Raw genomic sequence first — 57,344 nt, 5'->3', positions numbered from 1 at the left:
CAGACGGATGAACTGCGCAGCGATTCGGTGTTCCTGCAGGACTCGATTCACCTGACCGACCAGTGGATCCTGGTGGCCGGCGGACGTTTCCAGGAGTACGACCAGTACGCAGGCAAAGGCGTGCCGTTCAAGGCCAACACCGACAGCAACGGCCAGAAGTGGGTGCCGCGTGCCGGCCTGGTGTATCGCTACACCGACGAGTTGTCGTTCTACGGCAGCTACACCGAGTCGTTCAAGCCCAACTCGACCATCGCGCCATTGAGCGGCAGCAGTACCGTGCTCGACGGCAGCGTTGCGCCGGAAGAAGCCAAGTCCTGGGAAATCGGTGCCAGACTCGACATGCCCGGGCGCGTGACAGGTAACGTCGCGCTGTTCGACATCAAGAAGCGCAACGTACTGGTGGCCAACTCCGAAGGCCCGGTGACGCTCTACAGCGCGGCGGGCGAAGTGCGTTCACGCGGTCTGGAAGTGGATCTGTCCGGCCAGCTCAGTGATCGCTGGAGCCTGATCGGCAGCTATGCCTACACCGATGCCGAAGTGACCGAAGACCCGACCTACAAAGGCAAGCAGTTGCAGAACGTGGCGAAGAATTCCGGTTCGCTGTCGGCGGTCTACGACTTTGGCACCATCATCGGCGGCGATCAGTTGCGGGTGGGCGCAGGCGCGCGGTATGTCGGCGAGCGCGCAGGTAACGCGGTGAATGATTTCGACCTGCCGAGCTACACCGTGGCTGACGCATTCGCCACCTACGACACGCGGGTAGAGGGGCAGAAGGTCAAGTTTCAGCTCAACGTGAAGAACCTGTTCGATCGCACCTACTACACCTCGGCAGCGAGCCGGTTCTTCGTGTCGATGGGCGATTCGCGGCAGGTGTCGTTGTCCAGTACCCTGGAGTTCTGATCCGGGACCGCACGGCTAACGCAAAAACGCCTGCCGATACTCCCCAGGCGTGCCGCCCAATACCTGGCGAAACCGGTTGGTGAAGTGACTGGCACTGGCAAACCCACACGCCAGGGCAATCTCCCCCAACGGCTGGGAAGTGCTGCGCAGCAACTCCTGCGCACGGCTCATTCGCCGCGCCAGCACATACTGGTGCGGCGGCAGGCCGAAGCTCTCGCGGAACATGCGTGCGAAGTGATACTCCGACAGCGCACACAACCCCGCCAATTGTCCCAGGCTGATGGGCTCGGCCAACCGACTGTCGATGAATTCCACCAGTTGCCGGCGCTGATGTGCCGCCAATCCGCCCTTGAGCCGCAGACCCTCGCGCAGGCCGACCTGGCCCAGCAGTGCGTGGCTGAGCATTTCGTGGGCCAGGCTGCTGGTGAGCAGGCGTTCGCCAGGTTCATCCCAGTTGAACGTCAGCATCTGCCGAAAACGCAGGGCCTGCTGCGGGTCGTCGAGAAAAGTACGTTCGCGCAATTGCAGTTCCCGCGGCTCGCGATCCAGCATCGTGACGCAACCGAGGGCGAACTGTTCCTTGCTGAAATAGAGATGAGCCAGGCGAATGTCGCCGTTGATCACCCAGCCGGACTGGTGGTCGGCGGGCAGGATGCACAGCTTGTCCGGGCCGCCCTTGGTGCCTGGCTGGTCACGGCGAAAGGTGCCGGTTCCACCCGCGATGTAGCAAGACAAGGTGTGGTGGGTCGGCGCTTCGTAGTCCTGGGCGTCGTGATGGTTGCTCCACAAGGCTGCAGCCATGCCGTCACCGAACTCGGCGCTGTGCTCCAGGCGAGCATTGGGCGAGCGGTTGAGGGCTTGAAAGACTTGCAGTGATTCTAGTGCGGGCATGATCTGTTCTCCAACGACTTGCATCCTACTCCGTACAGGACAGCCTGCCAGCCCGCCGACCGACAAAAGCGCAAGTTTATGCAAGTGCGAAAACCATGGGCGCAGGACACTGAGCACCTACCTGGGAGTGAGTGTCATGAACCTTTCGCTGTATCTGCTGACCGTGCTGATCTGGGGCACCACCTGGATCGCCCTGAAATGGCAACTGGGCGTGGTGGCTATTCCGGTGTCGATCGTCTATCGCTTCGGCCTGGCGGCGCTGGTGCTTTTCGTCCTGCTGTTGCTCAGTCGCAAGTTGCAAGTGATGAACCGTCGCGGACATCTGATCTGTCTCGCGCAGGGGCTGTGCCTGTTCTGTCTGAACTTCATGTGTTTCCTGACGGCGAGCCAGTGGATCCCCAGCGGCCTGGTGGCGGTGGTGTTTTCCACGGCCACGTTGTGGAACGCGTTGAACGCGCGGGTGTTCTTCAAGCAGAACATCGCCCGCAACGTCCTGTTGGGCGGTGCCCTGGGTTTGCTCGGGCTGGGCCTGCTGTTCTGGCCTGAGCTGGTGGGCCACACCGCCAGCCCACAAACGCTGCTCGGCCTGGGGCTCGCGCTGCTTGGGACGCTTTGTTTCTCGGCGGGCAATATGTTGTCGAGCCTGCAACAGAAGGCCGGCCTGAAACCCTTGACCACTAACGCCTGGGGCATGGCCTACGGCGCGACGATGCTGGCGGTGTGGTGTCTGGTCAAGGGCATTCCCTTCGACATGGAATGGAATGCGCGCTACATCGGCTCGTTGCTGTATCTGGTGATCCCGGGGTCGGTGATCGGCTTCACCGCCTACCTGACACTGGTCGGGCGCATGGGCCCTGAACGCGCCGCTTATTGCACGGTGCTGTTTCCGGTGGTGGCGCTCAACGTGTCGGCGGTGGTCGAGGGCTACCAATGGACCGCGCCGGCGCTGTCCGGGCTGGCGCTGGTGATGCTGGGCAACGTGCTGGTGTTCCGCAAGCCCCGGGCGCCGATGCCGCAGGGCAATGGCAAATTAGCGTGAGCCGCTGCGGATCGAATCCTCGATCCGCAGGAGGACGCAGTATCAGCCTTTCCAGACTTGCGGGTTGACCAGGTCCTGCGGGCGTTCACCCAGCAGGGCGCTGCGCAGGTTGTCCAGCGCGCGATTGGCCATGGCTTCGCGCGTTTCGTGAGTGGCCGAGCCGATGTGCGGCAAGGTCACGGCGTTTTTCAACTGGAACAGTGGAGATTCGGCGAGCGGTTCCTTTTCGTACACATCCAGCCCCGCACCACGAATCCGGTTGTTTTGCAGCGCTTCGATCAGCGCCGGCTCGTCCACTACAGGGCCTCGTGCGATGTTGATCAGGATGGCGCTGGATTTCATCAGCGCCAGTTCGCGATGGCTGATCAAATGTTTGGTCTTCTCGCTGAGTGGCACCACCAGGCAGACGAAATCGGCTTCGGCCAGCAATTCATCCAGGCTTCGGAACTGCGCGCCGAGTTCCTGCTCCAGCGCGGTCTTGCGACTGTTGCCGCTGTAGAGGATTGGCATGTTGAAGCCCAATCGACCACGACGAGCAACGGCTGCGCCAATGTTGCCCATGCCGACGATGCCCAGGGTCTTGCCGTGTACGTCGGTGCCGAACAGCGGCGCGCCGACCGACGCTTGCCATTGGCCCGCCTTCGTCCAGGCGTCCAGCTCGGCCACCCGACGCGCGCTGCTCATCAGCAGCGCGAAGGCCAGGTCGGCGGTGCTTTCGGTCAGCACGTCGGGGGTGTTGGTCAGCATGATCCCGCGTTCGTTGAAGTAGTCGACGTCATAGTTGTCGTAGCCCACCGACACGCTGGACACCACCTCCAGCTTGCCCGCGTTCTCCAGTTGCGCCCGGCCCAGCTTGCGGCCCACGCCAATCAGGCCATGAGCGTGGGGCAGGGCTTCGTTGAACTGGGCATTGATATCGCCCGTCTTGGGGTTGGGCACAATGACATCGAAATCCTGCTTGAGGTGTTCGATCATTTCAGGGGAGATGCGACTGAAGGCGAGGACGGTCTTTTTCATTGGAAGTGGAGCTCGTCAGACGGTGAGATTGCCAAGCAAGCTAACATTCTTCGACGGGTTTGTGCATGGCTGACATTCACAAACCTCTGTAGGAGCGAGCATGCTCGCGATGGACTCCACAAACACCGCTGGGTGTCAGGACGCCAGCGTTATCGTTGACGACCATCGCGAGCGTGCTCGCTCCTACAGGGGGCGGTGCTCAGTTGGCCAACCGCGCCCCGCTCAGGCTACCGCTCAATTCATACGCGGCCAGCTCGGCCTGGTGCGCGGCGAGGATTTCCGGCAACGAGCCGCGCAGGTATTCGACCCAGGTCTTGATCTTCGCATCCAGGTACTGGCGGGACGGGTAGATGGCGTACAGGTTCAGTTCCTGCGAGCGGTAATTGGGCATCATCCGTACCAGCGAGCCATTGCGCAGGCCTTCGATGGCCGCGTACACCGGCAACACGCCAACGCCCATGCCGCTGATGATCGCGGTTTTCATCGCATCGGCCGAGTTCACCAAAAACGGAGAGCTGTTGATGGTCACCATCTCCTGGCCTTCCGGCCCGTCGAAGGTCCATTTTTCCAGCGGAATCACCGGGCTGACCAGACGCAAACAGGCGTGATTGAGCAGGTCGCCGGGTTTTTGCGCGCAGCCGTTGGCTTTCACATAGGCGGGCGAGGCACAGACGATGCTGTAGGTGATGCCCAGGCGTTGGGAGACAAAACCCGAGTCTGGCAACTCACTGGCCAGGACGATGGACACGTCATAACCCTCGTCCAGCAGGTCCGGTACGCGGTTGGCCAGGGTCAGGTCGAAGGTCACGTCGGGGTGGGTCTTGCGGTAGCGGGCGATGGCATCGATCACGAAATGCTGACCGATACCGGTCATGGTGTGCACCTTGAGCTGGCCGGCCGGGCGCGAATGGGCATCGCTGGCCTCGGCTTCGGCCTCTTCGACATACGCCAGAATCTGTTCGCAGCGCAGCAGGTAGCGTTTGCCGGCCTCGGTCAGGGCGATGCGCCGTGTGGTGCGATTGAGCAGGCGGGTTTGCAGGTGGGCTTCCAGATTGGAAACCGCGCGCGAGACGTTGGCCGTCGTCGTGTCGAGTTGTACGGCAGCGGCGGTGAAACTGCCGGCTTCGGCCACGTAGCTGAAGGCGCGCATGTTTTGCAGGGTGTCCATGGAGTGCTCTCGGATGCGATGGCAAATTGTGACACGAAGTTTCAGGGTCTGAGACCCCCGACTTAGGGATTATCGCGCGAACGGTAACAAAGATTCACAAGAATCCCGGCTTATCGCCGTTCGGGCCCACCCATAGAATTGCCCCGGTCTTTGTGCCTCTCCCTATTTCAGGAATTTGCAGCAGTGCCGCGTCGCATCAAAGGAGCGTTTCAAGCGCTCAATGTTCTGGCTTTAACCCTGGCAATCAGCGGCTGCATCGGAACCGGAGGTATAGCCCCGCAGGGCAAGGCATTGGAGGCCAATACGCTGGCCACCGACGATGCCATCCAGAGCGCTGCGCAAGACGCCAACTGGCCCAAGGCGCAGTGGTGGCAAGTCTACGGCGACCCACAACTCAATCACTGGATCGAGCTGGCACTGCAAGGCAGCCCGACCATGGCCATGGCGGCGGCGAGGGTGCGTCAGGCCAAGGCCATGGCGGGCATCGCCGAGTCGGCCGAATCGTTGCAGGTCAACGGTGTATCCACCCTCAAGCGCCACAATTGGCCCACTGATCAGTTCTACGGGCCCGGCGAGCTGGCCAATTCCACGACCTGGGACAACAACGCCGCCTTGGGCTTCAGCTACGCGCTCGACCTCTGGGGGCGCGAAAGCAACAGCACCGAGCGTGCCGTCGACCTGGCACACATGAGCGCCGCCGAAGCCCGCCTGGCGCAGCTCGAATTGCAGAACAACATCGTGCGTGCCTACATCGAGCTGTCGCTGCACTACGCGCAAAGGGACATCGTCGACGCGACCCTCAAACAGCAGCAGCAGATTCTCGACCTGGCACAAAAACGCCTCGACGGCGGTATCGGTACGCATTTTGAAGTCAGCCAGGCCGAGACACCTTTGCCGGAAACCCATCGCCAACTCGATGCGCTGGACGAAGAAATCGCCCTGAGTCGCAACCAACTGGCGGCCCTGGCCGGCAAAGGCCCGGGCGAGGGCGCGCAACTGCAACGGCCGACACTGGTATTGGGGGCACCACTGAAACTGCCATCGACACTGCCTGCTCAGTTGCTTGGGCAGCGCCCCGATGTCGTCGCCAGTCGCTGGCAAGTGGCGGCGCAGGCCCGGGGCATCGATGTTGCACACGCCGGCTTCTACCCCAACGTCGATCTGGTGGGCAGCCTGGGCTACATGGCCACCGGCGGTGGGGCGCTGGAGTTTTTGACCGGCAAGAAACTCAACTACAGCGTGGGCCCGGCGATCTCGCTGCCGATCTTCGACGGTGGCCGCCTGCGTGCCGAGCTGGGTGAAGCCTCGGCCGGCTACGACATCGCTGTCGCCCGCTACAACCAGACCCTGATCAATGCGCTCAAGAACATCTCTGACCAACTGATTCGTCGCGAGTCGATGGACAAGCAGCAGACCTTCGCCGCCGAATCCGTGGCGACCGCGCAGAAGACTTACGACATCGCCATGATCGCCTACCAGCGCGGGCTTACCGACTACCTCAATGTGCTCAACGCCCAGACCCTGCTGTTCAAGCAGCAGCAAGTGCAGCAGCAGGTGCAGGCTGCTCGACTCGGTGCTCATGCCGAGTTGGTGACGGCGCTGGGGGGCGGGTTGGGGGCCGGTGAGGATGTGCCGGCGCCGGGCAGGACCGCAGCGCCGAAGACGCCGGTGCTGCTGCCCAATTGAACAAGAACCCCTGTGGAACTGGCCCTTTATGGGACTGCCCCCCTGTGGGAGCGGGCTTGCCCGCGATGAGGTCATAGCATTCAACACCCATGTCGACTGTTAAACCGTCATCGCGGGCAAGCCCGCTCCCACATGTGAAGCTCCACAGGTGCAGGTTTATTTAAATTTCCTTGAGCAAAATATCCATGACTCCCTTGCCCGCACCGCTGCGCTGGCTCTACTCCCTCGACTGGCGTCGCGGTTTCTTCGACTGGGCACGCAGCGATGGCGTGACCTGGGTCTATATCTTCAAGGTGCTGCTTGCCGCATTCCTGACCCTGTGGCTGGCGATGCGTCTGGAACTGCCGCAGCCGCGCACGGCGATGATCACCGTATTCATTGTCATGCAGCCGCAGAGCGGCCAGGTGTTCGCCAAAAGCTTCTACCGATTCCTCGGCACCCTGACCGGCTCGGCAGTGATGGTGGCGCTGATCGCGTTGTTCGCGCAGAACACCGAGCTGTTTTTGGGTTCGCTGGCGATCTGGGTGGGTATCTGTTCGGCGGGTGCCGCACGCTACCGTAACTTCCGCGCCTATGGTTTCGTGCTGGCCGGCTATACCGCCGCGATGGTCGGCTTGCCGGCGCTGGCCCATCCGGACGGTGCGTTCATGGCCGCCGTTTGGCGCGTGCTGGAAATTTCCCTGGGCATTCTTTGCGCCACCGTGGTGAGCGCCGCGATCCTGCCGCAGACCGCCAGCGCGGCGATGCGTAACGCCTTGTACCAGCGCTTTGGTGTGTTCGCCCTGTTCGTCACCGACGGGTTGCGCGGTCGTAGCCCGCGCGAGGCGTTCGAGGCAGGCAACGTGCGCTTCAGCGCCGAGGCGGTAGGCCTGGAAGGGCTGCGAAGCGTCACCGTGTTCGAAGACCCGCACATGCGCCGACGAAACGGTCGATTGAGCCGGCTGAACAGCGAATTCATGGGCCTGACCACGCGCTTCAACGCCTTGCACCAGTTGCTCGAACGCTTGCGCGCCAGCGCGGCGGATCATGTGGTGGCCGCGATCAAACCCGGCTTGCAGGACCTTGCCGAAGTGCTCGACGGCTTCAGTGGTCGCGCCCTGACCAGCCCGGATTCGGCGCGTCTGGTCCAGGCCATGGCCGCCTACAAGGAAGCGTTGCCAGCGCGGGTGCGCAGCCTGAGGGCCACATTCCAGGAGACCGGGCCAAGCGACGACGAGCAACTGGACTTCCACACCGCCTATGAACTGCTGTATCGCTTCGTCGATGACCTGCACGGTTACGCACAGACCCACGCGTCCCTGGCCGATCACCACCACGAACGCGAGCAGTGGGACGAACCCTTTACCCCGCAAACCAATTGGATGGCCTCGGCGGCGTCGGGCATTCGGGCGGCATTCATCCTGGTGGTGCTGGGCAGTTACTGGGTGGCGACGGCCTGGCCGAGTGGGGCGACCATGACGCTGATCGCGGCAGCCACAGTGGGTTTGTCCGCCGCCACACCCAATCCCAAGCGCATGGCGTTCCAGATGGCCTGCGGGACCTTCCTCGGGGCATTGATCGGCTTCGTCGAAATGTTTTTCATTTTTCCGTGGATCGATGGTTTTCCCTTGTTGTGCGTGATGCTGGCGCCGGTGATCGTGCTGGGTTCGTTCCTGACCTCTCGGCCGCAGTACGTCGGTGTCGGCCTGGGCCTGCTGATTTTCTTCAGCACCGGCTCGGTGCCGGACAACCTGACGATCTACAACCCGTACACCTTCATCAACGATTACATCGCCATGGTGCTTGGCATGCTGGTGTGTGCCGCCGCCGGGGCGATCATCATGCCGCCCAACAGCCGCTGGCTGTGGCGTCGCCTGGAGCAGGACCTGCGCGGGCAGGTGGTGTTTGCGATCAGCGGCAAGCTCAAGGGCCTGGCCTCGAGCTTCGAAAGTCGCACCCGCGACCTGCTGCACCAGGCCTACGGTTTCGCCGCCGGCCAACCCCAGGTGCAGCGCGAATTGCTGCGCTGGATGTTCGTGGTGCTGGAAGTCGGTCACGCGATCATCGAGTTGCGCAAGGAACAGGCGATCCTGCCGGTGCATCCGGCCTACGCCGAATCCCAGCCGTGGCGCCAGGCAATCCGCGTGATGGGGCGCTCGCTGGTGCGGCTGTTCCTGCAACCTAGCGCGAGCAACCTGGAGCGCGGCCTGATCGCTGTGGACCACGCCATCAGCCGTGTGCAGGCCACCGACGAGCCGTTCGCGCCGCACTTTGACACCTCGGCCCTGCGCCGGGTCAAAAGCTACCTGCACTTCATCCGCAGTTCCTTGCTCGACCCGCAATCACCGCTGGCCGCCTACGCCAAAACCTCGCCCGAAGGATCTGCCCATGCCTCGTGAAATCGCCTTCCACGGCGTGTACATGCCGACCATGACGCTGATGTTCCTGATTGCCGCCGTGCTGGCCTGGGCGCTGGACCGATTCCTGTCCGGGTTCGACCTGTACCGCTTCTTCTGGCACCCGGCGCTGCTGCGCCTGAGCCTGTTTACCTGTCTGTTCGGCGCGTTGGCGCTGACTGTTTACCGTTGACTCTCTACCTTGAGAAGGCCCCGATGAAAAAGCTTTTCAGCCTGCTTGCCACCCTGTTGGTCCTGGCGCTCGCGCTCTGGGTCGGCCGGACCCTGTGGGTGCACTACATGAACACGCCCTGGACCCGCGACGGTCGGGTGCGTGCCGACATCATCAACGTGGCCGCCGACGTCACCGGCGAAGTGGTGGATGTGCCGGTGCGCGACAACCAACTGGTGAAGAAGGGCGATCTGCTGATGCGCATCGACCCCGAACACTACCGCCTCGCGGTCAAACAGGCGCAATCGCTGGTGGCGTCACGCAAGGCCACCTGGGAGATGCGCAAGGTCAACGCCCATCGCCGCGCCGACCTGGACAACCTGGTGATCTCCCGGGAAAACCGCGACGACGCCAGCAACATCGCCGACTCGGCCCTGGCGGACTACCAGCATGCGCAGGCACAACTGGAAGCGGCGGAACTGAACCTCAAGCGCACCGAAGTGCGGGCGGCGGTGGACGGCTACGTCACCAACCTCAACGTCCATCGCGGCGACTATGCGCGCATCGGTGAAGCGAAAATGGCCGTGGTCGACATGAACTCGTTCTGGGTCTACGGCTTCTTCGAAGAAACCAAGCTGCCCCACGTACGCGTCGGCGACAAAGCCGACATGCAGTTGATGAGCGGCGAAGTGTTGAAAGGGCATGTAGAGAGCATTTCCCGTGGCATCTACGACCGCGACAACCCCGAGAGCCGCGAGCTGATCGCGGATGTGAACCCGACTTTCAACTGGGTGCGCCTGGCACAACGGGTGCCGGTGCGCATTCACATCGATGAAGTGCCGGAGGGTGTACTGCTGGCGGCGGGGATTACCTGCACGGTCATCGTTAACGAATAAGCCTCAGCAAAACGTCTCGTGCAGGTGCCGCCAGAGAATCCGGCCTTCCACTCGCTCGAACACCACCGTCGAGCGGCGATCGGAATGCAGGCCGGTGGCATCGGTCTGCTGCTCGCGGTAGCTGACGGTGGCGCCGCCGTCGTGCCGGGCAATGCCACACAACTCGCTCAGCTCGATGCGAAAACCGAGCTTCTTGCCGCCGGCCAGCAGGAACAACTCGCTCAGCGCGGCGAAGTCCAGCTGCCGGCCCAGAGGCGAGACCATGGAAAACTGCGGTGAGAAACGGGTGAGCAAGCGGTCGAGTTCGGAGGCGTCGCGTTCTTCGGCCAGCCATTGCTCGATGAGCACGTGGGCCTGGATCACTTCTTCGAAGTACTCGGTGTAGTCGGTCATGTTTTTTTACCTGGAATTTATCGGGTGGCTGTTCGGGCCTCATCGCGGGCAAGCCCGCTCCTACAGGGATTTGTGAACACCGCTCCCCTGTAGGAGCGAGCTTGCTCGCGATGGGGTCAACTTGGTCTAGAGCTGCCCCCGCAACCCAAACCGCTTCATCAACGCCGACTCCAGCAACCCCTTGGGCAGCAACCCCGCCATCAGCGGCAACGCACGGCTGCCATTGCCCAGGCGTACCAGCCGCGGCGGCTTGCCCTGTTGCACCGCCTTGAGCACTCCGGCGGCGAACTCGCTGGCGGGGGTCGGTTTGTCCTGGGACGCCTTGGCCCGCGCGCGGATGCCTTCGCGCAAGGCGAACCACGGTGATTGCTCGCTGATCAACTGCTCGGCCTGCTCCCCGGCATTCTTGGCGAAGCTTGACGCGATCGCTCCCGGCTGCACTTCCATCACCCGCACGCCGAAGGGCGCCAGTTCCATGCGCAAGGCATCGCTCAAGGCATGCACTGCGGCCTTGGAGGCGCAATAGGCGCCGGCGAACGGTGTGACCAGCACGCCCGAGACGCTGCCGATGTTCACTACCAAGCCCTTGGCACGGCGTAACACCGGAAAAAACGCGCGAGTCACACCGACGATGGCAAACACATTGGTTTCGAACTGGCGCTGCATGGCCACCACGCCGCCGTCCAGCAGCGGCCCCATGGCGCCGTACCCCGCGTTGTTGATCAGTACGTCGAGGCCGCCATGCTGCTGGTTGATCTGCTCGGCCAGTTGCTCGAGCGCCGGGCCGTCGTTGACGTCCAATTGCACGGCGTTAAAACCCGCCGCTGCCAGCGCGGCAACATCTTCAGCCTTGCGTGCGGTGGCCCAGACCTTGAAGCCTGCGGCCTTGAACACATCGGCCAGGGCGCGGCCAATGCCGCTGGAACAACCGGTAATCAACGCAATAGGCATGGCGCGGTCCTTGTGCAAGAAGAAGGAAAAGTCAGTCGGAGAAACTACCCTGCAAATGCTCGGCGCGAAACTCCAGGGTTTGCGGGCGATAGCCGGGGCGCAGCGGTGGCATGGGCAGGCAGTCTTCCCAGTTCGCTCCGGCCTGCAACTCGCCGGGTCCCCGGTAACGGGGTGCGGTGTATTGGTTATCGGCCAGGTTGACCGTATCGCCCGGGGCGTAGGCGGCAACGCGCCAACGCAATTCGGTCAGGGGCACGTCGTTGCCATTGTTCATCGTCAGTTGCAGCGGACGATCCGCCGGGCACTGATCCGGCGCGTAGCTGATGCGCAACTCGAGCCGCGCCAGTTGCTTGACCTCGCGATTGTCCAGCCAGATGACCCAGGTCGCCACCAGGCCCAGGCCAATCACCGCTGCCACCGAAACGGGCAGAGCCTTGGCCGGGTAACGCACCAATAGAATCAACCAGGTGATGACCAGCAGGACGCCAATGAACATGTCGTGCAACCTCGGGAGCAGAGGGGAGCATCGTACCTAAGCGTGGGGGAGGTTGGCGATGGGGTTGGATTTTGCGGGGCCTGTGTTGGCCTCTTCGCGGGCAAGCCCGCTCCCACAGGGTTCGGTGTGCACGGTCAAAAAATGTGGGAGCGGGCTTGAACTGGCCTAATGATTTTGGACACTTCAATCGGGCGCTATGATAGCGCCCAAATCTGAGGTGTTTGGATATGCGTAAATCCTATTCGAGTGAGTTCAAGCTCAAGGCTGCCAGCATGGTGTTGGATGAAGGTCAGCCGGTTACCGAAGTCTGTGCCAGCCTGGATATCGGCCCCACAGCCCTGCGCCGTTGGGTTGATCAAGTGCAAAAAGAGCGCTTGGGCTCGACTCCGGTGGGGGCCAAGGCGATTACCGCTGATCAACGAGAAATCCAGAGACTCAAAGCTCTGCTCAGAGAGAAAGACCTGGATATCGAAATCCTAAAAAAGGCCAGTGCTCTCCTGCTTTTGGACGCCAAAGATCATTCACGCTGATCGATGAGCTGGGCGAGCAGTACGGCGTTAAAAAGTGTTGCCGGGCGTTTGGGGGCAACCGCAGTAGCTTTTACGCCTGGCGCCAGCGCCAAGGCAGAGCAAATCCTGAACGGGACAAGCTCAAAGCCGCGTTGGTCAGGCACCACAAGGCGTCCAGAGAGTCGGCCGGCGCACGTACTTTGTCCAAGGAGCTACAAGCCAAAGGGCATCGTATCGGGCGTTATATGGCTCGCAGTTTGATGCGCGAAGCTGGCATCGCTAGTCGTCAGCGCCGGCGCCATAAGTACAAGTCGCCGGGTGTGGAGGCCTTGGTGGCGCCGCACGTGCTCAAGCGAAAATTTGATGTGACGGCGGTTAATCAGGTGTGGTGTGGCGACGTGACATACATCAAGGTCGGCAAGCGGTGGATGTACTTCGCCGCCGTTTTGGATCTGTACGCTCGCAGGATCGTAGGGTGGTCGTTTTCGATGATTTCTGATGCCAACCTGACCTGCGAAGCGCTACGCATGGCGGTTGAGCTGCGCGGCCATCCCCAGGATGTGTTGTTTCATTCTGATCAAGGTTGCCAGTACACCAGCCATAAATTCCGAAATGCGCTTGTGAAACATCGGTTCAGGCAAAGTATGAGCCGTAAAGGCGAGTGCTGGGACAATGCCCCGATGGAGCGTTTCTTTGGTAGTTTGAAGTCCGAGTGGGTGCCTGAAACGGGCTACAAACTGGAGCATGAGGCCCGGGCAGATGTGCAGCGCTATGTCTCGCGCTACAACATCAGCAGGCCTCACAGCTATAACGACTACAGGTCGCCGGTCGTGAAGGAAAGATTGGCGGCGTGAACCGTAATCAGTGTCCAAGATTACTTGACCAGTTCAGCTTGCCCGCGAAGAGGCCAGTACAGTCAACAAAGATCCAAAAGAAAAAAGCCCCCACCCAACCCACTGCGGATAGGGGACGCAGTGGGCTGGATAGGGGCTTCTCGTTCTGCTTGACGCTTACTGCGCGATGGTTTTCACCGAAACGCCGCGCTCGATCGGGGTCGACCGGCCGTAGATGTCTTCAAACCGCTCGATATCGTCTTCGCCCAGGTAGCTGCCCGATTGCACCTCGATGATTTCCAGCGGGATCTTGCCCGGGTTGCGCAGGCGGTGGACCGAGGCAATCGGGATGTAGGTGGACTGGTTTTCGGTGAGCAGGAACACGTTTTCATCGCACGTCACTTCGGCGGTGCCGCTGACGACGATCCAGTGTTCGGCGCGGTGGTGGTGCATCTGCAGCGACAGGCAGGCGCCTGGCTTGACCGAGATGTGCTTGACCTGGAAGCGGCCGCCCATGTCCACCGAGTCGTAGGAGCCCCACGGACGGTAGACTTCGCAGTGGTTCTGGGTTTCGCTGCGGCCCTGTTCGTTGAGGGTGTTGACCATCTGTTTCACGCCCTGGACCTTGTCCTTGTGCGCAATCATCATGGCGTCCTTGGTTTCAACGACCACGATGTTTTCCAGGCCGATCACCGACACCAGTTTGCCGTTGCCGTGGATCATGCAGTTCCTGCTGTCCTGGACCACCACGTCGCCCTTGGTAACGTTGCCGTCGGCGTCCTTCTCGTTCACTTCCCACAACGACGACCAGCAACCGACATCGCTCCAGCCGGCGGTCAGCGGCACGACGCAGGCGCGCTGGGTTTTTTCCATCACCGAGTAGTCGATGGAGTTGTCCGGGCAGCAGGCGAAGGTGGCTTCGTCGATCATCACGGTATCGACGTCCTGCTCGCTGCGCTCAAGGGTCAGCATGCAGTTGTCGTAGATGTCCGGATCATGCTTTTTCAGCTCTTCGAGGAAGCGGCTGGCGCGGAACAGGAACATGCCGCTGTTCCAGAAGTAGCCGCCGGACTGCACGTACTCGGTGGCACGTTTGACGTCCGGTTTTTCAACGAAGTGCGACACGCGGCTGACACCTTCGGGCAGCAACGAATCATTGGCCGATTTGATGTAGCCATAGCCGGTTTCCGGTTTGGTCGCCGGCACGCCGAACAGCACCATTTCGCCGTTCTCGGCGGCGACCGTGGCCAGGGCCAGGGCGCGTTGCAGCGCTTTTTGGTCTTCCAGCACGTGGTCGGCCGGCAGCACCAGCATCAGATCATCACGGCCTTCGTTGACCAGCATCATCGCGGTCAGGGCGACCGCTGGCGCGGTATTGCGCCCGAACGGTTCCATCAGGATGCGCTGGGTATCCAGTTTACGAGCAGCGAGTTGCTCGTTGACGATGAATCGGTGGTCCTTGTTGCAGACCACGATCGGGGTATCCATGCCTTCGAACACCAGGCGTTCCAGGGTTTGCTGGAACAGAGTGTGCTCGCCGGTCAGGGCCAGGAACTGTTTAGGGAACTGCTTACGGGAAAGCGGCCAAAGACGTGAGCCGCTACCACCTGACAAGATCACCGGAATCATGTTGTTACTCCTTAAAAATCAGTAGGGAGCCACGAGCTGCAAGCGGCAAGTTAAAGCGCTTTGCTTGCAGCTACAGGCTTGTAGCTATTAGCTCGCGCGTTAGCGCGTAGACACCGGGCGCTTGACCCAGACTGGCGACAGGCTGCTGCCATTGCCGGTGACGTACAGGACGGCGGCTTCACCGCGCTCCAGTGCCACTGGCTTCACATCGCCGACTTTCGTTGCGCCATCGTACAGCGCCAGGCTGACTTTGACCGGGTTGATTTCACGCTCGCCACGGCCCTTGGCAGCCACGGCCGGCACGACTTCGGTCTTGCCGTCGGCGGTTTTCAGGGTCAGGGCCTTGTCGCTGAGGTTTTGCACGCGAACCAGGGACTTCTGCTTGTTCTTGAACGGCGGTTCTTCGATCAGTTGTGGTGCGCCGCCGGCGTTGTTGACCAGGGTGTAATAGTGATCGCCCGCCAGTTTCACCGGCAGGGATTGGCTGCCGACCTTGGCGCTGTAGTCACCACCCGGCATGAAGCTGAAGTCGGTGCTGGCCAGCGGTGCGACATCGCTCAGGCTGGTGCTGCCGACGGTGGCGCTGACTTCGGTGTTGGCGGCGTTATAGACGCGTACGAAGGTCGAGCCTTTGGGTGCGGTCGGGCCGTAGAGCGCCGAATCGCCAGCGGCGAAGGCGTTCATTGACAGCACGCTGAAGGTCGCGGCCAAAGCGAAGGTCTTGGCGAGACGACGAGGAGTAGTAGTGAAAGTCATAGTGAACCTCTCTTTCAGTTTTGCGCCCGATCGGGCGTCTCGGATTTAGTGTTTACAGCTACGTTTTGTTGGCGAGCGCCGGCTTCTTTGAGCGCTGCAACCCACTGCGGGTCGGCGTCGCCGATTTCGTTGTTGACGGGCAGATAACGTTCCGGAAACTCCCAGATCAGCACTTGTGGCGGGCTGTTCTTGAAAGCATCGCTTTTGAGATAGCTGAGCATCGGCAGGATCGGGCCATGGCCGTCTTCGGCGTAATTGACCACGTCGCTGTTCAATGCCTGTTTCAGCGCGCCGACGAAGTTCCAGTTCGGGTTGGCGCTGTAGCTGGTCCCGATCAGCGCCACCGGCACCTCGGTGTTGGCGAACAGGGCGTCATCGCCGCTGGCCTGGTCACCTACGGCCACGGTGTTGCGTTTTTGCAGGGGCTCGGTCGCCGGCATCATGTTTTCGAACAGCGGGTCCAGCGGCAGGAACAGGCGCAGGTCACCCTTGTGGGTCACGGTTTGCGCAGGCTCGGTTACGAAACGCTGCGGCTCGCCGCTGAGCGGGGTTTTTTCCGCGATGGTTTTGGCCAGGGTCTCGGCGGCGATCTGCGCGCCTTCAGGCGTCCAGTGGGTGTCGGTGCGCAGGAACACCTGCTGGCCGTTGAGCTTGCCCTTTTGCAGCGGGATCAGCAGGTCGGGGGCCAGGATCTTGTTGGCGGCGACACGGGCGTGGAAGTCTTCATACAGGTTGGCGTGAATGCTCGAAGGCTTCACTTCACCCAGATGTTCCGGATACAGGCGAGTCTTGGCCGGCACAATGGCCATCACCAGTTTCACGCCCTTTGCCTTGAGTTCCTGGCGCACGCCTTCGACCAGCGCGTAGTTGCTTTGCAGGTTCAATTCTTCATTGACGATCGGATTGAACTCCTCATCGCTGTACAACCACTGGTCTTGGCCGAGCACCACGCCCGGGCGACCTTCGTTGAACAGTTTGAAATCCAGTGCTGCCCAGAGGTTGGTCCCCAGGCGCTTGATCGGGAATTCGTCGTCATAGTGGGTTTCGACGGCCTTGGCCCAACGGCCATTGAGCACTGTCGCGTCGGCGTTGGTGCTGAAGCCGAAGAAGCTGCGCACCGACCACAGGCCCAGGACCAGCAGGGTCACCATGAACAGGGCGATGTAGAAGATACGTAATGAGCGGGTCATGGTCAGATCCCTCAGAACTGGAAGTAAAGGAACGGCGAGAAGCTTTGCGCCGAGAGTTTGAGAATCGAGGCGATGAACAGCAGCAGCACCAATGCACGCATCACGTAGCGCGACCAGTCAGCGGTCCAGTAAGCCGGTTGAACGGTGGCTTCAGTGCCAACGGTGTAGCCCGGTTCATGGATGCTGGCCGGGTTGTCACCCGGTACGGCCTTGATCATTCCCGGAGTTGCGGTAGCCGGGCCATTGGCCTCGACGTTGACGGCGGGTTTGGTCTTGGCGGGCGGCTGGTTGCTGTAGAGGTCGCGCAGGCCGAAGAACGCCAGGGTCATGTACGCCACCACCAGGGTTGCCACTTGCAGGCCGGTGAGGTTGGCGCGGTTGAGTTCCGACAGCGACCATTCACCAAAGCTGAACATGGCGCCGTACATGCGACCGGCCACGTGCAGGTTTTCGGCGCGGAAGATGACCCAGCCCATTACCACCAGCAGGAAGGTCAGCGCCCAGCGGATCGGGTTGAGGCTGCGCGGCGACGTGTTCAGGCCCAGGGCCTTTTCAATCGCCAGCCACATGCCGTGCCAGGCACCCCAAACGATGTAGGTGATGTTCGCGCCGTGCCACAGACCACCGAGCAGCATGGTCAGGAACAGGTTGCGATAGGTCATCAGTGTGCCTTTGCGATTGCCGCCCAGCGTGATGTACAGGTAGTCACGCAGCCAGGTGGACAGGCTGATGTGCCAGCGCCGCCAGAACTCGGTGATCGACTGGCTGATGTAGGGCTGCTTGAAGTTTTCCATGAAGCGGAAACCCATCATCAAGCCCAGGCCGATGGCCATGTCGCTGTAGCCGGAGAAGTCGAAATACAACTGCGCGGTATAGGCCAGTGCGCCGAGCCAGGCGTCGCCCGTGGTCGGGTTTTGCAAGGCAAAGCAATGGTCGGCAACCACCGCGAGGGTGTCGGCGATGAAGACTTTCTTGATGAAACCCTGCATGAACCGCGTGCAACCCTCAGAGAATTTGTCGAGGGTGTGCGTGCGGTTGTTGAACTGGTCGGCGAGGTCGCGAAAACGCAGGACCGGGCCGGCAATCAGGTGCGGGAAGATCGCCACGAACGCCGCGAAGTCGATCAGGTTGCGCGTGGCCGGGGTGTCGCCACGGTAAACGTCGATGATGTAGCTGATGGACTCGAAGATGTAGAACGAGATACCGATCGGCAGCAGCACATGGGTAAGGATGAACGGCGACAGCCCCACAGAGGTCATCAGCGCATTGATGCTGTCGACGCCGAAGTTGGCGTATTTGAAGTAACCCAGGATGCACAGGTCGACGGCCACGCCGAGCAGCAGCCAACGCTGGGCCGGTTTGGTGCGCACACCGGCGGCGCCGACTTTCAGGCCAATCCAGTAGTTCCACAGGGTGACGGCGGCGAACAACGCGAGGAAGTCCACGCGCCACCAGGCATAGAACACATAGCTGGCGATCAGCAGCAGCAGGTTGCGATAGCGTATTCCGCTCAAGTAGTACATGCCGAGAAAGATCGGCAGGAACAAAAACAGGAACACGTTGGATGAAAATACCATCCCGGTCTCTCCGTGTTTAACCAACAGTCAAGGGCCAACGGCCCCCCCAAACCCCCCATGGAAAACCGGGGGGTAACTCACAAAACCAAAACCCGACACTGACCCCCTGTAGGAGCCAGCTTGCTGGCGATCGCGGTGTATCAGTCGACACTCAGGGTGAATGTCAGATCGCAATCGCGAGCAAGCCCGCTCCTACAGGAGACGAATCAAGATCCCTTGCCCTTGTCATTCGCCGGGTCATAAACCTTGGTCAGGTCACCCCCCAGGCGGAAGGTCTTGAACGGTTGCATCTCGTGTTTCTTTTCCAGCACGTCCGGGGTGCAGGTGTAGAGGGAGCAGAACGGTTCGAGCCAGGCGAATTTCATGTCCTTCTTCAGGTCGGTCATGTCCTGTTCCTTGCCGTTTTTCTCTTCGAACTGCCCAGGATCTTTCACCCCGGCCAGTACGCGATCACCCAGGCGTTTGAGCGCACCGTTGTTTTCCTGGCGCAGGTCCACACCGTTGACCTGGGCGAAACTGGCGATCATCGCCAGCGGCGGCAGGGCATAGTTGTGGTAGGCAAGGGCGCGTTGATTGCGCTTGAGTTCGTTGGGCAAAAAGCCCTGGGCGTCCACCTGATTGACGCCGACCTTGTATTCCTTGACGGCCCAGTCGAACAGGTCGCGGCGGTTGGTGGCGACGGAGGTCGCCATCACCGACCAGGCGGCCCAGTACGAGTGGTTGTTGGTTTTTTCCAGCGGCAGGTTGTCCCAGTCGCTGACGACTTGGTCGGCCATCTTGTTGAACCAGGCTTCGATCAGCTGCGATTCCTGCTGGTGGTTGGCCAGCGGATGCGAATCGGAGAACTTCAGGCGCAGGTACGCGGACGCCATACTGCCCAGCGCCCATTTGCGCATGGACTTGCCAGTGTGGTTGAAGTCCTTGGACATCAAGGCGTCGGCCTTGGCCCAGGCGGTCAACCAATTCAGCGTGCATTCCAGCTGTTCGGGACGACCGTCGCGCATGAACTGCATGACGCGCTTGCTGGTGCCGCGCTCGATCTTGGTAATGTCGGCGGTGCTGTCACGAAAGGCTTTTTCCGATGTGACATTCAAGGTCGAACGGGCCTTGTCCGACCCCTCGTACTTGCTGCGAAATTGCAGCGAGCCGGTGTAAGGCGTCGGCATCGCGTCGCAGCCTTCGCTGCTGTCGCCGGTTTTGACTTTCTCGATCGGCGCGAAGTATCCCTGGGGCGGACGCAGTGGTGCGGCGGCCTGAGTGGCGCCGGCGAACATCGCCAGCGTCAGCAGGGATGGGGCGAGTAACTGTTTCAACGTTCGGTTGTGCATGGCAGACCTCATTGCCCGATTTGAGCGGTGCGTTGCTCGGCGCTCGGGAATACGTTGCGTTTGCAGATTTTCGCTTCGACCTTCTGGGGTGCGGCACCGGCTTCGGGGCCCTGGACTTCGACTGCCAGCAGATTCTGCGAGGCCCAGTCTTCGTCCGTGCGCAACTCGAAGGCGAAACGACCGTCGGTGTCGGACGTTTCCGGTTTTTCGATCTTGATGTCCTCGTGGCGCCCGTTCATGTACCAGAGGGTGGCTTGCAGGGTTTTCACCGAGGTGTCGGCGAAGCGGATGTCGACCTGGTGGCTGCTGTTTTGCAGGTTCAGGTTTTTGCTGTTGACCATCAGTTCATTCTTGCCTGGTTTGAGCGTGGTGCTGCCGGACATCTGTGCATCTTTGCCTTCGCAACCGTTATCCAGCAGCGCCATCATCTGGCGGTAAATGGTTTCCTGGTCCAGGCGATAGAGCGGCGAGAATTCCCAGATGAGAATCTTCGGCGGGTTCTTCTGGAATTCTTCGCTGCCCAGGTACTGCAGCATCGAACCTTCCAGGCCGCCGCCGGGGAACGCCACGTTGAGAATGTCAGCGCCGATGGACTCTTCGAGGAACCCGGCGAAGTTGTAGTTCTTGCCGCTGTGGGACGTACCGACCAGGGTGATCTGCGGATTGCCAGAGTCGCCGAACAGATCGCCGTCGCCCGCTTCGCCCTTGGGCTCGGTGGTGAATTGATCCATGTACTGGATCGCGTAGCTGGTGCCACAGAGTTGACCGGCCATGTTGTGCAATGTTCCGGTCTTGCCCATGCGACCCGACTTGTGGGTCTCGAATTCGCGCTTGGGAATGTCGGCGAAGGCCGGGATCTGCTTGACCTTCTCGGCGACGATCTTCGCTGTACGCTGCGCGCCGTATGGGGTCCAGTGCTGGTCGCCACGGAAGTAGAAATCGTGGGCGGGCAGGGTCTCGGGCAGCGATTCGTTGGTCAGCGGCGACAGGTCTGGCACCACATAGCCCATGGCGGCAAAGCGGCCGAGCATGGTCTTGTAATTGCGCAGGGCCTTGTCGAAATCGTAGCTGGCCTTCTCCTGCGGGTTGAGCTTGTTGCGGTTCACCAGGCCACGGGTCGGCTGATAAACCACCACCAGTTCCACACCTTTGCTTTTGAACGCATCGTGCAGTTGCTGCATGCGTTTGTAGCCGGCGGGGGTGGTGTCGAATTCGGTGCGCAAGTCTTCCTGGGTACGGAACAGCCAGTCGCCCTGGGCCTGTACCAGCGTGGTGAAGTTCTGCTGGTAGCGTGTGGTGTAGTTCTTCGCGTCGTGGGCTTGAGGGCAAAGGTTGCAGCACGGCTCGGCTTCAAAGGTGGGAGCCTGGACTTCGTCCGCGCGCGCCCCGGCGCTGGCCGCGAGAATACCGGCGGTCAGGGCCGACAGGCTGAGTAATTTGATCAAGTGTGGGTGCATAAAATTATCCTCAGTCCTGCAATTCGGTCTGGCGTTCGACCGGGTCGATCAGCACGGCTTTCTGCTGGCGCACCATCAGGTCGAGAATTTCATCCTGGCGTTCGCCCAGGATGCCGTTGAAGCTGATGCCGCTGGATTTGGTCGGGGCGAGCATCGACACGCGATACAGCTCGACGCTCAAGGGCGAGTCGATGGACAGCGGCCCGCTGCCGTTGCCGGCCAGTTCGCCACCAACGATGATCAGCGACACTTGGGCGTCGAACGGGTCGAGCTTGATGTCACGGTCGGTGTCGGTCAGGTCCTTGATGTGGCCGTAGACGCCGGTGAGGCCGTTGGCCATGGCCAGGTTTTCGTAGAGGCGAATGTTCACGCTGTTACGAATGCGAATGCCGTGGCGCTTGTTGCTGATGACCTTGTTGCCGTAGATCAGGTTGTCCCCACTCTCGTACAGCGTGATGCCGTCGGTGTGGTTCTTGTAGATCTCGTTGTAGGCGATCAGGTTGTTGACGCTGTTACGGTCGATCACCAGTCCCGACAACTTGTTGTCGTAGCTGCGGTTGTTGAAGATGAAGCTGTCGTTGACCTCACGGGAAATAATGATCCCGTGCTTTTTCTTGGTCCCGTACACCGTGTTGTCGGCGATGATCAACCCGTGCGATCGGTCATGCGGGTCGATGCCGTAGATGATGTTGTCTTTGTAGGTGTTGCCCTTGACGACGAAGTCGCGGGTTTCGTAGCAGTAGAAGCCGTAGTACATGTCCGAGAACTCCGAGCCGACGATCCAGCCGGTCGGTTCAGGGCGCTTGAGCACCTTGGCCATGTTTGGCGTGTACTGGGAAATACTCACGCCGTAGGACTTACTGTTGGCGTAGCCGAAACTGGCCATCTTGCTGTTGGCGATGTAGGTCTCGGTGCCACCCCAGGCCAGCAGGAACGGACGGAATTCCTTGGCCGACTTGAACATGGCCGGACCGTTACTTTTTTCACTCCAACCGGTGACCTTGGTATCACGCACAAACAGTTGGCCGTCGTTGACCAGGAACGAACCGGCTTCCTGGGACAGGCGCAACTCCTGGGTCTGCTTGTCGATATCGAGGATGCCGTGCCTGCCCACCACAATCGGCACCTTAGCCAGGAACACGCCCGGCGAGGTTTCGTTGAGGTACTGCTTGGGCAGCTTCTTCGCCAGGTCCTGAAGGTTCATGTAGCCGTCGTCGACGAAGATCGCCTGTGGGATCCCGTGCTGACGCACCACCCATTCGGCCATCTTGTTATCGCCGCCGATGAAGTCCTTCAGCGCGTCTTCCTGCATCATGCGGCGCACGCTGACCTTGCCGGCCTTGCTGCGCACGATTTTTTTCGCGATGGCTTCGGCGGTGTAGCCGCTGATGTCCGGTGGTACCGGTTTTTCCAGCTCCAGCGGCGCGGTGGGCGCACTGGCGACGGTGTAGGTTTTTGCCTGTTGCAATTCCTTGGCCGTAGTCGTGGGCTTGGGCGCAGGCTCGGCATTGGCGAAGGCGGCTGCACTGGCCAGCAGCATCGCACCGGCCAGCAAGGTCAAGGCGCCTCTGTTCGGACTGTGCATGTCGGGAACTCCTTTAGCGGTTTGCATCAGAAGCGCCAGATCACGTCGATGAACGCGCGGTGCATGTACGAATCGACCTGTTTGCCGTAGGCATCGCCCGGTTTGAATACACCGCCACGAAAGCGCACCAGGGCCGACGGCTCGTCGATCGACTGGCTCAGCGCCGCCGGCAGCAGGCCTTGTTTGAAGTACTTGGTGACGACGAGGTCCATTTCCTGGCCGAGGTCTTTGTTGCCATCTTCCAGCGGCAGTGACGTGCTGGAGAGGATCGCGCCGGTGGCGTCGTCGGTGTTGTTCTCGACGGCGTTGATGCCGTTGCTGCCGACAGGCTTGTTGCCGTCGACACGCCAGAATTTGTGATAGATCAGGCTCGCGTCGTATTCGTCGTTGAGCATCCATGAGCCGAACAGGGTCGCGGTCTGCATGTTATTCATTTCGCCGCGATAGGCTTCGCCGAAACGGTGAACACGCGAGCGCGTACCGGTGTAGTTCGAGCGGTTGCTTTCCAGGCCGTTCTGTTGGTAATCGGCGCTGGCGCGGGCGTAGGCGGCACCCACCTGCCACTGCGGGTCGAGGCGCAGGCGTACACCCAGGTCGGTGGCCCAGCCGTTGACGTCTTCACCACGCTTGGCTTGTGCGGGGCGCGTGCCGTCGGCATTGAGCGGGTTGACCGTGTCGGTGTCGCCGCTCATGCCGGTGACGCTGCCCCAGTAATTGAGGGTGTTGGTGTTGCGATAGTTGTACGCGTCGCTGTCGGCGGTGAGGCCGAGCCAGCTGATGTCGCCATTTTGTTTCTTGTCCAGCGAGTCGCCGGCCACGCCCGGTTCCGGGTAGTCGAGCTTGCCGTCGTCATGGGTGTGATGCCCGCGAATGCCGACCCAATTGCCCGGTGTCCACTGGTACGCCGCATCGGCGTAGACGTGCAGGCGATCCTTGTCCTGGGGCGACAGCTCTTTCAAATCGGTGCGGTATTCGCTGAAACGTTCGGCGACGCCCGCGTTGGCCCGCAGCAGGGTGGTGTCAAAGGTCCAGTTCAGGGCTTCGATGTTGGTGTCGCGCCATTGGCCGTCGTCGTTGCGCAGGCGTTGGCGACCGAGCTTGAGGATCTCGCCGGGGTAGGGGGTCAGGCCGCTGTAGCCAACCCAGAACTCACGCATCGCCAGGTAGTTTTTCTTGGTCTTGCGATCACCGTTGTCGGTGGTCTGGGTGCCTTCGTCGTCGGACTGCTGCAAGGTGTCGGTTTCGATGATGTCGGTGGACGTCACCGCCTGGCCCATGGCGTAGGCGCTCCATGCGCCACTCTCGCCGTAGACCCAAGGTCGCAGGTCAAGGCCGACACCGTTGACGTCGCCGCCGCTGGCAGTGCCCAGGTCACGGTCGTCCTCGGACTGGCCGGTGATCTTCACTTCGAGGCCGAAGTTCTTGGCTTCGGTCAATGCCGCGAGCGTTGGGCAAGACCACAGCAGTGCGCAAGTCAGGCCAATGCCGGCCTTCACGAAAGGATTCAACTTCATAATTTTTCCTCGCCGTCTTCTTCTTGCAGGGCGTGCAGTTCCAGCGTGTTCTGGCTCAAGGCACCTCTTACGGCCTGTTCTTGTTTCAACAGGCGTTGGGCTTCGGCGAGCTGGGCAGGCGGCAGTTGGGCTTCGAGTGTTTGCGCAAGCTCGGTGGCTTGCGGGGTGTTTTGGGCCTTGGCCAATTGACTGAAGACATAGGCATTGAGCGGGTTAGGCTTGGTGCCCTTGCCTTGGGAAAACAGCTGGGCGATGGCGAAGTCGGCGCTGTTCTGGCCGTTGCGCGCAGCGGTCAACAAGTGATCCAGGGCTTTTTGCGAATAGACCTGGCCCAGGTAACCGCGACGGTAGATCTGACCCAGGTAGTAATCGGCGGCCACTTCCTTGCCAACGGCTTTCTGGAAGTGCGCTTCGGCGACCTTGGCATCGGCCGGCACCCATTTGCCCTCGTAGTAGAGCTTGCCGAGCAACAGTTCGGCGCGGGGCTGGTCGGCGGCGCGGCCGTTTTCCAGGTACTTCATCATCGTGTCGACGTCGCCCAGTTCCGGGAAGTCGTACAGCAACTGCGCCAGGCTGACCCAGGAAGCGGGGTAGCCGGGAGCGATGTCTTCGAGCAGCGATTGGGCGGTTTTCTCGTCGGTCTTGCCCAGCGTCGAGTCGCCAAGGACACGCGCTACGCTGTCCACGCGTTGCGCGGACACGGTGCCACGGGTATGCGCGGCCTGCATCTGCTTGATCAGGGCGGCTTGCTCTTCGGTCTTGCCCTGTTTCTGGTAGACCGTGGCCAACTCGACGTAGCAGATGTCGGTGGTGTTCAACGCGGCCTTGCAGATGGTCGCCACTTCGTCCAGATGCTGATCGTACGTGCCTTGGGTGCGGTAGAGCAGCACTTGAGCCAGGCCCGCCTCCGGCTTGCCTTCGGCGCGCCATTGGCTGATCTGCTGTTGGGCGTTGATGTTGGGGAAACTGTGCGGGTATTGCAGGTACAGCATCGCCAGCGGGATGAGCGTGTTGCCTTCGCCATTGGCCGCTGCTTTTTTCAGCAGCGTCTCGGCTTCGTGCTGTTCGGCTTCGGTGGAACCCGGCTTGGCCACTAGGAGGCGACCCAAGCGTGCCTGGGCACGGGGCGACACATCGGCAGCGGCGCGGTAAGTCGCCTCTGCCTGTTTGATCTGCGCCGGGTCGCGGCTGTCGACCTGGATGTCGGCCAGCCCGACTTGCGCCTCGCTGTAACCCAGGTCGGCCAGGGCCTTGTAGTTCTGCTGGGCAAGCGCAGTGTCACCGCGCTTGAGGGCTTCGTTGGCCAGGCGCTGATCGGGCAGGCCGGCGCAGCCGGTGAGGCTGATGGCGAGCGCGACAGCACACAGAGACCCCATGTGGGAGCGCGATGTACTGAATAGTTTGGGCGTCATCACGGTCACGTCCTCCGCTTACAGGCCAGCGGCCATGGCTTTGTTGATCAGCCAGTTCAGGTTCGGGCCGCGGTCGCTGTTCACTTCCACCGGACGACCGGCGAACTTGCTGTCCAGCGGCTCGTCAGGCTGGATCAGGACGCGAATGTCGGAGGACAGGTCGGCGCTTTTCAAGCTGCTGCTGCTCACGATCTTGCCGGTGCGGTTTTGGTCTTCACCGGCGATCTGGAAGCTGACGGTGGTGCCTGGGCGTACGTCGTTGAACTGGCGATAGGAGAAGCGCGCTTCGACGTTGGCTTCGCTGTTGCGCGGCACCAGTTGGAAGATCACGTCACCCTTGCTGGCGTATTGACCGTCGGCAACCAGTTGCTGGGCCACGGTGCAGTCGCATGGCGAAGTCAGGGTGCCGGTCATTTGCTTGCCGAACAGTTCTTCAACCTTGGCCGGTTGCAACTGGTCTTCGTCCAGATGGCCCTTGAGTACGTCGAGCATGCTGGTGCTGAAGGTCGCCAGCGGCGCGCCTTTGGCGGCCACGCCGTCAGCCTTGATCAGGCTTTGCACGGTGCCGTCGCGCGGCATGGTGATGTTCATGCCCGGCACGCTGACCAGACCGGCCTGGGCGTGGCTGACGAAGTACATGCCGTACACCGATTTGAAAATGAAACCGAACGCCGCCAGGCCGACGATGAACACGCCCAGGCTGAAGGTCACTGCGCGCAGGCGACCCAAGGCGCTCATGCCCTGGCTGCCGTCCTTCTGTTTGCGCGCCTTGGTGAAGTTGTCGCGCTGCAGGGTGGCCAGCACTTCACCGATGCTGACAATGTCGCCCGCCAGGTGCGAAGTGATCAGGTGGCGCAGGGTCGAAATGTCCTGCGGTTCCAGGTTCTGGAACTGGCAACCGACGCGCCCGGTCTGGCGATCGAAGGAGCGCACTTGCAGTTCAACGTCCATGGCCAGGCCGAGGTTGTCGATGACGAACTGCAGGCGTGCCTTGTGGGCGTCACCGATCTTCAGCGGCAGTTGACCGGCGTTGAATGCCAGGCCGCCAGCGGAAAGGTCGAGGACCCGGGCTTCAACCGGGGTCCGGTCCGGACCGAAGAAACGCAGTTTGGCCGGGATTTTCACACGGGCGTGCTGGCGCTGGGCTTCGGATTCATGCACTACGTTGGCGTTGACGGCGGTATTCATATGGGCGATTTCCTAGTTAATTCAGGCGAGTTCGGTCAGACCATCATCAGCAGCACGGCGACAAAAATGCTGCCGGCAGAGAAGGTCATGGTCCGAGACGACCAGGTGTTGAACCAACGTTGAAAGCTGGCGAGATCACGGGTCAGGGAAGTGGGCTGGCGAGTCCAGGATTGTTGGTCGAGGCGGAAGAACACGTAGATCTTCACCAGCGCGCCAACAATCTGGTTGTAATACAGAATCGCCGGGTAAGCCGGACCGATCCGGTGGCCGGAGCAGGACAGCAACAGGGTCAGGATCAGGCGGGTAATGCCGATCCACAGCAGGTAAACCAGGATGAACGCGGTGCCGTACTTGAAGCTGGCGAGGATCGCCACGGTCAGGCCCAGCAGCGAAGTCCACATCGACACGCGCTGGTCGAACAGCACCACCGTGGTAAACGCACCGAGGCGCTTGATCCCCAGGCCCAAGGCACGGGAGTTCTGGCGCAGGTTGTTGCCGTACCAGCGGAACATCAGCTTGCGGCTGGCCTTGATGAAGCTCTTTTCTGGCGGATGCTCAACGGTGTGGATGGCGGCATCCGGGACATAGAAGGTGTCGTAGCCCAGACGCATCAGGCTGAACCAGCTCGACTTGTCGTCACCGGTCAGGAACTTGAAGCGGCCCAGGCGCCAGTGCTGCAGCGAATCGCTTTCCACGTCGGCGATGAATTCCGGGTTGGTCACCACGGAGGCGCGGAACACCGACATGCGGCCGGTCATGGTCAGCACGCGTTTGGACAGAGCCATCGAACACATGTTGATGTGACGCTGGGCGAATCGCAGTTTGTGCCACTCGCTCATGATGTAGCCGCCGCGCACTTCGCAGAATTCGTTGGTGGTCAGGCCGCCGACATTGCCGAACATCTGGAACCACGGCACGGTCTTGAGCACCACGCCTTCGGCGAGCACGGTATCGCCATCAATCACGGCCACCACGGCACGGTCGTCCGGCAGGTGACGGGAGATGGCACGGAAACCGTAGGCCAGGCCATCGCGCTTGCCGGTGCCGGGAATACGCACGAAGTCGAGCTTGACCCGCTCTGGCGGGTTCATCCGGTTCCACAGGCTTTTGACCAGCAGCTCATCGGACATTTCCACGATTGAGCAGACCACGGTGGTCGGCAGGCCGCAGTCGATGGCTTCGCGAATCACCGAGCTGTAGACCTGGGCAGTGGTCAGCGCGTCAATACGGAAACTGGTGACCATCAGGAAAACGTGGGACGGGTCAGCCGCTTTGCCCAGCTTGCGCACTTTGCGCCGCAGGTGCGGGTAGACCACGTACAGGAACAGCATGCCGCGCACAAAGTGCGTGGCGCCCATCGAGTAGCGCCAGATACCGACGATACCGATCAGGAAAATGAAGTCCTTCGACTCGGAGTCGAACGTGGACGTTGGCAACGCCGTGGCGATCCCCATCAGGAGAGTCAAGTAAAACAGCCAACCGGCGGCCTGGAGTAGGCCATTCTTTAGCCTGTGCATAATGTGTATCCGTCTCGATCCGTGGAACCTGTAGGAGCGAGCATGCTCGCGATGAACCCGGGAACACCGCTGGGTGTCAGGCAGCCAGCGTCATCGTTGGCGACCATCGCGAGCGTGCTCGCTCCTACAGGGAAGGCAGCCTTACCAGCAGATGCCTTCGGCGCGGCCGTTGGCGCTGGTGGCTTGAGACATGAAGCCCACCAGGTCGATCACTTGTTTGCCGTGCGGGACTTCCTGCACCAGGGTGCGGAACTTCTCGTCACGGTTGCCGAGGATGATCACGTCGGAGTTGTTGATGACTGCGTCGAAGTCGGAGTTGAGCAAGGACGAGACGTGAGGGATCTTCGACTCGATGTAGTCCTTGTTCGCGCCGTGGACACGGGCGTATTCGACGTTGCTGTCGTAGATCTCCAGATCGAAACCCTTGCCGATCAGCATTTCAGCCAACTCGACCAGTGGGCTTTCACGCAGGTCGTCGGTACCGGCCTTGAAGCTCAGGCCCAGCAGGGCAACTTTGCGTTTGTCGTGGCTGGAGACGATGTCGAAGGCGTTCTGCACCTGGGCTTCGTTACTGCGCATCAGCGAGTTGAGCAGTGGTGCTTCCACGTCCAGGGAGCCGGCGCGATAGGTCAGGGCGCGCACGTCCTTGGGCAGGCAGGAACCGCCGAAGGCAAAGCCTGGGCGCATGTAGTACTGGGACAGGTTCAGCGTCTTGTCCTGGCAGACTACGTCCATCACTTCACGACCATCGACACCGACGGCCTTGGCGATGTTGCCTATCTCGTTGGCGAAGGTCACCTTGGCGGCGTGCCACACGTTGCAGGTGTACTTGATCATCTCGGCGACAGCGATGTCCTTGCGGATGATCGGTGCGTCGAGCTCTTCGTACAGCGATTGCAAGACATCGCCGGAAGCCTTGTCGAACTCGCCGATGACAGTCATCGGTGGCAGGTCGTAGTCAGCGATCGCGGTGCTCTCACGCAGGAATTCAGGGTTGACGGCCACGCCGAAATCGACGCCGGCTTTCTTGCCCGAGCAATCCTCGAGAATCGGGATGACAACGTTTGCGACGGTGCCCGGCAGCACGGTGCTGCGCACCACGATGGTGTGGCGGGTGGATTTTTCACGCAGGACAAAACCGATCTCGCGGCACACCGCCTCGATGTAGTTCAGTTCCAGGTCGCCGTTCTTCTTGCTCGGCGTACCGACGCAAATCATCGACAGGTCGGTATCGCGAATCGCCTCGGCGAAGTTGGTCGTACCACGCAGACGGCCGGTTTCGATGCCCTTGGCCAGCAGTTCGCCCAGACCCGGTTCAACGATCGGTGATTTGCCGGCGTTGATCATGTCGATCTTGTCCTTGGCGACATCGACGCCAACAACGTCATGGCCCCGTGCAGACAGGCAACCGGCACACACTGCACCGACGTAACCCAAACCAAATATGCTGATGCGCATCGCATTTTCCTCTGTGTTTAATCAAGCCATTACATGGCCGGAGTTAATGGTATTCAGCGGTACTAGTGCACTCGGAAGTGCGGCTGACAGGCGTCGCAGTGCCGTGTGCAGGCATATAAGTTCCGAGTGTCTAAATAAGTGCACTCAAGATGTGCGCAACTAGGCCTTATTGTTATGACTTGCCCCGTTATGCAGCCGAGTCCTCGGGTTCGAGGTTGTTCGGGCAACACTCGTTCACACTCGATGCCGGGCGTAAGGCCCGTGGATCAAGGGTTTTGGTGCTCGGGAGAGCACGTTTACTGGGGCGCAGTCTTGGCCGTATAGGTGATAGCAGTCATGCCTTATCTCCTTTGCTGCAGGTCTTGCGCAGATCCGTTATTACTGTGGCGAAGTTGGTGTGACAGTTTCACCATTCACGTCGCGTCTCTACGTAAGTTATCTCGTACATATCCAGAGATAATCGCTACCGGTGGTATGAGCTATGCAAATTGACATAGTTCCGACCCACCCATCGCGAATGTTGAAATTTTTTGAAATATTGAAAAGGATGGCACTGCTTTCAAATTGATGGCACTTGCTGTCTCGCCCTTGTTACACAGGGGGTTAAACAGGTGAGATATTTTTGTGCCAGCACCAAGAATTATTTTCAGTGCCACTACTGAAAAAAATCGATTCAGTCGAGTGAAACTAAAGTCATGATGGCGGTGGACGGTTTTTTGTCGTCAAAATGCTGACGAGTGGCGAGGTAATTGTAGGACGATCAAAGGAGGGCGCACGACGGGGGCATTTTGTCGCGCGCCAGGGCGGTGCATTATTCGGGTGCGTGATCGCGCAGGAACACCAGGCTGTCGGGTTTCGACTGTTCAGCACTGTAGCGGTAGCCCTGAACGTCAAATTGCTTGAGGTGGGCCGGATCGTTGATTCGCTCCTCGATGACGAAGCGGCTCATCATGCCCCGGGCTTTTTTCGCGTAGAAGCTGATGATCTTGTACTGGCCGTTTTTCAGGTCCTTGAACTCGGTATTGATGATGCGTGCGTTCAAGGCATTGCGCTTGACCGCCGAGAAGTACTCGTTGGATGCCAGGTTCAGCAGCACATCATCGCCTTGATCGGCCAGGGCTTCGTTCAGCCATTCGCTGATCCGTGTGCCCCAGAAGGCATACAGGTCCTTGCCCCGGGCGTTGGCCAGTTTAGTGCCCATTTCCAGGCGATACGGTTGCATCAGGTCCAGCGGGCGCAGCAGGCCATACAGGCCGGACAGCATCCGCAAGTGCTGCTGGGCGTAATCGAAATCGGCTTCGCTGAAGGTCTGGGCGTTGAGACCGGTGTACACGTCACCCTTGAAGGCCAGCAGTGCCTGCTTGGCGTTGTCAGGGGTAAAGGCTGGGGTCCAGCTGCCGAAACGTGCGGCGTTGAGACCACCGATCTTGTCGGAAACGTGCATCAGCTCGCTGATCTGCGCGGGCGTCATGTCGCGCAATTGCAGGATCAATTCCTGGGAATGGTCGAGGTACTGCGGCTGGGTAAAGCGCTGGGTCGCCGGCGGTGTTTCGTAATCGAGGGTCTTGGCGGGGGAAATCACCATCAGCATGAAATCGTCTCCTTTAATGTGGGGGCGATTCTACGGGGGTTGGGGGGGATGACTCCAGCTATCGAGGTGATAGGTGATGATTGGCCACAATCCCTCAATCAATCAGATCCCTGTAGGAGCGAGCATGCTCGCGATGGACGTCAACGATGACGCTGGCTGTCTGGATGCCCGCGGAGCCTGGGCCACCATCGCGAGCAAGCTCGCTCCTACAGGGGAGTTCGTCTGTGCTGCGGGAATAAGGGCACTATCAGCTATAGTGCCGCGCGGGTTTTGTTATGGAGACATCCCATTGCGTATCGGTTTTCTGCTTTTTACCTGGCTGTTGAGTTTTGGTGCGGTGGCGGCGCCGGGCGATGTCGCGACCCTCGATCGCGGCACCTGGCCGGAACAGCTCAAAAATCCAACCTTGTTCGACGTGGCTTCCCGGGCGGAAATTCTTATGTTCGCGCGCGTGCTGTGGGCCAGCGAATCCCTGGACGAGGCCAGCCTGGCCCAGCGCCTAGGGCTGCGTACCATCAATATGGAGTCGGTCAATCGCCTGCGTGAACGTTACTGGCAACGCTTGCTGGACAACTATAACCATGCCCAGAAAAGCTGCGACCAGGACGCTTCCTTCTGTTTTCTGGTCGAAGACATGGCCACCCTGCGCGAGCAGGCGCAGAAGTTCCAGATCAGCGAAGACAGCTACTACATCAAGTGGGCCGAGCCGAGCCGGCTGTTCCACGCACAATACCTCGATGAGCAACTGCGCAAGGCCGCGCTGTTCCCGCAGACCAGCAGTGAAATCGATCGTTTTGGCGAGTACGAACGCAATGGCGAGTCGATGCACGACCGGCTGTTCCTGCTGACCTTCGACAGCGGCGCCAATGCCGCGCCGGACAACACCGCGTGGGTCGCCGAGTACCTGCGCAAGGCCAACCTGACCGGCACTTTTTTTGTGCTTGGCAAGGATATCCAGGCGCGCCTGGGTGACCGTTCGGTGAGCAGCCTGCAAGCCACGTATTCGACGCAATGCATTGGCGTGCAGGGCTGGGAATTTCGTTCCCACAGTCATTGGCAGGACTGGCAGGACTCGGTGCGGCGCAGTGCCGAGCTGGTGAAAAGCAAGCTACCGGAGAACTACGTACCGCTGTTCCGTCCGCCCGATGGCCAGCGCCGTTCGGACGCCGAAGGCTTCTTCAAGGCCCAGGGCCTGCAAGTGGCGTTGTGGGACATCGACGCCCAGGATGGCGCCGGCAAGCTCAAGCCCAATCAAAGCGCCCAGCGGGTGCTGACCTTGATGCTGCTGTGGCGGCACGGGGTGATCAACTTCAACGTCAAGCAGGATGGGGTGAAAACGGCGCTGCCTTGGTTGATCACGCAAACGGCGCCCAGCGGGATCGGTTGGGAAGATTGCCAGGATGCGTTTCGCTGAAGGCTGGATTGCCCGTAAACATTGGGTTTTGGGCGATTTTGCGAGGAAATTCGATGCAGGCGGACTTCCGACTTTAACGGCACATTGCCTGCACGCCAAGGGCTATTCGTCACTCTGAAAAATAAACTTCAAAAAAACGTCAAAGTGCTTTTTTCTGTCATGGGTTTTGGAGTATTACGAAGACAGACCGCCGAAACCTGCGACACAGGTGGCGTCTTCCAAGACCCTACTTGTGTGCAGTTCACTTGATCCCTTGCAGGTGAGTTCGGCAGTCCCTTCGAGGCGCAGCGCCGTCAAGGCATTGCGTCGAATGGCTCCCACATAAGGTGACCGAGTATGGATGACCACGGACGTAGTTCTTCCTCCAACCAGCCAATCCTCTATGTACTCGATACCAACGTACTGATTCACGACCCCAATGCCCTGCTGAACTTCGAAGAACACCACGTCGCAATCCCGATGACCGTGCTTGAGGAACTGGACAAGCTCAAGAGCGGGCATCACAGCGTGGCGGCCGAGTGTCGCCAGGCGATCCGCCTGATCGACAAGACCCTGGGCGAAGCCAGCCCCGAAGACGTTGAACTGGGTGTCCCTATCCAGCGCGGCAAGAGTGGGCCCAAGGGTTTGCTGTCAATTCTGATGAGCAAGCGTGCCGAGCCGAATCTGATTCTGCCCGAGCACCTGAACGACAACATCATCATCAATCAGTTGATCGATCTGCACGCGCGTCAGCCCGAGCTGCCTGTCGTGCTGGTCACCAAAGACATCAACATGCGCCTCAAGGCCCGCGCCTGTGGAATCGCGGCCGAGGACTACAGCACCGACCAATTGGTAGACGACGTCTCGCTGCTGCCCAACGGCTACCACGAGATGAAAGGTTCGTTCTGGGACCTGGTGAGCAAGGTCGAAACCCGTCAGGGCCATGGCCGCACCTGGCACCAGGTGAAGCTGATCGACAACCTGCCAGCGGTCCATATCAACGAGTTCATCATCGACGAGCAAGGCTTTGTCGGCTGGATCAAGGAGATCGAGAACGACCAGTTGCTGATCCTCGACCTGCATCAGGAACCCCTGTTGCACCAGGAAGCCTGGGGCCTGAAACCCCGTGACATTTACCAAAGCCTCGCGCTGTTCGCCTTGCTCGACCCGGACATTCACATGGTCAACCTGTCGGGCGCCGCCGGTTCCGGTAAAACCATCCTGGCCCTGGCTGCCGCGATTGAGCAGACCATGGTCAGCAAGCGTTATCGTCGCATCATCGCTACCCGCAGCGTGCAGGGCCTGGACCAGGAAATCGGTTTCCTGCCCGGCACCGAAGCGGAGAAGATGGAGCCGTGGCTCGGCGCCATTACCGACAACCTCGAAGCCTTGCACATGGATGACGAGAGTACCCATGGCAGCGTCGACTACATCCTCAGCAAAGTGCCGTTGCAGTTCAAATCCCTCAACTACATTCGGGGCCGCAGCTTCCAGCAAAGCCTGATCCTGATCGACGAATGCCAGAACCTTACGCCGCACCAGATGAAAACCATCATCACCCGCGCCGGCGCCGGCTCCAAAGTGGTGTGCCTGGGCAACCTGGCACAGATCGACACCCCTTACCTGTCCGCGACCAGTTCCGGGCTGACCTACCTGACTGAACGCTTCAAGGACTTCCCGAACGGCGTCCACATCACCCTGCAAGGGGTCCCACGTTCGATCCTGGCCGAATACGCCGAATCGCATCTGTAAACCACTAGCTGCAAGCTGCAAGCTGCAAGCCTCAAGCGGACCGAGTGATCTTCACTTACCGCTTGTAGCTTGCGGCTTTCGGCTGCTTAAATACCGCTTTCATATCCACGGCTGGACTGCGTTTTTACTTGCCGCTTGTAGCTCGCCGCTTGCCGCTGCCTCAAGGAGGCCCCGTGCTGACTCATCTCGATTCCCAAGGTCGCGCCCACATGGTCGACGTCACCGAAAAATCCGTCACGTTCCGTGAGGCCACGGCCGAGGCGCGGGTGCGCATGCTGCCGACGACCCTGCAGATGATCGTCAACGGTGGCCATCCCAAGGGCGACGTGTTTGCCGTGGCGCGTATCGCCGGCATTCAGGCAGCGAAGAAAACCAGCGATCTGATTCCCCTGTGCCATCCGTTGATGCTGACCGGCGTCAAGGTCGAGCTGAGCGCTGAAGGTGAGGACGCCGTGCATATCCGCGCGACCTGCAAGTTGTCGGGGCAGACTGGCGTGGAGATGGAAGCACTCACTGCCGCCAGTGTTGCCGCCCTGACCATCTACGACATGTGCAAGGCCGTGGATCGCGGCATGACCATCGAAACCGTGCGCTTGCTGGAAAAACTCGGCGGCAAGAGCGGCCATTACCAGGCGGATCAGCCATGAAAGTCACTGTGAAGTTTTTTGCGCGATACCGGGAAGCCTTGGGTGTCGATTCGGTGAAAGTCGAAGGCGCCTTTTCAACGGTCGATGATGTGCGTGCATTGCTGGCACAGCGCGACGGTGCCGACGTGCTCAGCGAACAGAACCTGATGTGCGCGCGCAACGAAGACCTGTGCCAACTCGACGAGCCGGTGAGCGACGGCGATGAAGTGGCATTCTTTCCGACTGTGACCGGGGGCTGAACATGGCGATTCGCGTGCAGTCCACGGCGTTCGATCCGGGCGCCGAAGTCAACGCCATGCACGCCGCCAATGTCGGGGTCGGCGCGGTGGTGGGTTTTGTCGGCTACGTGCGTGACTTCAATGACGGCCTGGATGTGGCGGGCATGTTTCTCGAGCATTATCCCGGCATGACCGAAAAGGCCCTGGGCAAGATCGCGGTCGAGGCCGAGCAGCGCTGGCCGTTGCTCAAGCTGGAAGTGCTGCACCGCATCGGCGCCCTGGAGCCGGGCGAACCCATCGTCTTCGTCGGCGCCGCCAGCGCCCACCGCCAGGCCGCGTTCGATGCCTGCAACTTTGTCATGGACTACCTGAAAACCCGCGCACCGTTCTGGAAGAAAGAAACCACCCGAGACGGACCGCGCTGGGTGGAAGGGCGAGACAGCGACCATTCGGCGGCGGATCGCTGGAAGCAGTAGGTCCTGCGGTGCCCATTCGTCAGCAATCGCGGGCAAGCCCGCTCCCACAGGTTTAGCGAGATCTCTGTGGGAGCGGGCTTGCCCGCGATTGGGCCTTGGTCACACCTCGCCTTTCCCGCTTAACAGCCGACCACCGGCCGCCCCATCCCCCTGCACCCAATTGACGTCATGTACATAAAAGTCCAGTATGGATTTATAAGTACAAATCGTGACGTTTGTAGCTTCAAGCTTGCAACTGCTTCTTTTCGTCTTGCCAAACCAACAACAACCCGCGAGAGAACGAACATGAAGAAATTCCCCCTCATCACCGGTCTGGCCCTGAGCCTGTTGGCGTGCAGCAGCGTGTTTGCCGCCGAGAAAACCCTGCGCATTGGCATCGAAGCGGCTTACCCGCCGTTCGCCTCGAAAACCGACAAGGGCGAAATCGTCGGGTTCGACTACGACATCGGCAATGCGCTGTGCGCGCAGATGCAGGTCAAGTGCGTTTGGGTCGAAGGTGAGTTCGACGGTCTGATTCCTTCCCTCAAAGTGAAGAAAATCGACATGGCGCTGTCGTCCATGACCATCAACGAAGATCGCAAGAAGTCGGTGGACTTCACGCACAAGTACTACTTCACCTCCTCGCGCCTGGTCATGAAGGAAGGTGCGGTGGTCGATGACCAATACGCCAGCCTCAAGGGCAAGACTGTCGGCGTTCAGCGTGCGACGACGACCGACCGTTATGCCACGGAGGTGTTCGAGCCCAAGGGCATTACCGTCAAGCGCTACGGTAACAATGAAGAGATCTACATGGACCTGGCGGCCGGGCGGCTGGATGCGATCTTTGCCGACACCATCCCGCTCAATGACTTCCTGCAAATGCCGCGCGGCAAGGGTTATGCCTTTGTCGGTCCTGAACTCAAGGACCCCAAGTACGTGGGCGAGGGCGCGGGGATTGCCGTGCGCAAGGGCAACAGCGAACTGGTCAGCCAATTGAACAGCGCCATCGACGGGATCCGCGCCAGTGGCGAGTACCAGAAGATTTCGGACAAGTATTTCAAGTCCGATATCTACGGGGACTGATTAATCCTCTCACCCCGTCCCCTGTGGGAGCGGGCTTGCCCGCGATGGACTCCCAGGCACCGCAGGGTGTCAGACAGCCCGCGTTATCGTTGAAGACCATCGCGAGCAAGCTCGCTCCTACAGAGGAGGTAAGGTGTCTGGAGTTAATGCTTCCTTAACAGACTTATCGTTTATTCCCGACATCCATTGCACGCACCCCGGGCTCTTCAAGGTCCGGGCCAGCGTGTAGACTTGCGATCAATCGATATCTGGAAGGGAAACGCAATGACCGAGGAAACGATGCGGTTGGGCCGTGAGCGGCGCTATCTGGTTTTGCTGGGCATCATTTGCCTGGCGTTGATCGGCGGCGCGCTGTACATGCAGATCGTGCTGGGCGAGGCGCCGTGCCCGCTGTGCATCCTGCAGCGTTACGCCTTGCTGCTGATCGCGATTTTCGCCTTTATCGGCGCGGCAATGCGCACGCGACGCAGCATCACGGTGTTCGAAACCCTGGTGGTGATCTGCGCCCTGGCCGGCGTCGCGGTCGCCGGGCATCACGTCTATACCCAGTTCTATCCGGCGGTGAGCTGCGGCATCGATGTGCTGCAGCCGATTGTCGATGACCTGCCACTGGCGAAGATCTTCCCGCTGGGTTTCCAGGTCGACGGTTTCTGCTCGACGCCGTACCCGCCGATCCTCGGTCTGTCCCTGGCGCAGTGGGCGCTGTTGGCGTTTGTGCTGGTGGTGGTGCTGGTGCCTCTGCTCACTTCCCGTAATCGCAAGGCGTTACGCTGACAGCATTCGTCACGCTCATCCAAAACGCCCCGGCCCTCATCGAGAACCGGGGCGTTTTGCATTTCAGGGGATGCCCGCAAAGTCCTTGATGAACGTCAAGAACGCGGGGTGCGCATGTGCGACATGTTGTCGCGGCGCAGGTGTCGCAGGGCATTTTTACGTGCTCGATTGACCCTGTTCCAAACAAGAAAAATGCGCGGGTCCGGTGCTGTCGAGTTAACGCTGCATCTTCCGGGAGCAGGCAGTTTTAACAGGTTATGGCAAATGGCCTTGGCCCCCGTCACACAGGGGTTAAGGCAGGGTGATGGGCAATCCTGAGACCTCGGACACTGTCTGAATTGCGCACCATAGACCTACATTTTTTGGTGTTTTTGTTGCGAATCAATTTCGATAACATGGCGCACTTTTGCAGAATTGGTCAAGAATTGTTGCCGGTTTGGATATTAATTATTTCGGGATGAGACATGGTTTATGGATCGTCATATATCTACAATCGCCCGCACTGAATTCCCGGCACTCTCCCATTTCACCCAGGTGAATGAGCAGAGTAGGGCGTCGAGAGGCTGATGGCCTCATGCGAAGCCCCTGGTGTCGGTGCCTTCCAACTATCCGCACCAAATGGAATTGGTCTGTAACAAGGCCTTTGACCACGAATTCGAATAAGAACTCACCGCTAGCCCAGGATTTGTCGAACAGCGTCTGACGCGCGACGGGCCAGCCCTTATTCAATCCAAGAAAAAATGCCAACCCTTGGCAGGGTGAAGTGTTGGCGATCAAAACCCAACTGCATTGCGCTTTAGAGGTCGTGAGATGAGTAAAAACAGGTACCCCAGATTACTAGGCCTCGTGCCGCTGCTCGGCACATTGTTGCTGGGAGGCTGCAACATGACCTTGCTCAATCCAACGGGCCAGGTTGGCCTGGAACAGCGAAACCTGATCATCACCGCGACGCTGCTGATGCTGTTGGTGGTGATTCCGGTCATCGTCATGACCTTCCTGTTCGCCTGGAAGTACCGCGCGTCCAACACTAACGCGACCTACACGCCGAAGTGGAACCACTCCACCAAGATCGAAATCGCGGTGTGGACTGTTCCGATCCTCATCATCATTGCCCTGGGTTACATCACCTACAAGTCGACCCACGAGCTGGACCCTTATCGTCCGCTGGATTCCGACGTGAAGCCGGTGACCATCGAAGTGGTCGCGCTGGACTGGAAGTGGCTGTTCATCTACCCGGAACAAGGCATCGCGACCGTCAACAAGATCGTGTTCCCGGCGCACACGCCGATCAACTTCAAAGTGACCTCCGACGCCGTGATGAACTCGTTCTTCATCCCGGGCCTGGGTGGCCAGATCTACGCAATGGCGGGCATGCAGACCAAGCTGCACCTGATCGCCGACCGTAATGCTGAAATGGAAGGCATCTCTGCCAACTACAGCGGCGCTGGCTTCACCGGCATGAAATTCAAGGCTACCGCCACTACCCAGGAAGAGTTCGATGCCTGGGTCAGCGAAGTCAAAAAGGCACCTAAAAAGCTTGAACAAGCTGAATACGCAGCCTTGGCCAAGCAGAGCCAGAACAACCCGGTCGAGCTCTACTCCTCGGTCACTCCGAACCTGTTCCAGATCATCGTCGACAAGTACGAAGGCATGAAACCAGGTCCGAAACTGAACCACGAGAAGAAAGAGAAAGAAGTGGCCGCCATGGACAACTCGCATCCAGCTGCCGGGGCAGAGGAGTAAACGATGTTTGGTAAATTAAGTTGGGAAGCGGTCCCGTTCCACGAGCCGATCGTGATGGTGACCATCGCCATGATCGCCCTCGGTGGTCTGGCGCTGTTCGCTGCAATCACCTACTTCAAGAAGTGGACCTACCTGTGGACCGAGTGGCTGACGTCGGTCGACCACAAGAAAATCGGCGTGATGTACATCATCGTCGCCATGGTCATGCTGCTGCGCGGCTTTGCCGACGCCATCATGATGCGTACCCAGTTGGCCATGGCCACCGAAGGTTCGCCTGGCTACCTGCCGCCTGAACACTATGACCAGATCTTCACCGCTCACGGTGTGATCATGATCATCTTCATGGCGATGCCATTCTTCACCGGCCTGATGAACCTTGCAGTGCCGCTGCAGATCGGCGCACGTGACGTTGCCTACCCGTTCCTGAACTCCCTGAGCTTCTGGCTGCTGGTTTCCGGCGTGGTGCTGATCAACCTGTCCCTGGGCGTCGGCGAATTCGCCAAGACCGGTTGGGTTGCCTATCCGCCGCTGTCGGGCCTGCAATACAGTCCGGGCGTGGGGATGGATTACTACATCTGGGCGCTACAGCTATCGGGCCTCGGGACAACGCTGACGGGGGTCAACTTCCTGGCCACCGTGCTGAAAATGCGCACCCCTGGCATGAAACTGATGGACATGCCGATCTTCACCTGGACCTGCACCTGGGCCAACGTCCTGATTGTGGCTTCGTTCCCGATCCTGACCGCTACCCTGGCGCTGCTGACGCTTGACCGTTACATGGATTTCCACATTTTCACCAACGAACTTGGTGGCAATCCGATGATGTACGTCAACCTGTTCTGGGCGTGGGGTCACCCTGAGGTATACATCCTGATCCTGCCGGCGTTCGGTATCTTCTCCGAAGTGATCTCGACCTTCACCGGCAAGAAACTGTTCGGCCACCACTCGATGATCTACGCCTCGGGCGCGATCTCGATCCTGGGCTTCATGGTCTGGCTGCACCACTTCTTCACCATGGGTTCGGGTGCCAGCGTCAACGCCTTCTTCGGCCTGGCGACGATGCTGATTTCCATCCCGACGGGTGTAAAGCTATTCAACTGGCTGTTCACCATCTACCAGGGCCGTCTGCGCTTCACCAGCCAGGTGATGTGGACCCTGGGCTTCATGGTGACCTTCGCCATCGGCGGCATGACCGGCGTACTGCTGGCCATTCCGGGTGCTGACTTCGTGCTGCACAACAGCCTGTTCGTGATCGCTCACTTCCACAACGTGATCATCGGCGGCGCGGTATTCGGCTACATCGCCGGTTTCGCCTTCTACTTCCCTAAAGCGTTCGGCTTCAAGCTGCACGAAGGTTGGGGCAAGGCAGCATTCTGGTTCTGGATCACCGGCTTCTTCGTTGCATTCATGCCGTTGTATGTCCTGGGCTTCATGGGCATGACCCGTCGCCTGAACGCCACCACCAACCCTGAGTGGGTGCCGTACCTGTACGTCGCCATGTTCGGTGCGGTGATGATCGCCGTGGGTATCGCTTGTCAGCTGATCCAGCTCTACGTGAGTGTGCGTGACCGCAACAAGCCAGAGAACATGTGCGAACACGGTGACCCGTGGAATGGCCATACCCTGGAATGGTCGACTTCGTCGCCACCACCGTTCTACAACTTCGCCGTGCTGCCAAAAGCCGACGTGGTCGATCCGTTCACCGAAGCCAAGGAAAACGGCACTGCGTACCAGGCTCCGGCCAAGTACTCGCCGATCCACATGCCAAACAACACCGCTACTGGTGTGGTCATGGGCGCTCTGCTGACCGTGTTCGGTTTCGCGATGATCTGGCACATCTGGTGGTTGGCCATCGCCAGCCTCGCCGGCACCGTTATCTACTTCGCGATTCACGCGGCCCGCGATGATCAAGGCTATATGGTGCCGGTCGACGTGATCGAGCGCATCGAAGCCGAGCAGCACAAGCGTCTGGTAGCAGCAGGGAAAATCCCGGCCACTGCCACCCGTGTTGAAACCTCGTTGGAACAGGCTTAAACCATGTCGAACTTAGTGACCAATGCTGGACACACCCATGTCGATGAACATGGGCACGATGACCATCACCACGACTCGGGCGAGATGACCGTATTCGGTTTCTGGCTCTACCTGATGACCGACTGCATTCTGTTTGCGTCGATCTTCGCGGTATACGCGGTACTGGTTAACAACGTAGCGGGTGGCCCGTCGGGCCACGACATCTTCGAACTGCCATATGTACTGGGCGAAACCGCTCTGCTGCTGTTCAGTTCGATCACCTACGGCTTCGCCATGCTGGCGTTCTTCCGTGGCAACAAGAAGCAGGTACTGGGCTGGTTGGGCATGACCTTCCTGTTCGGCCTGGGCTTTATCGGCATGGAGATCAACGAGTTCCACCTGCTGATCTCCGAAGGCTACGGCCCTAGCCGTTCCGGCTTCCTGTCCGGCTTCTTCACCCTGGTCGGTACCCACGGTCTGCACGTGACCAGCGGTCTGATCTGGATGGCGATCATGATGTACCAGGTCCAGAAGAAAGGCCTGACGGCGACCAACAAGACCCGCCTGAGCTGCCTGAGCCTGTTCTGGCACTTCCTGGACGTGGTCTGGATCTGCGTATTCACCGTTGTTTACCTGATGGGGACTATGTAAATGGCTAACCCAGCTCACTCCCACAATGGGCACGACGAAGCCGGCCACGGCAGCGTCAAGTCCTACGCCATTGGCTTCATCCTGTCGGTGATCCTGACCCTGATCCCGTTCGGTCTGGTGATGTACCCGACACTGCCGAAGTCGATCACGCTGATGATCGTCCTGGCGTTCGCCGTGATCCAGGTGCTGGTGCACCTGGTGTACTTCCTGCACCTGGACCGTTCGCAGGCGCAGCGTAACAACGTGATTGCCTTTGTGTTTGCCGCGATCGTGATTGTCCTGCTGGTTGGCCTGTCGCTGTGGATCATGTTCAGCATCCACACGTTCATGATGGCGAAGTGAGGTAAGTCCGCATGTCCTTGAAGCACTTTATCCAAATCACCAAGCCGGGGATCATTTTCGGTAACGTGCTTTCAGTGGCAGGCGGATTTTTCCTGGCCTCTAAGGGCCATGTCGATCTGGCGGTGTTCCTGGCGGCCATGATCGGTACTTCGTTGGTGGTGGCTTCCGGTTGCGTGTTCAACAACTGCATCGACCGCGACATCGACGTCAAGATGGAACGCACCAAGAACCGGGCGCTGGTCCAGGGTCTCATTTCCCTGAAACTGGCGCTGGTTTACGCGACCATCCTGGGTGTTGCCGGCGTAGCGTTGCTGTACACCGTGGCCAATCCACTGGCAGCGTTGTTTGCCGTGATCGGCTTCATCATCTACGTCGGCTTCTACAGCCTGTACCTCAAGCGCAAGTCGGTTCACGGCACGCTGGTGGGCAGTCTGTCGGGGGCGATGCCGCCGGTGATCGGCTACGTCGCGGTGAGCAACACCTTCGACATGGCCGCGCTGACCCTGCTGGTGATGTTCAGCCTGTGGCAGATGCCGCATTCCTACGCCATCGCGATCTTCCGTTTCAACGACTACCTGGCGGCCTCGATTCCGGTGCTGCCTGTGAAGCGCGGGATCCAGACGGCGAAGAAGCACATCCTGCTCTACATCCTGGCCTTCCTCGTGGCGACCTTGATGCTGACCTTCAGCGGCTACGCCGGCATGAGCTACCTCGCCGTCGCCGCCGCCATGGGCATGTACTGGTTGTACATGGCCTGGACCGGCTACAAGGCCGTGGATGACACGGTCTGGGCACGCAAGCTGTTCGTGTTCTCGATCTTCACCATTACCGCGTTGAGCGTGATGATGTCCCTGGACTTCAAAGTGCCGACCGAATTGCTGCTGACGTACGCGCACTAAGCGCTGCTAGCGACAAACAAAAACCCCGCCCTTCGAGAGAAGGTGCGGGGTTTTTTGTTGGGTTACATGGCAGGTTTTTGCAAAAAAACTTGGCTTACTCGATTTGGACTGACCATATCTGTAGCGAGTTCAGGGAAAATGCAAGCAGTTCTTCAATTGCAATGACCTTCCAGTTCACTGAAAAAAACAGGCTTTAGAAGTTAGTCGATGGCCTTTAACAGTTGCTTCCTAGTGCAGCAGTAATGGATGGCCACGGATAGCGACGCAGTTAAAAATGCTGCGCATGCAGCCAAAATAAAGGGGGCTTGTCTACCCATATCTGCAATTAGCACTGTTCCTATCATCGGCCCCATGATAACGCAAAGGATTTGGATACTTCTGAAAGACGTCGATACCCTTCCGATATTTTCAGCGGGGCATAGCTGTTGAAGAATAATATTCGAGGATATTATTAATATTTCATAGCCAAAGCCATTTATAAACCACACCGCTGGATAAAGATATCTTCTGCCGGGGATCTCAAAGAATATTAGTGCGGCAGCGAGCAGCAATGCGGTTGAAAAAATGATCAGGGCATATGATCGAAGCACAAATTCGTCGGTAGTCTTGAATTTGAACTTCAATAGTAAAGCAGCACACACGGCGCCCCCGGCGGTCGCTGATATGATCCCGGAAAACACAACGGGGGCCAGGCCTTCATAAGCGAGGAAGGCGGCCAAATGGGGATCGTAGACTCCTAACGCCAATGACGTTAGCAAGGAGTATAGAAATCCGATCCGCAACTGAAAAGGCAAAGACCGGAATATATGAAACCCTTTCAAAACGTCTTGATACAGCGAGAGGATCTTTGCAGACGAAACCTCAGGCTTCGACGGGATGGCCGCGCAAATCGACATCAGGACAGGAAGGGAAATAAATACGGCAGCGGCCGATAAAAAGAATAAATCTTTCGGTATCAGAATCAAAGTTAATAGTCCTGCCAGCAATGGAGCAAGAATCTTCGTGGATTGATCAAGCAAACTCACGTAACTGAAGAAGCTTTTTCGATCCTCAGCGCCGATCAGTGCCGCACAGTTACGGTGATGGAGGGGAAGTAAACTAGATTTGCCACGCCTTTCAAGATGACGAGGCCTAAAAATACATTAAAATTCGGCGAGCAAGCTAGCGCGGTAGTCGAAATTACGCGAAGCAAAGCTCCAAGTATTAATGTTTTCTGAACATCTTGTCGATCTATTATGGTTCCCACTACCGGCCCCAAAATCAACATGGGCAAGCCGAGGCAGAAAGCTAACAGAGCAATTGATGAGGGCGGAACTTGCCACATGTAAACGGGGACAGTAAAAATCAGAAAAATGTCTAGCCATAATGACAGGCTGGAAAGAGATTGGACGAAGATAAGTTTATTTGAGACTTTCATTGTTGCGGCCTGTGTCTTTCAAGTAAAACTTCTCGTTGAAGATGAACCCATCAAGCCCATGCTCATTGGCAAAGCGATGGAGGTCACTTAATTTATTTATAAATCCACGTCCGTTAAAATTTAGAGAGGTGTTGCAAAGCACCCCTATTCCCGACACGTCCCGGCATGCGCTTAGCAGTTGATGCATGAGAAAATTTTGCGATTGATTAACAGATTGAGGGCGCGCTGAAATGTCTACATGCGTTACGGCGGGTATTTTAGTGGATATGACTCTACGAAACTCTAGCATATAAGGTGAAGGGGAAGATGGATAAAAATACTTATTCATACATTCCTCCCTACAGATCGGAGCAATAGGGCGAAAGCCCTCTCGCTTCTTAATACGGTTCAACCTATCGAGATTTTGTTTTGGATAAGGCGCTGCTAATATCGAGCGATTTCCCAGCGCTCTAGGGCCTATTTCATACCTTCCCTGTACCCATCCCAATATGTACCCATTATTCAGCAAGCGTGCTACGCGAAGCGGATCGTACGGCTCTTGAGTAAAGCCGTTTATTCTCCCCATGTCGTCATCTGGTAGCTCTCCGGCATAGGGTGACCAAGTAATTTTAGCTTGCCCTTTGATATGCAATAAAGCATCAATGGCAGTTCCAATTGCTGAGCCGCTATCGTTTGTGCAGGGAGGAATAAACACATCAGTAAATAGTCGAGTTTCGATCCACTTTGAGTTCCAGTCACAATTTAATCCGCACCCACCGACGATCAACAATGGCGCATCGTCAAAAATGGCTTTTTGTACAAAGTCTCGGAAAAGATTAAAAATTGCGTTCGATAGATGATGAGCGAGCGAAGCAAGTCGAGGGCTTTCGATTCCTATGTTGTAATATTTATTACTTTGAAATTGGCGCTTTTCTAATTTTCTGAAGTCGAGGTTTTTATCAGTTAGTGCTTTAATAATGTATTCGGCGTCACTGTCAAGTGCATTGTCTTGACCTTTACCATATGCGGCCACAGCCATGAGTTTGCCTGCATCACTCAAGCGAATTTGGCCCGCGCCTAGGTTAAAGGTAGGATCCGCCAGTCCATACAAAAAAGCGAACCTGTCTCCAGGATTATCAATTACTTGACCTAGATTCGTAATGTTTACATCCTGATCAATTCGATAAAATGCTCCAAAATGGCCCTCCCAGAGTAATGCATAGCATGGTTGTCCCTGTGGGAATGGCGAAAGCCCATATCCGCAAAGAAGGTGAGAGCGTTCATGCGAAGATGAGTAATATTTTACGTCTTGACCAAGTATCGAAAGGTCCGCATGTAAAATATTATTCAATCCAGAATAACCTGCGCCTATGGCATCGCTGGAAAATCTAGAACCTCTATTCCACCCGCTTTGTGCCACAACATCCAAGGGTTTGTTTATGGTGCTAAGAACTTTTAGAATGACATCTGGCGTTAAGCTCGAAAAACGCAGTCCGTTATCTTTTTCCGCTTCCGTTGAAAATGCCAAGTGACCATCTACAATTAAAGCCATGGCGCCATCATGTCCATCTTTAACGCCAAGAATTACACAGTCATCACTGCGATAATCAACCATGAATCGCTCCTTGATCAGGTTCTAGCGAAAAGCTCTCTTACTTCTTTGGTATAGGAGCTACCACTACCATGTCCCGCCCCTACCAAAAAAATAACCTGTTCCGAGGAGGTTTTAAGGTCTAGTAGTTCATTGATTTCTTTATCATGAAAGTAACCGGTCAACCACGGATGTAAACCGAGCGCCGTAATCAATAGGTTAGCGGTTTGCGATAGATGCCCGATATCGATCAGCATCGGGCGATAAGCACGAGAGTGCGGATATTTCCACCAAAGTTTGTCGAAGCGAGAAGTAAAAAATATCGCGAACCCTAAATTATTTGACCAGTATTGGCCGCATAGATATGTGGATATAATTTCTGGAGGAAGATCGCGGACTTTCTCAAGAGTGTGTTGTTCACTTAAATAATGGTAAATACCAGTATCTAAGCCTTCGACGTTGCGTACCCAAACGTAACCCTCGGTGGCCTGGAGTCCGCCTGCTGATGGCGATGTTCTCCTGAAACCGAATTTTCGCGCGCCAACGGGTGAGTCATTATCCGGCTCTTTTTTATCAGCCAATGTTCCATAGAGTACGGTTGCGAGCGCTAGTAATGACACAGGTTTGTCAATGAAGTCACGACAGGTTCGCCGGTTCGATAGGGTATCCCACAGGCTTGCCTGTTGAATTGCGACAATGTTGGGTGGTGGTAATATTGTTCTTGCGCCTCCCTTTATCAAAGAAAATTCAGGCTCTTTTTTATGTATTGACTGACAGAACTCCAAATAGCTTTTGGCATATTCTACGTACATGTCTGGCCTGTCTGGCGTGGGCGGATTTGGATGTGATGTACCGATATGGAATATCTTTGATAGGACGTCCCATCCCCAGTCATCAGGTGGTTGCGAGTCAAGTAAAACTCCAGAATTTTCAATCGCCTTGTCATCGGCTGTAGTCTTTATAAAATCACCTGCCGAGAATTTCACTAATCGTTCGAATTCGGTCGAACTTATCTCGTATTGGGTATGATTTCTGTAATCCCACAAATAGGCCGTACCATCTTTTAGGATTACAAAAACTTCGCTTGATAGCCACTTCTTATTTTCGATGCTCATGAGCTTTGACTGCCATTTGATATTGTTGATTTTAGAGGTGCCTGGGCGGTAGCCCAGGCGGTCAGTCACACATTTAGTTCACTTTCGACGCTTAAGAGCGGAGGGCTCGTTTGGGTTGAGCGTGACTTTCAATGCGGAAGTGGCGGCCATCTTAATTGTAAAGTGAGGGTTGTTGTAAGCGTCATTTGATTGGTTTTTAAGTGTCGGTTCTATAAATACTTGCTTCATGTATAGTTCCTCAAAGTTGTCGCCTCGCAATATAGCGATGCAAAAAGACCCTAAGGAAGCGAGTTTCGTGTGTCAACGTGATTTTTATGTCTTTGGATTTGGTAAAGATTTTTGTTTGTAGGATTTTTCTTAGTTATTTTTCCTACTTTGCGCTAGCCGTCTAATTTGTAGAGGTGCCCAAAAATTAATTGCGGGGTTGCTCCGACCTGTAAAAAATTTTACGTCTTTTGTATGTGTAGGACATTTCTCCATCGTTGACCGATCAAACGCTTTCAAGCTAACGTTTGGGCGTCAATGCACCTCGAAGGGCTGTGTTTATCCAGCCACGCCTTAATTAAGGGTAACGTGTGATATTAAGCGTCGGCTGATGCAAAAAACTGCCTTGTCAGAAGTGCGTTTTCTCTGTAGGAGACTTCAGTTCGTCGGGTTAGCGTATGAATGATGGCCAGTCTGGATCTTTGTAATTTATAACAAAGAGGTGATTGAGGGTTTGAATGCTGAACAAGAGTGAGTGCTCAAACAATCAGTGAGACAGAGTTGAAAGTACGAGGTACCCCCTGAAGAAACGCGATCTGTTAGCAGAGCTGATGCAGGGCGTTGATGAGATGGAAACTCAACGCGAAGGCAAGATCACACTGCGCATTACCAGCATTGAGGACATTTCTGCGTCTGAGGTTGGTGCACGGAAAATGGTTGCACCCCGGGAGAGGCTTGATATGTCCCAGACAGTTGTGCCAGACGCATCAGAACCAGCCCCGGCACGCTGAGAAACTGGGAACAGGAAAAATCCAAACCCAATGCCCAAGCCGCGTTGTTGATCAAGCTGGTGGAAAATTTTCCAAACATGGTTGATCGGGTGGCAGTGGTTTGAATCCATGATCGAACATGAAATACCCTGCCCTTCGAAAGAAAGTGCGTTTTTTGTTGGACTAATGTTCCTCCATTATGGCGGTGCGACTATTCGACAGGCTCCCACAGCCAATGGGGAAACGTCCTAACGCCAAATCCGTTTCACTGACGTTGATGCCGAGATCAAAGATCTACCTACCTCCGTCCTCACCAATATCCTGCATGACTATCTGGAGGCAAAAGATGATGAAGTCCTCTGATAGTCACGTTCTCTCCACTGCATTGGACACGCTGGTCAAAAGCCCGTTGGACCAGGCGGATGACGCCGCGCTGGTTAACGCTGCGAAAGCTCTCTGGTACTCGAGCGCCAATCTGGGAAACGAAGTCGCTGCGTTTCTGAGCTGCCACAGCGAAGAGTTGGAGTTACGGCGTGCGGGCTATCTGCTTGAGCGCTTGACTCGTTTCGCGTGCGTGTCTGATTCCCGGGTCTGCGAAACCCTGAATGTGATAGAGCTTTTTGCGTGTGCAACATCCACGCAGGAAGTCACTCGGCGTTTGGGGGTGCCGCTCCATCAGCGCCGTGACGAGTTGGCCATTTCCTGGGGATTGGCTGAAGGGCTGGGGCTAAAAGCCCAAGCCCTGATGCCTTATCAGACGCGGCATTACGCAGCAGAACAGCGACTGATTTGATCAGCGCCTGGTGCCGTAGTACAGGGCGCTGCCAGGCTCTGAACGTCTAATCGAGCAACCGAAAAAACCGCTCACGCACCTGAAAGTTATCACTGTGTGCCACATTGAAGCGCATGAACTGGCTTGCCTGCGGGGCCTTGCTCAGCAAGGTGCCGGGGGCCAGGACCAGGTCGATATCCATGCCTTTGAGCGCGAGTGTTTCGGCATGCAGCCCATCGGGCAGGCGCGTCCAGATGTACAGGCCTTCATGGGGCCGCGAGGACACCGAGCAGCCGGCCTCGATCAGCCAGCCGGACACGCGACTGCTCGATTCGTAGAGCCGGTCCACGGTGCGACGGGTGTGCTTGGCGTAGCTGCCATCGCTGAGCATGGTGCAGACGATCTGTTCGGCCAATTCCGACGTCATGCCGCCGCAGGCCATTTTCAGGGTGACCATCCGGGCCGCCAGTTGTGGCGACAGCACGGCGAAGCTGACGCGGCTGTTGGCCGTCAGGGTCTTGGAGAAACCGGAGATGTACGTGACGTTGTCCAGCCCGCCTGCGGCCAGGCGCGGGGTCATGCGCTGTTGCAGGTCGCAATACAAATCGTCTTCGACGATGTGGAAGCCATAGCGATGGCTCAGCTCCAGCAAGCGATACACCTGGGCCGGGGAGAACGAGTGGCTGGTCGGGTTGTGAAGAACGTTGTTGGTCAGGTAGAGCACGGGGCGCTGGCTGCTCACCAATTGCTCGAAGGCCTCCATGTCCATGCCGTCGGCACTGCGTGGAATGGTGATGACCCGGGCACCGTGTAACGCCAGGTTGGTGTGCATGGTGATGTAGCAGGGGTCGTCGAGCAGCACCGTGTCGCCGGGTTTGACCAGCAGGCGCATCAGCATGTCGATGGCCTGCACGGTATTGGCCGTGGTCACGATCTGGTCCAGCGGGACCTCGATGCCGATGGCCGCCAGTTTGACGCGCAGCGCCTCACGCAATGGCACGTAGCCGGCGGCGACGCCGTATTCGCCCATCTGCAGCGATGCGGCGCGCAAGGTGCCGCGCACGGCCTTGAGCAATTCTTCGGCGGGCAGCCAGGACGAAGGCAAGAAGCCGGCGCCGGGGCGCAGGGCACCGGTGTCCTGCAGCACGGCGCGACGCACCACGCTCAGGGTGTCCTGGGGTTGCAGGTCGGGGCCGGCATCGGTCGTGATCGTCAGCGTGGAGCGGTGCACGTAATGCCCCGAACCCTGGCGCGACACCACCAGTCCCTTGGCCCGTAGTCGGTCCAGCGCATCCACTACCGTGGATTTGCCCACGTTCATCAACTCGGAAAGTTCGCGAATCGGCGGCAGTCGCGAGCCATGAGGCAGCCCGCCCTGACTGATCGCTACCGACAATTGATCGACGATCTGCTGGACCAGCGGCACCCCCGGCTGGAACTCGAAGGCGGCGATCACAGCGCGCTGAACCTGCATTTTACTGGTCCTTTTGGCAGTAAAGTTCGTTTGATTCTATACGAACTTACTCTGATGAAAACAAACGGCTCTCTCTACCATCACCTCACAGACTACCCAGATTGTCGGCGCTCGTCGCCTGGACAATCGCTGGTTCCAGAGGTGTTGCATGAGCGTTCAAACAACGGCGGCCGTCGCCAAGCCGGTGATCAACGTCCGGCTGTTCCTGATCCGCATCATCACGGCGGTGTCGCTGTTCGCAGTACTGGGCAAGGCCAACGTGTGGCTCGATACGGCCACCAACAGCATCCTCGCCCTCGGGTATCGGGCGTTGCTGTTGCTCCTGCCGTTGACCTTGCTGGTGCTGGGCCGGCGTTCCCTGAGCGTGACCCTGACGTGCGCGGCCCTTGGCCTGGTGTTGTTGGCCGTTACCAGCAACCAGGGCGTGGTGATGTTCGCCGCGGCGTTGTTCGCCTACGGCATTGCGATTGCCGGCTACCTGATCAAGAGCGAAGCGGCGCAAACCAAGGAAGGCGCGGCGTACAACCGCGTGGCGATGAACATGGGCAGCCTGCTCGCCGGGCTGATCCTGCTTTCACCGCTGCTCACTCCGAGCATGTTCTTCCTCGGTGCGGCGGCGTTCGTCCTGCTGTGCCTGCCGATCGCGGCGGGTGCGACCTTCACCTCCCAGCCGGTGGTGACGAGCCCGGTCACCGTTGATGGCAGCGGCTGGCGCAACAAACTGCCGTGGGTGATCGCCGGCATCATCATGGGCATCAAGTTGTTTGGCGTGTTCTCGATCCTGCCGCAGGCAATCCTCCTGGAAACCGGTGAGTTGCCCGCCTGGTACGGCCTGATGCTGATACTCAACAGCGCCGTGGTGGTGTTTGCCCAGGTGCCGATGATGAAGCTGATCGAGCGCACCGGGCGCTTCAAGGTACTGGCGGTGATCGGGATCATTGCCGGCGGTTTTGCGGTGCTGTCGTCACCGGCGGCGTTCCACGTCCAAACCCTGGCCGGCGCGCTGATCTGGGTGGCGCTGCTGTCCCTCGCCGAATGTGCGTTCAGCTACCTCGACTACTTCTCGGTCAAGCAAAACAACATGTTCATCAAGGAAGTCTCCCTGGGTATCGGCGCCGGGCTGACGGTGCTGGTCATGCGGGCAGTGCCGATGCCGTACAACGCGTTGTTGCTGGCTGCCGTCGGGGCTGCGGGCATCCTGGCGTGGTACTGGTTCAACCGTAAGTCCATTGCGTCGCTGCATGACTGAACGTCTGCATCTTTCTTCTCCACAGGTCGGAGGCTTCATGAATACGACGTCATGCGTAGTAGTGGTCGGGTACAACGGCAATCGGGTACACGATATCCGCAAGCTGCGCGACCTTTGCAAGGCGCTCTATAACGCCCGGCTGATCCTGGTCGTCGAACGGATCCAGGCCGATGACGACCAGGTGGCGGATCACGTCTGCACGGCCTCGATGGCGACACAGGACATCGCCGACTCGGTGGATCTGGTGGCCGGTTGCCTGGGCGTCGACCACTGGAAGCTGATAGGCGTCCTGCCGTTTTCCGACCGTGGCGTGCTGCTGGGGGCGGCCTTGGCGACCCATTTCGGCTTGCCTGGCATTACCTCCGGCGAGGCACGGGCGGGCCTGGACAAACAAATCTTTCGCCAGCTCGAAGTGGCGGTCGACCATGCGCCACAGGGTTACCGCCCGGTGTTCTCCGCTCGGGTCGAAAGCCTTGGCGAGCTGCGCCAGCGGGTGGTCGAGCTGGGCGGTAAAGCGTTCATCAAGCCGGCATGCGAAGGGGCGAGCCGGGGCTGCCGGGTGATTCATCATCCGTCCGAATGCGATGAGGTTTGGCAGGCGCTCAAACCCTACCGCGAGGGTGGCATTGTCCTCGAGGAGTTGATTCAGAACGCCCGGGAATATAGCTGGGATTATGTGGCGGGCAGCACCTGGGTCACTGAGAAAACCACCACCGAAGGTGCCTATCGCGCAGAGATCCAGCAAGTCGTTCCGGCGCCGCTGGCCTCTGATGTCCAGGCCCGCCTGGCTGCTGCCGGCCGACATATGGCCGGGCTGGTGTCGCTGGACAACGGCGCCTATCACAACGAAATCTTCCTGCGCAGCGACGGCCTGACCTCGGCAGTGGAAACCAACATGCGCCCCGGTGGCATGCATATCTGGGACCTGGCGCGGTTGGCATTCGTCGACTTCGATCCCTGGGAGCGCTGGGTCAGGTGGGCCGTCGAAGGCACGGTCGAACCTCACGATCCAGTGGCGCGTGGTTATTGCGGCGTCCGCCTGCTGCGGGCGCCGGCCGGTGGTTTGTTGCGCTCGTTACCAGACATCGACGCGCTGGCCCGGGAGCTGAACATTCAACTGGTCGAGGCGCTGTACAGCAAACGACTCGGTGATTCGGTCACCGCCCTGGTGAGGGACAACACCTCTTTTATCGGCCACATCGTGCTGTTCGACGAAGACTACGCGGCACTCAGCGCCAACCTGTTGCGCCTTGCCGAAGCCATCGAGTCGCGTGTCGAAATCACCGCACTGGCGGCACCGGCGAGAGCCGTGGGTTGAGTCGTCGGTATATCAAGTTTTGGGACAAGAGGATCGGTTCAGATGATTGTGCAAACAAAAATGTCTTGTGATGAACGCTTCATTGCCCTGGCAAAGGAGCTCGACTACGACATTTACGGAGAGAACACCGTGGGCGGGCATTACTCGCCGCTGGTGAGGCATCACGATGAGCTGTACGTCAGTGGCCTGGTGCCGCGCACGAACGGCAGGATCCAGTATCCGGGCCGGGTAGGCTTGGAGCTCGGCATGGCGGACGCCCAGGCGGCGGCCAGCATCAGTGCCATGCGTGGCTTGGCGCTGATCGTCGACACCATCGGCTCTCTGGACAAGATCAAGTCGCTGATTCGCATCACGGTCTACGTAAAATGCACCGCGGATTTCGTTGATCTCAGCGAGGTGGCCAACGGTGCATCGGATGTCTTCAGCCACGTGCTGGGCGATGCCGGGAAACATACCCGCACCACGGTCGGGGTGTATCAGTTACCGAAGAATGCGGCTGTTGAAGTTGACATGATTGTGGCGCTTCGGCCGTCGGTTATATAAGTGTTAGTTGCCTGGCTTTACAGTGACTGATTGTTCGCCTAGTGTCTTGTCACTTGAGTCGATAATAAGTCGGTGTCTGCAGATGAATAACACAAAAGGTGGTTTTTTTTCGTATAAGGATTTTCGCCAGAGCCTGGCTAATCCACCGGTAAGTGCCAAAGTCTGGAAGGACAGCGAACTGGCCGACATTCGCCGCAATCTGGAGGCCAGCGAGATCGATATCGTCGCGTTGGCTCATGACAACAGTGTCGAAGGCTGCAAGCTGACTCCAGGGATGGCGGTGTCCATGCAATGGTTGAAGCCCGGTACGGCACTCAATGGCCATGCCCATTCGTGGTGGCATCTGTTCATCATCCAGTGCGGCAGTGGCACGCTGACCCTTGGGGATGCCGATGCAGTCAGCGTCAGCCAGGGTGATGTCCTGCTGGTGCCCGCCTGGACCCGACACGGCTTCGTCAACACCAGCGCCACCCAGCCACTGGCTATGCTCAACCTGAGCAACATGCCGCAAATCGCCCAGCTCTCAAGCTCAACAGACGCCGTCGCCTGATCTCCCCCCGCCCAGTTTTGCCCCGCTGCCTGCCAGGGAGTCCGCATTCGCCGACTCCCTTTTTGTTGTTGGCAGACATTTTCTGTATCCGTATAAACAGATAATTTCTGTATCTGTTCAGGCTTTAACCATCTAAATACGATCGCTCCCGAGGCAACGGATTATTGTGCTTAATGCAAGGGAGCGTTCTATGGGAAGTTCAAAGTTGAAGTTGTATGTTGGCGCCGATTTTGTCAGCGCCTTTGCGATGTCGGCGTTTGTGGCGCTAAAGGAAAAACAACTTTCATTTGAACTTGTAGCGCTGGATTTAAAAGCGCGTGAGAACTATCAAGACAGTTACCGTAATGTGTCGTTGACCTGCAAGATCCCCACCCTCGTGCACGAAGGATTTGCCCTCTCGGAATCTTCCGCCATTGGCGAATACCTCGAAGAACTCGCGCCCGGGCATCCAGGGTTGTATCCCCAGGGCATCCAGCAACGTGCCCGTGCCCGCCAGCTCCAAGCCTGGTTGCGCAGTGACCTGCTGGTGATCCGCAAGGAGCGCCCGGCTGATCTCATTTACTTCGGCAAAAAGAACACCGCGCTGTCCGACGACGCCCAGGCCGCGGTCGCCCGGTTGTTCTTCGTCGCCGAGCAGTTGCTGGAGGAGGGTGCCGATCATCTGTTCGGCAACTGGAGCATCGCCGACACCGACCTGGCGATCATGCTCAACCGCCTGGTGGCCAATGGTGATCCGGTGCCTGAACGGTTGGTGACCTACGTCCGTCGACAGTGGGACCGCGACAGTGTTCGCGCGTGGATGGACATGGAGCGCGTAGCGCCAGCCATTGCCCCTTGTATCACCCGGATTTCGTGAGGCAATCACCAGGAGCGCTGCCATGCAAGGACTGGAGCAAGAACGATACAAAGCCTACAACTCACGCACCATACGCGACACGCCGTATTGGCAAAAACTGACACCCGCGTTGCAGGAAGCCATGGACGTGGTGGCGCGGGTCATGCCGTTTAGAACCAACGAATACGTACTGGGCACCTTGATCGACTGGAACAACATTCCGGACGATCCGATGTTCCGCCTGACCTTCCCGCACAAGGACATGTTGCTGCCCGAAGAATATGCGTCGCTCAAGCAGTTGATCGAGCGCGACGATGCCGTCGCCATCAAGCGGCGGATCGAAGCGATCTGGCTGCGCATGAATCCGCATCCGGCCGGGCAACTCACGCACAACGCAGCAACGCTCGACGCAAAAGTCCTGCCGGGCCTGCAGCACAAGTACCGCGAGACCGTGCTGTTTTTCCCCGGCGCCGGGCAGACCTGTCACGCCTACTGCACCTTCTGTTTCCGCTGGGCACAGTTCATCGGCGAGGAAGAGCTCAAGTTCAACGCGCGTGAATCACAGGAGCTGGTGAATTACCTGCGGGTGCACACCGAGGTTACCGACGTGCTGATCACCGGGGGCGATCCGATGATCATGAACACCCGGTCGCTGGCAGGTTACATCGAGCCCTTGCTCGCGCTGCCGCACCTCAAGAGCATTCGTATCGGCACCAAAGCCGTGGCGTACTGGCCGCAACGTTTTGTCAGCGACAAGGATGCGCCGCAGCTGCTGGAGCTGTTTGAGCGCATCGTTGCAGCCGGCAAGCACCTGTCGGTGATGGGCCATTACAACCATCCGGTGGAGATCCGCCAGGACATTGCCCGTCAGGCCATCGAGCGAATCCGCTCGACCGGCGCGACTTTGCGCATGCAGGCGCCGGTGATCCGCCACATCAACGAAAACCCCGCCGACTGGGCTGCGTTATGGACCGAAGGCGTGCGGCTTGGGGCGGTGCCCTATTACATGTTCGTCGAGCGCGATACCGGGCCCAGCCACTACTTCGCGATGCCGCTGGCGCGGGCGTTCGAGATTTTCCAGGCGGCCTACAGGACCGTGTCAGGGCTGGCGCGCACGGTGCGCGGACCGTCCATGAGCACCTTCTACGGCAAGGTGTTGATCAACGGCATTGAGGTGGTCGCCGGGGAAAAGGTCTTCGTGCTGCAGTTCCTCCAGGCCCGCGATCCGCAGTGGGTGTTGCGCACCTTTTATGCGCGCTTCGATCCGCTTGCGACCTGGTTCGATCAGTTACGACCTGCGTTTGGCGAGGCGTCGTTCTTCTTTCAACTGCCGCCGGCAAACGCGCCTGAATTGATACCGGTCCTGCTGGAAACGGCGTAGGACGATTCACCTGGAGACAAGGACATGAGCAGTATCGGGTTTGATCAGCGAGAAGGTTTTATCTGGCTCGACGGTGAGTTTGTCGAGTGGTCCCAGGCACGGTTGCACGTGCTGACCCACGGTCTGCATTACGCGAGCACCGTGTATGAAGGCGAGCGTGTCTACAACGGCAAGGTCTTCAAACTGCGCGAACACAGCGAGCGGCTGTATCGCTCGGCGCACCTGATGGATTTCGTCATCCCCTTTGAACGGGCCGAGCTGGAGTCGGCCAGCCATGAATTGCTGCAACGCAACAGCGTGGTCGACGGTTACCTGCGCCCCGTAGCATGGCGTGGCAGTGAAATGATCTCCACCTCGGCGCGTTTCAACCGTGTGCACGTGGCGATCGCCTGCTGGCAATGGCCGAGCTACTTCGATCCGGCGGCGCGCATGGCCGGCATCCGCCTGAAGACGGCGGCTTGGCGACGCCCGCCACCGGATACCAGCCCGTTCGAAGCCAAGGCCTCGGGGCATTACCAGATCGCCACGTTGAGCAAGCACGACGCGGAAAATCACGGCTATCACGATGCGCTGATGCTCGACTGGCGCGGTCATGTGGCCGAGGCCACCAGTGCCAACGTGTTTTTCGCCAAAGGCCGGACGCTGCAC

General features: G+C 58.7%; 51 protein-coding genes and 2 pseudogenes (2 of these 53 cut by a window edge). 29 read left to right on the top strand and 24 right to left on the bottom strand.

Features of this window, described 5'->3' with window-relative positions:
* A protein-coding gene (locus AB4O36_RS21765) for a TonB-dependent siderophore receptor (protein WP_460140246.1) crosses the window boundary here: on the top strand, positions 1–900 show its final stretch. 1,530 nt of this gene lie to the left of the window's left edge; the window shows 900 of its 2,430 coding nt (coding positions 1,531–2,430); the start codon falls outside the window, past its left edge; its stop codon occupies positions 898–900.
* Positions 901–915: 15 nt separating this feature from the next.
* Here the strand turns inward: AB4O36_RS21765 and AB4O36_RS21760 are convergent, their stop codons facing one another.
* Complete coding sequence (locus AB4O36_RS21760) at positions 916–1,791, bottom strand: helix-turn-helix domain-containing protein (protein WP_460140245.1); 876 nt, start codon at positions 1,789–1,791, stop codon at positions 916–918.
* Positions 1,792–1,927: 136 nt separating this feature from the next.
* Between AB4O36_RS21760 and AB4O36_RS21755 the strand changes: the two genes are divergently transcribed.
* Positions 1,928–2,830: a DMT family transporter gene (locus AB4O36_RS21755; protein ID WP_460140244.1), complete on the top strand. Its 903-nt coding sequence runs from the start codon at positions 1,928–1,930 to the stop codon at positions 2,828–2,830.
* 42 nt (positions 2,831–2,872) lie between these two features.
* Here the strand turns inward: AB4O36_RS21755 and AB4O36_RS21750 are convergent, their stop codons facing one another.
* The gene (locus tag AB4O36_RS21750) at positions 2,873–3,847 is read right to left on the bottom strand and encodes a 2-hydroxyacid dehydrogenase (protein WP_460117929.1); all 975 of its coding nucleotides are present in this window, start codon (positions 3,845–3,847) and stop codon (positions 2,873–2,875) included.
* A 199-nt stretch (positions 3,848–4,046) separates the two neighbouring features.
* Complete coding sequence (locus AB4O36_RS21745; protein ID WP_460117928.1) at positions 4,047–5,015, bottom strand: LysR family transcriptional regulator; 969 nt, start codon at positions 5,013–5,015, stop codon at positions 4,047–4,049.
* Positions 5,016–5,198: 183 nt separating this feature from the next.
* On the opposite strand from AB4O36_RS21745, the gene AB4O36_RS21740 reads away from it, so the two are divergent.
* From AB4O36_RS21740 to AB4O36_RS21725, 4 genes are all read left to right on the top strand, one after another.
* Positions 5,199–6,701, top strand: a complete 1,503-nt coding sequence (locus tag AB4O36_RS21740) for an efflux transporter outer membrane subunit (RefSeq protein ID WP_460117927.1) — start codon at positions 5,199–5,201, stop codon at positions 6,699–6,701.
* Between the two features lie 185 nt (positions 6,702–6,886).
* Positions 6,887–9,079, top strand: coding sequence for an FUSC family protein (locus AB4O36_RS21735; protein ID WP_460117925.1), 2,193 nt, complete (start codon positions 6,887–6,889; stop codon positions 9,077–9,079).
* A complete protein-coding gene (locus tag AB4O36_RS21730) occupies positions 9,069–9,269 on the top strand; it encodes a DUF1656 domain-containing protein (protein ID WP_460117923.1) in 201 nt (66 codons plus the stop codon). Before AB4O36_RS21735 ends, AB4O36_RS21730 begins: the two co-directional genes overlap by 11 nt.
* 23 nt (positions 9,270–9,292) lie before the next feature.
* The gene (locus AB4O36_RS21725; protein ID WP_460117921.1) at positions 9,293–10,144 is read left to right on the top strand and encodes an efflux RND transporter periplasmic adaptor subunit; all 852 of its coding nucleotides are present in this window, start codon (positions 9,293–9,295) and stop codon (positions 10,142–10,144) included.
* Positions 10,145–10,147: 3 nt separating this feature from the next.
* Here AB4O36_RS21725 and AB4O36_RS21720 read toward each other — a convergent pair whose 3' ends face one another.
* The 3 genes from AB4O36_RS21720 to AB4O36_RS21710 form a co-directional block, all read right to left on the bottom strand.
* Entirely contained in the window at positions 10,148–10,537 is a 390-nt protein-coding gene (locus AB4O36_RS21720) for a DUF4440 domain-containing protein (RefSeq protein ID WP_460140243.1), read from the bottom strand.
* Positions 10,538–10,663: 126 nt separating this feature from the next.
* Positions 10,664–11,488, bottom strand: coding sequence for an SDR family oxidoreductase (locus AB4O36_RS21715; protein WP_460117918.1), 825 nt, complete (start codon positions 11,486–11,488; stop codon positions 10,664–10,666).
* A 31-nt stretch (positions 11,489–11,519) separates the two neighbouring features.
* Entirely contained in the window at positions 11,520–11,984 is a 465-nt protein-coding gene (locus AB4O36_RS21710) for a multidrug transporter (protein ID WP_460117916.1), read from the bottom strand.
* Between the two features lie 227 nt (positions 11,985–12,211).
* Here AB4O36_RS21710 and AB4O36_RS21705 point away from each other — a divergent pair, with 227 nt between their 5' ends.
* Positions 12,212–12,514: a transposase gene (locus AB4O36_RS21705; protein ID WP_014717988.1), complete on the top strand. Its 303-nt coding sequence runs from the start codon at positions 12,212–12,214 to the stop codon at positions 12,512–12,514.
* Positions 12,511–13,347, top strand: a complete 837-nt coding sequence (locus AB4O36_RS21700) for an IS3 family transposase (RefSeq protein WP_460142121.1) — start codon at positions 12,511–12,513, stop codon at positions 13,345–13,347. The genes AB4O36_RS21705 and AB4O36_RS21700 overlap by 4 nt, the downstream gene beginning before the upstream one ends.
* Before the next feature lie 156 nt (positions 13,348–13,503).
* Here the strand turns inward: AB4O36_RS21700 and AB4O36_RS21695 are convergent, their stop codons facing one another.
* The 13 genes from AB4O36_RS21695 to yaaA form a co-directional block, all read right to left on the bottom strand.
* Entirely contained in the window at positions 13,504–14,955 is a 1,452-nt protein-coding gene (locus tag AB4O36_RS21695) for a mannose-1-phosphate guanylyltransferase/mannose-6-phosphate isomerase (protein WP_460117914.1), read from the bottom strand.
* 99 nt (positions 14,956–15,054) lie between these two features.
* Positions 15,055–15,711: an alginate O-acetyltransferase AlgF gene (locus tag AB4O36_RS21690; RefSeq protein WP_460117912.1), complete on the bottom strand. Its 657-nt coding sequence runs from the start codon at positions 15,709–15,711 to the stop codon at positions 15,055–15,057.
* Positions 15,712–15,725: 14 nt separating this feature from the next.
* Complete coding sequence (locus tag AB4O36_RS21685; protein WP_460117910.1) at positions 15,726–16,901, bottom strand: alginate O-acetyltransferase; 1,176 nt, start codon at positions 16,899–16,901, stop codon at positions 15,726–15,728.
* Positions 16,902–16,912: 11 nt separating this feature from the next.
* A complete protein-coding gene (locus AB4O36_RS21680; protein WP_460140242.1) occupies positions 16,913–18,478 on the bottom strand; it encodes an MBOAT family O-acyltransferase in 1,566 nt (521 codons plus the stop codon).
* Positions 18,479–18,684: 206 nt separating this feature from the next.
* Positions 18,685–19,806: a mannuronate-specific alginate lyase gene (locus AB4O36_RS21675; protein ID WP_460140241.1), complete on the bottom strand. Its 1,122-nt coding sequence runs from the start codon at positions 19,804–19,806 to the stop codon at positions 18,685–18,687.
* Positions 19,807–19,814: 8 nt separating this feature from the next.
* Positions 19,815–21,263 carry an alginate O-acetyltransferase gene (locus AB4O36_RS21670; protein ID WP_460117904.1) on the bottom strand — a complete coding sequence of 483 codons (1,449 nt, stop codon included), beginning with the start codon at positions 21,261–21,263 and terminating at the stop codon, positions 19,815–19,817.
* Between the two features lie 10 nt (positions 21,264–21,273).
* A complete protein-coding gene (gene algG / locus AB4O36_RS21665; RefSeq protein WP_460140240.1) occupies positions 21,274–22,848 on the bottom strand; it encodes a mannuronan 5-epimerase AlgG in 1,575 nt (524 codons plus the stop codon).
* Between the two features lie 26 nt (positions 22,849–22,874).
* On the bottom strand, positions 22,875–24,362 hold the full coding sequence (locus AB4O36_RS21660; protein ID WP_460117900.1) for an alginate export family protein: 1,488 nt from the start codon (positions 24,360–24,362) through the stop codon (positions 22,875–22,877).
* Entirely contained in the window at positions 24,359–25,774 is a 1,416-nt protein-coding gene (gene algK / locus AB4O36_RS21655) for an alginate biosynthesis TPR repeat lipoprotein AlgK (protein ID WP_460117898.1), read from the bottom strand. Before algK ends, AB4O36_RS21660 begins: the two co-directional genes overlap by 4 nt.
* 18 nt (positions 25,775–25,792) lie before the next feature.
* Positions 25,793–26,962, bottom strand: a complete 1,170-nt coding sequence (locus AB4O36_RS21650; RefSeq protein ID WP_460117896.1) for a PilZ domain-containing protein — start codon at positions 26,960–26,962, stop codon at positions 25,793–25,795.
* 35 nt (positions 26,963–26,997) lie between these two features.
* A complete protein-coding gene (gene alg8 / locus AB4O36_RS21645; RefSeq protein WP_460117893.1) occupies positions 26,998–28,479 on the bottom strand; it encodes a mannuronan synthase in 1,482 nt (493 codons plus the stop codon).
* A gap of 141 nt (positions 28,480–28,620) precedes the next feature.
* Positions 28,621–29,937: a nucleotide sugar dehydrogenase gene (locus AB4O36_RS21640; protein WP_460117891.1), complete on the bottom strand. Its 1,317-nt coding sequence runs from the start codon at positions 29,935–29,937 to the stop codon at positions 28,621–28,623.
* An 811-nt stretch (positions 29,938–30,748) separates the two neighbouring features.
* On the bottom strand, positions 30,749–31,528 hold the full coding sequence (yaaA, locus tag AB4O36_RS21635) for a peroxide stress protein YaaA (protein ID WP_460117890.1): 780 nt from the start codon (positions 31,526–31,528) through the stop codon (positions 30,749–30,751).
* A 289-nt stretch (positions 31,529–31,817) separates the two neighbouring features.
* On the opposite strand from yaaA, the gene AB4O36_RS21630 reads away from it, so the two are divergent.
* From AB4O36_RS21630 to AB4O36_RS21600, 7 genes are all read left to right on the top strand, one after another.
* On the top strand, positions 31,818–32,942 hold the full coding sequence (locus tag AB4O36_RS21630; RefSeq protein ID WP_460140239.1) for a polysaccharide deacetylase family protein: 1,125 nt from the start codon (positions 31,818–31,820) through the stop codon (positions 32,940–32,942).
* Positions 32,943–33,278: 336 nt separating this feature from the next.
* Entirely contained in the window at positions 33,279–34,673 is a 1,395-nt protein-coding gene (locus AB4O36_RS21625; RefSeq protein WP_460140238.1) for a PhoH family protein, read from the top strand.
* A gap of 173 nt (positions 34,674–34,846) precedes the next feature.
* The gene (gene moaC / locus AB4O36_RS21620) at positions 34,847–35,320 is read left to right on the top strand and encodes a cyclic pyranopterin monophosphate synthase MoaC (protein ID WP_460117884.1); all 474 of its coding nucleotides are present in this window, start codon (positions 34,847–34,849) and stop codon (positions 35,318–35,320) included.
* Positions 35,317–35,559 carry a molybdopterin converting factor subunit 1 gene (gene moaD, locus AB4O36_RS21615; protein WP_460140237.1) on the top strand — a complete coding sequence of 81 codons (243 nt, stop codon included), beginning with the start codon at positions 35,317–35,319 and terminating at the stop codon, positions 35,557–35,559. Before moaC ends, moaD begins: the two co-directional genes overlap by 4 nt.
* Before the next feature lie 2 nt (positions 35,560–35,561).
* Complete coding sequence (gene moaE, locus AB4O36_RS21610; protein WP_460140236.1) at positions 35,562–36,014, top strand: molybdopterin synthase catalytic subunit MoaE; 453 nt, start codon at positions 35,562–35,564, stop codon at positions 36,012–36,014.
* A gap of 285 nt (positions 36,015–36,299) precedes the next feature.
* The gene (locus AB4O36_RS21605) at positions 36,300–37,076 is read left to right on the top strand and encodes an ABC transporter substrate-binding protein (protein WP_460117878.1); all 777 of its coding nucleotides are present in this window, start codon (positions 36,300–36,302) and stop codon (positions 37,074–37,076) included.
* A 264-nt stretch (positions 37,077–37,340) separates the two neighbouring features.
* Complete coding sequence (locus tag AB4O36_RS21600; protein ID WP_460117876.1) at positions 37,341–37,850, top strand: disulfide bond formation protein B; 510 nt, start codon at positions 37,341–37,343, stop codon at positions 37,848–37,850.
* 579 nt (positions 37,851–38,429) lie between these two features.
* Here AB4O36_RS21600 and AB4O36_RS21595 read toward each other — a convergent pair.
* Positions 38,430–38,640: pseudogene (locus AB4O36_RS21595) on the bottom strand (hypothetical protein); the annotation flags it as partial.
* Between the two features lie 20 nt (positions 38,641–38,660).
* Between AB4O36_RS21595 and cyoA the strand changes: the two are divergent.
* From cyoA to cyoE, 5 genes are read left to right on the top strand one after another with little or no spacing between them, the layout of a single operon-like run.
* A complete protein-coding gene (gene cyoA, locus AB4O36_RS21590) occupies positions 38,661–39,593 on the top strand; it encodes a ubiquinol oxidase subunit II (protein ID WP_460117874.1) in 933 nt (310 codons plus the stop codon).
* A 3-nt stretch (positions 39,594–39,596) separates the two neighbouring features.
* On the top strand, positions 39,597–41,627 hold the full coding sequence (gene cyoB / locus AB4O36_RS21585) for a cytochrome o ubiquinol oxidase subunit I (protein WP_460117872.1): 2,031 nt from the start codon (positions 39,597–39,599) through the stop codon (positions 41,625–41,627).
* Between the two features lie 3 nt (positions 41,628–41,630).
* Complete coding sequence (locus AB4O36_RS21580; RefSeq protein ID WP_460117870.1) at positions 41,631–42,257, top strand: cytochrome o ubiquinol oxidase subunit III; 627 nt, start codon at positions 41,631–41,633, stop codon at positions 42,255–42,257.
* Complete coding sequence (gene cyoD, locus AB4O36_RS21575; RefSeq protein ID WP_368557154.1) at positions 42,258–42,599, top strand: cytochrome o ubiquinol oxidase subunit IV; 342 nt, start codon at positions 42,258–42,260, stop codon at positions 42,597–42,599. It abuts the gene before it with no gap.
* Positions 42,600–42,610: 11 nt separating this feature from the next.
* Positions 42,611–43,498 (top strand): heme o synthase, encoded by an 888-nt coding sequence (gene cyoE / locus AB4O36_RS21570; RefSeq protein WP_460117868.1) that lies wholly within the window; start codon positions 42,611–42,613, stop codon positions 43,496–43,498.
* Positions 43,499–43,698: 200 nt separating this feature from the next.
* Here cyoE and AB4O36_RS21565 read toward each other — a convergent pair whose 3' ends face one another.
* The 3 genes from AB4O36_RS21565 to AB4O36_RS21555 all read right to left on the bottom strand — a co-directional run bounded on the left by AB4O36_RS21565 (position 43,699) and on the right by AB4O36_RS21555 (position 47,669).
* Positions 43,699–44,559, bottom strand: a complete 861-nt coding sequence (locus AB4O36_RS21565; protein ID WP_460142168.1) for an MFS transporter — start codon at positions 44,557–44,559, stop codon at positions 43,699–43,701.
* Between the two features lie 339 nt (positions 44,560–44,898).
* On the bottom strand, positions 44,899–46,509 hold the full coding sequence (locus AB4O36_RS21560) for a carbamoyltransferase C-terminal domain-containing protein (RefSeq protein WP_460117864.1): 1,611 nt from the start codon (positions 46,507–46,509) through the stop codon (positions 44,899–44,901).
* Between the two features lie 14 nt (positions 46,510–46,523).
* Entirely contained in the window at positions 46,524–47,669 is a 1,146-nt protein-coding gene (locus AB4O36_RS21555) for a SagB family peptide dehydrogenase (RefSeq protein WP_460140235.1), read from the bottom strand.
* A gap of 716 nt (positions 47,670–48,385) precedes the next feature.
* Here AB4O36_RS21555 and AB4O36_RS21550 point away from each other — a divergent pair.
* Together AB4O36_RS21550 and AB4O36_RS21545 are read left to right on the top strand one after the other, a co-directional pair.
* Positions 48,386–48,699: pseudogene (locus AB4O36_RS21550) on the top strand (helix-turn-helix domain-containing protein).
* Between the two features lie 221 nt (positions 48,700–48,920).
* Complete coding sequence (locus AB4O36_RS21545) at positions 48,921–49,367, top strand: hypothetical protein (RefSeq protein ID WP_460117860.1); 447 nt, start codon at positions 48,921–48,923, stop codon at positions 49,365–49,367.
* Positions 49,368–49,413: 46 nt separating this feature from the next.
* Here AB4O36_RS21545 and AB4O36_RS21540 read toward each other — a convergent pair whose 3' ends face one another.
* Entirely contained in the window at positions 49,414–50,820 is a 1,407-nt protein-coding gene (locus tag AB4O36_RS21540; RefSeq protein WP_460140234.1) for an aminotransferase-like domain-containing protein, read from the bottom strand.
* 148 nt (positions 50,821–50,968) lie between these two features.
* On the opposite strand from AB4O36_RS21540, the gene AB4O36_RS21535 reads away from it, so the two are divergent.
* From AB4O36_RS21535 to AB4O36_RS21505, 7 genes are all read left to right on the top strand, one after another.
* Positions 50,969–52,069: a hypothetical protein gene (locus tag AB4O36_RS21535; RefSeq protein ID WP_460140233.1), complete on the top strand. Its 1,101-nt coding sequence runs from the start codon at positions 50,969–50,971 to the stop codon at positions 52,067–52,069.
* 37 nt (positions 52,070–52,106) lie between these two features.
* Complete coding sequence (locus tag AB4O36_RS21530; protein ID WP_460140232.1) at positions 52,107–53,387, top strand: biotin carboxylase; 1,281 nt, start codon at positions 52,107–52,109, stop codon at positions 53,385–53,387.
* Positions 53,388–53,429: 42 nt separating this feature from the next.
* Positions 53,430–53,930: a RidA family protein gene (locus AB4O36_RS21525; RefSeq protein ID WP_460140231.1), complete on the top strand. Its 501-nt coding sequence runs from the start codon at positions 53,430–53,432 to the stop codon at positions 53,928–53,930.
* An 82-nt stretch (positions 53,931–54,012) separates the two neighbouring features.
* A complete protein-coding gene (locus AB4O36_RS21520; protein ID WP_460140230.1) occupies positions 54,013–54,480 on the top strand; it encodes a cupin domain-containing protein in 468 nt (155 codons plus the stop codon).
* Positions 54,481–54,670: 190 nt separating this feature from the next.
* Entirely contained in the window at positions 54,671–55,336 is a 666-nt protein-coding gene (gene yfcF, locus AB4O36_RS21515) for a glutathione transferase (protein ID WP_460140229.1), read from the top strand.
* A gap of 22 nt (positions 55,337–55,358) precedes the next feature.
* Positions 55,359–56,696, top strand: coding sequence for a KamA family radical SAM protein (locus AB4O36_RS21510; protein ID WP_460140228.1), 1,338 nt, complete (start codon positions 55,359–55,361; stop codon positions 56,694–56,696).
* A gap of 24 nt (positions 56,697–56,720) precedes the next feature.
* A protein-coding gene (locus AB4O36_RS21505) for a branched-chain amino acid aminotransferase (protein ID WP_460117846.1) crosses the window boundary here: on the top strand, positions 56,721–57,344 show its 5' portion. The gene runs 249 nt beyond the window's last position; 624 of the gene's 873 nt are visible here — the first part of the coding sequence; its start codon is at positions 56,721–56,723; the stop codon falls past the right edge of the window.

The organism is Pseudomonas sp. S2_E01, from assembly GCF_054668365.1.
This window is presented reverse-complemented; position numbering and strand designations above follow the sequence as displayed.

What these genes read in the sequence shown, in the direction of transcription:
- AB4O36_RS21605 (WP_460117878.1), top strand. Translation starts at nt 36,300, where the DNA reads ATGAAGAAATTCCCCCTCATCACCGGTCTGGCCCTGAGCCTGTTGGCG.
- AB4O36_RS21705 (WP_014717988.1), top strand. Translation starts at nt 12,212, where the DNA reads ATGCGTAAATCCTATTCGAGTGAGTTCAAGCTCAAGGCTGCCAGCATG.
- AB4O36_RS21760 (WP_460140245.1), bottom strand. Translation starts at nt 1,791, where the DNA reads ATGCCCGCACTAGAATCACTGCAAGTCTTTCAAGCCCTCAACCGCTCG.
- moaE (WP_460140236.1), top strand. Translation starts at nt 35,562, where the DNA reads ATGGCGATTCGCGTGCAGTCCACGGCGTTCGATCCGGGCGCCGAAGTC.
- algK (WP_460117898.1), bottom strand. Translation starts at nt 25,774, where the DNA reads ATGACGCCCAAACTATTCAGTACATCGCGCTCCCACATGGGGTCTCTG.
- AB4O36_RS21745 (WP_460117928.1), bottom strand. Translation starts at nt 5,015, where the DNA reads ATGGACACCCTGCAAAACATGCGCGCCTTCAGCTACGTGGCCGAAGCC.
- AB4O36_RS21755 (WP_460140244.1), top strand. Translation starts at nt 1,928, where the DNA reads ATGAACCTTTCGCTGTATCTGCTGACCGTGCTGATCTGGGGCACCACC.
- AB4O36_RS21660 (WP_460117900.1), bottom strand. Translation starts at nt 24,362, where the DNA reads ATGAAGTTGAATCCTTTCGTGAAGGCCGGCATTGGCCTGACTTGCGCA.
- AB4O36_RS21640 (WP_460117891.1), bottom strand. Translation starts at nt 29,937, where the DNA reads ATGCGCATCAGCATATTTGGTTTGGGTTACGTCGGTGCAGTGTGTGCC.
- AB4O36_RS21560 (WP_460117864.1), bottom strand. Translation starts at nt 46,509, where the DNA reads ATGGTTGATTATCGCAGTGATGACTGTGTAATTCTTGGCGTTAAAGAT.
- yfcF (WP_460140229.1), top strand. Translation starts at nt 54,671, where the DNA reads ATGGGAAGTTCAAAGTTGAAGTTGTATGTTGGCGCCGATTTTGTCAGC.
- AB4O36_RS21715 (WP_460117918.1), bottom strand. Translation starts at nt 11,488, where the DNA reads ATGCCTATTGCGTTGATTACCGGTTGTTCCAGCGGCATTGGCCGCGCC.
- AB4O36_RS21750 (WP_460117929.1), bottom strand. Translation starts at nt 3,847, where the DNA reads ATGAAAAAGACCGTCCTCGCCTTCAGTCGCATCTCCCCTGAAATGATC.
- AB4O36_RS21735 (WP_460117925.1), top strand. Translation starts at nt 6,887, where the DNA reads ATGACTCCCTTGCCCGCACCGCTGCGCTGGCTCTACTCCCTCGACTGG.
- AB4O36_RS21680 (WP_460140242.1), bottom strand. Translation starts at nt 18,478, where the DNA reads ATGGTATTTTCATCCAACGTGTTCCTGTTTTTGTTCCTGCCGATCTTT.
- AB4O36_RS21520 (WP_460140230.1), top strand. Translation starts at nt 54,013, where the DNA reads ATGAATAACACAAAAGGTGGTTTTTTTTCGTATAAGGATTTTCGCCAG.
- AB4O36_RS21625 (WP_460140238.1), top strand. Translation starts at nt 33,279, where the DNA reads ATGGATGACCACGGACGTAGTTCTTCCTCCAACCAGCCAATCCTCTAT.
- AB4O36_RS21725 (WP_460117921.1), top strand. Translation starts at nt 9,293, where the DNA reads ATGAAAAAGCTTTTCAGCCTGCTTGCCACCCTGTTGGTCCTGGCGCTC.
- AB4O36_RS21510 (WP_460140228.1), top strand. Translation starts at nt 55,359, where the DNA reads ATGCAAGGACTGGAGCAAGAACGATACAAAGCCTACAACTCACGCACC.
- AB4O36_RS21600 (WP_460117876.1), top strand. Translation starts at nt 37,341, where the DNA reads ATGACCGAGGAAACGATGCGGTTGGGCCGTGAGCGGCGCTATCTGGTT.
- alg8 (WP_460117893.1), bottom strand. Translation starts at nt 28,479, where the DNA reads ATGCACAGGCTAAAGAATGGCCTACTCCAGGCCGCCGGTTGGCTGTTT.
- AB4O36_RS21730 (WP_460117923.1), top strand. Translation starts at nt 9,069, where the DNA reads ATGCCTCGTGAAATCGCCTTCCACGGCGTGTACATGCCGACCATGACG.
- AB4O36_RS21690 (WP_460117912.1), bottom strand. Translation starts at nt 15,711, where the DNA reads ATGACTTTCACTACTACTCCTCGTCGTCTCGCCAAGACCTTCGCTTTG.
- AB4O36_RS21525 (WP_460140231.1), top strand. Translation starts at nt 53,430, where the DNA reads ATGATTGTGCAAACAAAAATGTCTTGTGATGAACGCTTCATTGCCCTG.
- AB4O36_RS21650 (WP_460117896.1), bottom strand. Translation starts at nt 26,962, where the DNA reads ATGAATACCGCCGTCAACGCCAACGTAGTGCATGAATCCGAAGCCCAG.
- AB4O36_RS21540 (WP_460140234.1), bottom strand. Translation starts at nt 50,820, where the DNA reads ATGCAGGTTCAGCGCGCTGTGATCGCCGCCTTCGAGTTCCAGCCGGGG.
- AB4O36_RS21535 (WP_460140233.1), top strand. Translation starts at nt 50,969, where the DNA reads ATGAGCGTTCAAACAACGGCGGCCGTCGCCAAGCCGGTGATCAACGTC.
- moaD (WP_460140237.1), top strand. Translation starts at nt 35,317, where the DNA reads ATGAAAGTCACTGTGAAGTTTTTTGCGCGATACCGGGAAGCCTTGGGT.
- AB4O36_RS21580 (WP_460117870.1), top strand. Translation starts at nt 41,631, where the DNA reads ATGTCGAACTTAGTGACCAATGCTGGACACACCCATGTCGATGAACAT.
- AB4O36_RS21685 (WP_460117910.1), bottom strand. Translation starts at nt 16,901, where the DNA reads ATGACCCGCTCATTACGTATCTTCTACATCGCCCTGTTCATGGTGACC.
- AB4O36_RS21675 (WP_460140241.1), bottom strand. Translation starts at nt 19,806, where the DNA reads ATGCACAACCGAACGTTGAAACAGTTACTCGCCCCATCCCTGCTGACG.
- AB4O36_RS21670 (WP_460117904.1), bottom strand. Translation starts at nt 21,263, where the DNA reads ATGCACCCACACTTGATCAAATTACTCAGCCTGTCGGCCCTGACCGCC.
- AB4O36_RS21530 (WP_460140232.1), top strand. Translation starts at nt 52,107, where the DNA reads ATGAATACGACGTCATGCGTAGTAGTGGTCGGGTACAACGGCAATCGG.
- cyoB (WP_460117872.1), top strand. Translation starts at nt 39,597, where the DNA reads ATGTTTGGTAAATTAAGTTGGGAAGCGGTCCCGTTCCACGAGCCGATC.
- algG (WP_460140240.1), bottom strand. Translation starts at nt 22,848, where the DNA reads ATGCACAGTCCGAACAGAGGCGCCTTGACCTTGCTGGCCGGTGCGATG.
- cyoA (WP_460117874.1), top strand. Translation starts at nt 38,661, where the DNA reads ATGAGTAAAAACAGGTACCCCAGATTACTAGGCCTCGTGCCGCTGCTC.
- AB4O36_RS21710 (WP_460117916.1), bottom strand. Translation starts at nt 11,984, where the DNA reads ATGTTCATTGGCGTCCTGCTGGTCATCACCTGGTTGATTCTATTGGTG.
- AB4O36_RS21545 (WP_460117860.1), top strand. Translation starts at nt 48,921, where the DNA reads ATGATGAAGTCCTCTGATAGTCACGTTCTCTCCACTGCATTGGACACG.
- cyoE (WP_460117868.1), top strand. Translation starts at nt 42,611, where the DNA reads ATGTCCTTGAAGCACTTTATCCAAATCACCAAGCCGGGGATCATTTTC.
- AB4O36_RS21695 (WP_460117914.1), bottom strand. Translation starts at nt 14,955, where the DNA reads ATGATTCCGGTGATCTTGTCAGGTGGTAGCGGCTCACGTCTTTGGCCG.
- yaaA (WP_460117890.1), bottom strand. Translation starts at nt 31,528, where the DNA reads ATGCTGATGGTGATTTCCCCCGCCAAGACCCTCGATTACGAAACACCG.
- AB4O36_RS21720 (WP_460140243.1), bottom strand. Translation starts at nt 10,537, where the DNA reads ATGACCGACTACACCGAGTACTTCGAAGAAGTGATCCAGGCCCACGTG.
- cyoD (WP_368557154.1), top strand. Translation starts at nt 42,258, where the DNA reads ATGGCTAACCCAGCTCACTCCCACAATGGGCACGACGAAGCCGGCCAC.